Raw genomic sequence first — 50,535 nt, 5'->3', positions numbered from 1 at the left:
TTTTGCTGTTCAGTTTTCAAGGTTCATTTGGCGAGGAACTGATTTGCATTCCTCTTTATTCGTTTGCCGCTTGTTTCAGTGGCAACTCTTATATCATACCAAATTACGTCGTCCGTGTCAACAACTAATTTCAATTTCTTTTTTCAAGTTTTGACTAAACACGATGTGTCGGACTGGCAACGTTATCTAATATATCACCTGGCTACTTTTAATGCAACACTAATTTTGAATTAGTTTCATCTTTTTATCCAAATCTATAAAAAACGCTGTGTAATAGCCCTTTAATAGGCATTACACAGCGGTTAACTCCATTTATTCTTTCGGGCGCATTTGCGGGAACAGTAAGATGTCACGAATTGATTGTGCATTTGTCAACAGCATGACAAGGCGATCCACACCGATTCCAAGTCCTCCAGTTGGCGGTAATCCATACTCAAGTGCCTCGATGAAATCCTCATCCATGTCGTGAGCTTCATCATTCCCTTGTTCCTTTTCTACAAGTTGTGATTCAAAACGTTCACGTTGATCAATCGGATCATTCAATTCTGTAAATGCATTCGCATGTTCACGTCGTACAATGAACAACTCAAAACGATCCGTAAAGCGGCTATCTTGTGCATTCTTTTTCGCAAGTGGAGAAATTTCAATAGGATGTCCATAGATAAATGTCGGTTGCACAAGTTGCTCTTCTACCTTCTGTTCGAAGAACTCATTCAACACATGTCCCACTTCCATCAATGGTTTAACTTCTACCCCGTGTTCTTTAGCTAATGAATGAGCTTCTTCTTTAGTCATCTCTTTCCAGAAATCAACACCCGTATACTCTTTTATCGCATCAGCCATATGCAGACGTTTCCATCCTGGCGCTAAATCAATCACATCTTCTCCATACTGCACTTGCATCGTGCCGAGCACATCTTGGGCGATATGAGCTACTAAGTTTTCAGTCAATTCCATGATGTCGTTATAATCCGCGTACGCTTCATATAACTCTATCATTGTAAATTCCGGATTATGGCGCGTTGAAATTCCTTCGTTACGGAATACGCGTCCTATTTCATATACCTTCTCAAGTCCACCGACAATAAGGCGCTTCAAATGAAGCTCGATTGCAATCCGCATGTAAAGTGTCATGTCGAGCGTATTATGATGTGTGACGAATGGGCGTGCAGATGCTCCTCCTGCAATCGCATGTAGCATCGGTGTCTCTACTTCAAGAAAACCTTGTCCATCCAAGTAACGGCGCATCGACTGGATGATACGACTTCTTAGAATGAATGTCTCTTTACTACCTTCCGTCGCAATCAAATCCAAATAACGCTGACGGTAACGTTGTTCTATATCTTTCAACCCGTGGAATTTCTCAGGTAATGGACGCAGCGCTTTTGTAAGGAATGTGAATTCTGTCGCTTTAATAGAGAGTTCTCCAACTTTCGTCTTGAAGATTGTCCCTGTAATCCCGATAATGTCCCCAAGATCTGTACTATTGTAGAGTTTGTAAGCATCTTCACCAATCGCATCTTGTCTTACGTAGATTTGAACCTGGCCGCCAAGATCTTGCAGATTCGCAAATCCAGCTTTTCCTTTACCGCGCTTCGTCATGATACGACCTGCAATTGTTACTGTATGAGGCGTTTCATCGAGGTCTTCTTTTGAAATCTCTTCAAAACGCTCCCGGATTTCATTCGATAGATGTGTCCGCTCGAATCTTGAGCCGAATGGGTCTAATCCACTTTCCCGTATATCTTCCATCTTCTGGCGTCTCACCAAAAGCTGATCGTTCATTTCATCCAAATGTGACATTTCTTTCACTCCTTCATCATTATCCGCTGCATAAGATAGCATGCATCTATTGTACACAATTTGCGCCACCCAAACACGTTTTACTTATTCACATCATCTAATAACACCAAGAATAACTGGTGTCTTGACGAAAAATCTCCAACTTTTAACTTATCCGTATCGAAAAAGGCTGCCACAACGCGTGACAGCCCGACTTATCCAGCGCAAACAGAACTTATACTAACTGCTACTTGATCAAGTTTCATCATTTCATCACCAAAGCCGTTCATAAGGTTCGTTAACTCATCAGCCGTTTTCATTGTATTGACCATGTTACGGATTTTCTATTACCTATCTCGCCGACAGAACAGTTATGGTATATGGTATGTGTCATTCCCCTTCTTGTAGGAATTCATCTACTTCGTTAAGCTTCTTCCAAAGTAAAACGCCTGTGTCTACCATCGAATCGGCAATTAAAGGAGCTATTTCTAGAAGAGGAATTAGAACAAATGCCCGCTCATGCATTCTCGGGTGCGGTACAACCAAATTCTCCGTTTCAATATTGTCGTTATTATACAACAGAATATCAAGGTCTACAGTCCGAGGACCCCACTTGACTTCACGAACTCGGCCAAGCTCTTGTTCTATACTTTGACACACCACCAACAGTTCATGTGCTGTTAAATCTGTTTCAACACGGATAACCAGGTTAAGAAAGTCTGCCTGATTTGTATAGCCAACAGGCACTGTTTCATAAATTGACGATATCGATGTAACCGTTGTGCCATTACTAACATGAAGCGCTCGAACCGATTCTTTCAAATGATGCAGCCTATCACCGATGTTCGAACCCAAAGAGAGGTACGCAACATTCATCAAAAGTTCCCCCTCGTAATGTCTACCGATACAGATGTATAATGGCCCGGAATCGGTGGATCAGGTTTTACAAGTATCACACGAACGCCAGTCACTTTATCTGCAAACATTACCAATACCTTTGTCGCAATATTTTCAGCAACTGTTTCGATCAGTTTTACAGGTTCGCCCTCTATGATTGTTCGACACAAGCTATATACTTCAGCATAATTAACCGTTTCATCCAGATTGTCTGTCTTTCCCGCTTCCGACAAATCTGTTGCAAGCGAAACCGTCACTCGAAAACGCTGACCAAGCCTTGTCTCTTCCGGCAGTGCACCGTGATAGCCGTAAAACTCCAATTCGTTCAGATGAATATAATCCATACCGCATCCTCCTCGTATGACTGATAAAGCAATAGGGTGACCCGCCTTTAAGTTAGCGTACGTACACAACTTATTTACTTCCTCAATTAAACTACATTTCTTATTTTGAAACTTTAAATCTAAGCACAGTCTTTAATTTCTCTGGCGCTGTTCTTCTAGCGTCTGTGATATAGATTTCTCTATGACTTTTTTCAATTCGGATCAAACCTTGTTCCTCGCAATACTTTTCCATTATAGTAAACGTTGCTGGTTCTTTATCGTAACTACCATGGTGCATCATCTGAACAGATAATCCATCAGAAAACGGCTCAAGTGTTGCCGTATCGACTGGTATATGTTTCTTTTTGACCCGCACGTTTTCAACAGCCCTTTGAAAAACTTCGCTCGTCACAAAGTCAGGCTGTCTGATCATTAATTGATAAACTAAATGATTTTTATCGAGGTAATCCAATTTTCTGCCCTCTTCATCTAAATCCCAAATTCCCTCAAGCGGAAATACTGTATATTCATAGTAGTCTTTTGGTGTGTAGCCACTCTTTGGCATCATTCGAATACTATAAGACAATGCATATAAAAGTTCCACGTTTGACCGGAACAAATCGCTATCTGGATGTCCTTCACCCTGTACTTTGATATACAACTTTTCGATGTCATCGTAAATAGTGGGTGTCTGTTTTGGCAAATAGATTTCTTTATCCTCTTTTCGCCACTCATACTTCATCATATAAAATGGACTCCTCCTATTGTTCGAAATCCTTTTTCCCAGTTAGTACGTCCATCATTTTTGCCATACGGGCGATTTCTTTCACGTCATGCACGCGCACAATATGGCAACCATGTTCGATTCCATAGCAAACAGTTGCTCCTGTTCCTTCAAGTCGTTCCTCAACGGGTAAGCCAAGAACGCTTCCAATCAGCGATTTTCGCGATGTTCCGAGAAGTACTGGGTACCCCATCTCAGCTATTCGATCGAGCCCTTGCATTGTCCATATATTTTGAATTGCATTCCGAACAAAACCAATACCCGGATCGAGCCAGATATTATCATGCGTTACACCTGCCGCAACAGCAATCCCTACACTTTCTTCCAAATCAGCGATAACTTCATCCATAAAGTTACCTTCGTACTCCGCCTTCTCACGATTGTGCATTAGAATAATGGGTACATTATGTTTTGCTGCAACGTCTGCAATATACGGTTCGCGTTTTGCTCCCCAAATATCATTGATGATCCTTGCGCCTGCCAAGATTGCTTCTTCTGCGACGCCAGCTTTATATGTATCAATCGACACGGTGCATCCAAATTCATTTGTCAAAGCCTTGATAATTGGAACCGTTCGTTCAAGCTCTTCTTCCAATGAAATCGGAATATGTCCTGGACGAGTGGATTCACCGCCCACATCAATAATTTTCGCTCCATCTCGAAGCATTTCTTCCGCACGCTTAAGCGCAGCGTCAATGCGGCCATATTTTCCGCCATCCGAAAACGAATCAGGCGTCACATTCAAAATTCCCATGATAACCGTTTCTTTTTTAAATTCCATTTCTACATTTCCAAACTGGTATGTATCACGTGCATGAATCAATTTCATTACCGATAACCTTCTTTCATATCATCTATCGCCCGCAAGTAGTATTCATGGAGCCTTTTATAAAAACCACCCGCCGCTCCCGGAAGCTGTATTTCTTCAATCATGGATAGGGGCACGATTTCCTGCACAGCGTTCGTTACAAATACCTCGTCAGCAGATTCCACATCTTCTTTACCATAAAACCCTTCATTCACGGTGATTTCGGCAGACTTAGCACCTTCTATGATAAACGCTCGTGTCGTCCCCGGGAGAATCCCCGTTTCGATAGTCGGCGTAAATAGTACGCCATCCTTCAACCAGAATACATTTGACGTAACTCCTTCAGCAACATAACCTTCAGCAGTTACGAAAAGACCTTCCATCTCTTTCAACGAAGATAGCTCCAGTCTCCCCTTTATATTGTTAAGGAAGTTGTGCGACTTATGACGTACCGTACTTTCTGGATTATTACGCGGCGTCTCAAGCCAGACTGCCCTCTTCTCCGTACCCCGAACAGTCGGAACCAATTCTTTTCTAAACAAAATAACGTTCGGCATCGCATAGGAAGAAGGTGCAAGACCGATATCATGGACTCCCGCCGAGACATTTAGCCTAAAATAGCCATCACTGCCGCCATTCAGTTCATCCAGTCTACCTACAGCAGTGAGAATTTCCATTTCATCGTAAGGCATCGAAATCCGATACTCTGTGAGTGCAGCATGTAGTCTATCCATATGTTTATCATACAAGAATACATTACCCTTATACGTTCGGAACGTTTCGAAAAAGCCAGCTCCATACAGAAAACCGTGATCGAAGGGTGAAATCTTTAACTCGTCCGCTCGCAGGAATTCACCATTCATCCAACACCACATAACGAACCTCCTATCTTACTTCTCCACCATCGCTTTTGCCTGCCAAAGCGCTTTTGCCTTATTTAACGATTCTACATATTCTGCTTCCGGCACTGAATCGGCGACAAGACCTGCGCCTGCCTGGATATGTGCAATGCCGTCCTTAATATAGACAGTACGGATGACAATATTAAGTTCAAAATCACCATTAAAGCCAAACCAACCGATTGAACCCGTATACAATCCTCTTCGCGTGGGTTCTAGTTCTTCAATAATTTCCATTGTCCGGAGTTTCGGAGAACCTGTGATGGAACCCCCTGGGAATACACCTTTGACAATATCAGCATTAGATATGCCTTCTGCAGCTTTTCCTCGGACGTTCGACACGAGATGCATCACGTGTGAATATTTTTCCACGACCATGAATTCATCTGTTTCAACCGTTCCAGTTTTACAAACACGTTCAAAGTCTTCTCGTTCCAGATCTACAAGCATAATATGTTCGCCCGTCTCTTTTTTGTTCGACAATAATTCAGCATGAAGCGCAGCATCCTCAGTTTCGTCTTTCCCCCTAGGGCGCGTACCACCAATTGGACGCGTACTCATTTCATCTCCACGCTTTTTCAGCAGTAGCTCGGGTGAACCCGAGACAACGGAGAATTCCGAGGACCCGATTGAAGCCATATAAGGAGATGGATTAAATGAGCGTAGCGCTTCATACATATCAAGCGGATTTGCTGTCAGCAATTGTGATTGCCTTACCGAGAGATTGACTTGAACAACATCGCCGCTTGAAATATAATTCTGCACGTCACGAACCATCTGCGCAAATTGCGGCCCCGTAACAGAAACAGCTAGATTTTTTTCACTAATAGAGACCTCTTTAGCATCCCCTGGCGCGAAAACTTGCTTGCTTATTCCCGCTAACGCAGCGGCTACCCAGTCGGATTCTAGCTCCGAGGGTTCTAAATCACTATCTGGGAGTGTCATGAAATAAGCCATTTCATTCTTACAATCAAGAACCGCCCAGCGGTCGAACAGACAGAAGAATAAGTCGGGTGTATCCAAGTCGTCCATTGTATCGTCTGGAATATTTTCATAAGTTCGGACATAATCGTAGCTTATGAAACCTATTGCACCACCTTGAAAATCCGGCAGTCCAGGAATAGATTCAATTTCATATGACTGAACAAACTCATTTAGTAGTTCGAGGGGATCTCCTTCTCTTACTTCCTCTGTGCCATCACGCCAAATTAGTTGTAACTTTTTTTCGTTCAATGTCCGCAATGTAACAAGAGGGTCGATTCCCGCCATACATAATGCCCCGCCCCGTCCACTTTCAAGAAGGACATGAGTGTCATGCATATGAGCCAATTCTTTATAGCCACAGAAAAATTGTTCTTTCGTCATCGCCAATGTTGTATAATCGATCTTTTGTTTGTGCATCCCAGTTTCCTCCCGATAACTTTAGTAACTTCATCTTACAGGGAAAAAGCCTTTTTACGCTATAATAATTAGCGTGAATTCCTTTTTTATTCGAAGAACATCTAAAACCAATAAAATTGAAATAAAAAAGAAGGTGCATTTTAGCACCTTCTAGCTGCATTTAATTATTCTTCGTCAAATTGATAAAGTGGTGTACTTAAGTAACGTTCTCCATTAGAAGGAAGAATCGCAACGACTACCTTCCCTTTACCAAGTTTCTTCGCAACTTGTAAAGCTGCAAAGATTGCCGCTCCTGATGAAACGCCGCCCAGAATACCCTCTTCTCGAGCTGCACGTCTTGCCGTTTCATACGCTTCGTCGTTCGTCACTTGGATAATTTCGTTGTAGACTTCCGTGTCGAGAACTTTTGGAACGAATCCTGCACCAATACCTTGAATTTTATGTGGTCCCGGCTTACCGCCTGAAAGTACGGGAGAGTCTGTCGGTTCAACTGCGATAATGCTCACTTCCGGAAAACGCTCTTTCAAGACGAGACCCACTCCTGTAATCGTACCGCCCGTTCCAATTCCAGAAATGAATGCGTCCACACGGTCTAGTGCGTCGGCAATTTCAGGACCTGTTGTTAAGCGATGTATTTCAGGGTTTGCCTCATTGTTAAATTGTTGTGGCATAAACCAACCATTTTCCTTTGCTAGTGTTTCAGCTTTTCCAATGGCGCCCTTCATTCCTTCAGCACCCGGCGTAAGTACAAGATCTGCACCATAAGCCCGAAGCAAATTGCGTCGTTCAGAACTCATCGTATCTGGCATAACGAGAACCGCTTTATAGCCTTTTGCCGCAGCGATCATTGCAAGCCCAATTCCTGTGTTTCCGCTTGTCGGTTCGATTATCGTACTTCCTTCTTTCAAATCACCCGACTTTTCAGCAGCCTCAATCATTGCAAGCGCAATACGGTCTTTGACACTCGATCCCGGATTCATATATTCAAGTTTCAAATAAATATCCGCATCTTCTGCACCTGTCATTCTGTTCATTTTAACAAGAGGTGTTTTCCCAACTAAGTCTGCAATAGAGTTTCCAACTAACGTCATTTTTACCCTCTCCCAATCCCTACTAATTTGATATGTTTTATAATACTAATTTTACTACCATTATGTGAACATTGTCAACAATTGAATGCGCACAATATATATTCTTTTACTCCTCTTAAAGATTAACCCTCTGACAGACCAATAGTGCATAATGCCGTAACCAAGTCGAAATTCCTATCTAGAAGTTATCCTATTCCCGAAGACAAGAAAAGCTGTCCGGATATGCCGATTAAAGTCGACTTCCGGACAGCTATCTATCATTTACCGTAAAACCATTCCGCATCAAACTCTTCCCAGAACGCCTCCGGGTTAACCGCTTGTGGAAGTTGTTCAATTGCAAGCTCACGCCTAATATGATCTTTTACTTCTTTAAATTTAAAAGATTGCCCCTTCACTACCTCATTCACACGCAAAACCGAGTAAGTACCGTCACTCAAAGCTATTACATCACTTATCGTTCCTTCTTTCACTCCGGACACTGCTTCAACGATAGCCAAGTCAATTGAATCTGTCGAATCGTTGATATAGCCGATATCCCCACCAAGGCTTGCTGATGCAAGATCCGTCGACCGCTCTTTTGCAAGTACGTCGAAGCTTGAGCCTTTTGACAGTTCATCAATTGTCTGTTTTGCTTCGTCTTTCGTCGGAACAATAATAATAGAGGTTCGATAGGAAGTTTGGATATTATAAAGTGAACTATTTTCATCGTAATGCTTCTTAATTGCATCGTCTTTCACCACAATGTCTTTCGTTAACACTTTTTCAAGGATGAGATTGGAATGGATTTTTTGACGCATCTTTTCTTCATCTTGACCTGAAATGGAACGGCCGTCAACGGAACGGATAAGCGCCATTTCAAGGTTAATCTCCTTATCAGAAACTTCAATCTCATACTGATCTGCAGCCACTTCCATCACCAAGTCATTTACTAGATCTAGGAGCGTTTCGTGACCCACTTCTTTTTCCATCGCAGTCATCCACTGTTCTCTTGTAATCGGCTTACCGGAAACCGATGCCACTACTTCATCTGTTTGCTTTGATTTGTTCGGCATAAGCCAACCTACAAACCAAAAGATATTAAACAGTAATAGAATTGCAATTAGGAGAACAAGTGGTTTCGTCTTTAGTTTACGTGTCTGTGAACTTTCCGTCCCAGACTCAGGCCCTCGATTGTATTTCATCGATAAAGCCTTCCAGCTCTTCTTTTGGATACACATACGTTTCCATACAGAAATGGCAATGTGCTTCAGCTTTTCCATCTTCGTCAATCATTTCTCTGATTTCCTGCTCTCCAAGGCCAATGATTGCATTACCAAATCTGTCTTTTGAACAATTACATTCGAATGAAACATCAATTTGGTCTAGAATTTCCACATTTTCAGAACCGAGTACTTCATAAAGTATTTCCTCAGGTGTAAGACCGCGGTTGATTAATGATGAAATTGGTTCGACGTTAGCAATACGCTCTTCAAGTTGTACAATCGTTTCCTCCGATGCACCAGGCATAACCTGGATTATAAAACCGCCCGAGGCTTTAACTGTATTGTCAGGATTTACGAGAACACCTAGTCCCACTGCAGAAGGCACCTGCTCCGAAACGACAAAGTACTCCGTAAAGTCTTCAGCAATCTCGCCGGATACAATCGGAACCTGCCCTGTAAAGAAATCGCGAAGACCTAAATCTTTTACGACTGAAAGCATCCCTTCTGTTCCAACCGCACGTTTTACGTCGAGTTTACCCATTTCATTCAAGTCAAAATGCGTTTGTGGGTTCGATGCATATCCCCGAACTTCGCCATGTGCATTTGCATCGATAACCATTGAACCAATTGGACCATTGCCGTCAATTTTAATTGTCAGTTTATCTTCGCCCTTTGACATGGCACCCATCATAACAGTCGCCGTCATTGAACGCCCAAGAGCTGCCGTCGCTGTCGGCCACATGCTGTGGCGGCGTTGTACTTCAGACACCGTTTCTGTTGAGCGTACCGCATACGCCCGGATTGTTCCTTCAAATGCAAGTGCTTTTACTAAGTAATCTTTCATTTAAAATATCTACTCCTTCTACATGTTTCTTTCGTATATTAGATGAAGCCCCTTTAGCGTCAGAAAGTTGTCAACAATATCAATAACTGTCGTCTCACTTGCAATAAGATCTGCAAGCCCTCCCGTAGCAATGACGGTAGGTTCTTCCTTACTCTGTGCTTTCATACGGGCAACAATACCATCAACTTGTCCAACATATCCATAAACAATTCCAGCCTGCATAGCGGCTACAGTGTTTTTCCCTACAACATGCTCTGGCTTCGTGAGCTCGATACGAGGCAATTTAGATGCCCGGTCGAACAATGCTTCCAATGAAATTCCGATACCTGGCGCAATTGCCCCACCCATATACTCGCCTTTTTCATTTACATAACAATAGGTCGTTGCCGTCCCAAAATCGACAATAATCAGCGGAGTTCCATATTCATGAATTGCTGCAACCGCATTGACAATCCGGTCTGCACCAACTTCACGCGGATTTTCGTACTTGATATTCAATCCAGTTTTGAGACCTGGTCCAACTATTAGTGGTTTTTGATTGAAGTATTTTCTGCACATCTGCTCCAATGGAAACATAACAGGCGGGACGACCGATGAAATGATAATGCCACGTACATCGTCAAAAGTTAGTCCGACATGTGAAAACATCGACTTTACTTGCATCGCATATTCATCTTCCGTCTTATGTCGATAAGTTTCCATACGCCAATGATGTTTAAGTTCTCCTTGTTCATAGACACCAAGGACAATATTTGTATTTCCTGTATCCAGCACTAGAATCATATTGGTTCCCCCGCTAACTTCGTCATTTTCCAACATATCATACCACATACCAAGCTATGAACAAAAGCAGAAGTGGCTTGAATGGCGACACATTGAACAGGGTCACATTGAGGATGGGTGCAAGTTTAATTCTTCCCATACAGTAAAGTATCGGACATAAAGACATTATTTTGCAACAAAAAAGCTGACTGTTTCAAAAGAAACAGTCAGCTTTCATAATTTTTAATCTCTGCGTTCTTCGTCGATTGGCCTAAGAGGTTGTTCGCCATCGGATTCTTTTCGTAAATCAACGATTGACGGATCCGTAGGTGCTCCAGTCGAATCAGAAATGACTACGTCATCTCCACTTTCTACTGCATCGATACTTTTCGGTTTATCATCTAAATTATCCAAGCCATAACGGCCATATGGACGATCTGGCAGTGTACCATGATCTTTTAGATGATTAATTTGCTCTGCATCAAGTGTTTCGACTTCTAGAAGCGTCGTTGCAATTAAATCAAGCAAGTCGCGTTGTCCAGATAGAATTTCATGTGTACGAGCGTATTGTTCTTTGATAATACGTTGCATTTCTTGGTCGATTTCATATGCAATCGATTCGGAATAATTTTGTTCAGAGTTGAAGTCACGACCAAGGAATACTTGCCCTTGAGACTGACCAAACTGCATCGGTCCTAGCTTATCGCTCATTCCGTACTCAGTTACCATCGAACGCGCGATGCCAGTTGCACGCTGGAAGTCGTTGTGAGCCCCAGTTGAAACTTCACCGAGGACAATTTCCTCTGCAACTCGACCACCCAGAAGCCCTGATATTTTATCGAGAAGTTCGGGCTTCGTCATGAAGTAACGGTCTTCTTTTGGAAGCATAACGGCGTAGCCGCCTGCCTGACCACGAGGAACAATTGTTACTTTATGAACGATTTCAGCGTCATCGAGCATTAGCCCTACAACAACGTGACCCGCTTCATGGAATGCTACAATATCACGTTCTTTTTTCGATATGACGCGGCTCGTCTTCGCAGGACCTGCAATAACTCGGTCAGTTGCTTCGTCGATGTCAGACATATCGATTTTCGTTTTGTCACGTCTTGCAGCCACAAGCGCTGCTTCGTTCAATAGGTTTTCAAGGTCTGCTCCCGAGAAACCAGGTGTACGTTGTGCAAGTGCCTTCAAGTTGACAGTGTCATCAAGTGGCTTATTGCGCGCATGGACTTTTAGAACTGCTTCTCTTCCTTTTACATCCGGGCGACCAACTGTGATTTGACGGTCGAAACGTCCTGGACGAAGAAGTGCAGGGTCAAGGATATCCGGTCGGTTTGTCGCCGCAACTATGATAACCCCTTCGTTCTCACCGAACCCATCCATTTCAACAAGAAGCTGATTCAGTGTTTGTTCACGTTCATCGTGTCCACCGCCGAGGCCTGCGCCACGTTGACGGCCGACCGCATCGATTTCATCGATGAAAATAATACATGGTGCATTCTTTTTAGCATTTTCGAAAAGGTCACGTACACGTGATGCCCCGACCCCAACGAACATTTCCACAAAATCAGAACCTGAGATTGAGAAGAAAGGAACTCCCGCTTCACCTGCAACCGCACGTGCCAATAGCGTTTTACCTGTACCAGGAGGTCCAACTAACAGGATTCCTCTAGGTATGCGTGCTCCGACTTCGACGAATTTAGTCGAATCTTTCAGGAAGTCTACAACTTCCACAAGCTCCGCTTTCTCTTCGTCCGCTCCTGCAACATCAGTGAAGCGAACTTTTTTGCGATCGTCTGTATGAAGCTTCGCTTTACTCTTGCCGAAGTTCATAACACGGCCACCGCCGCCGCCTCCACCTTGCGCCTGGTTTAACAGGAAGAAGAATAGAATGAAGATGATGATGAACGGTAAAAGACCGGTAAAGAAAGAAACCCATGCGCTTGCTACAGGAGTAGGCAAGATATCAATTTCAGTATTGGTTTTCGTAGCAAGTGAACGGATGTCATCTTGTATAGCAGCATCGTTCAGAACATTTGTTACGAATTCTTCACCTTCTTCATACCCATCCATTTTACCCCTCACTTCAAGGACGAGCTGGACTGGCTGTAAACTTACTGTTTCCACTTTACCCTCTTCCAAAGCAGTTATAAATTCATCGTAACGAATCTCTTTCTGTTTTGGGTTTGTGTTGTTTAGTGAACTGAATATCCCCATTATCGCAAGAAATATCAGTCCGTATAATAGAAAGTATCGAAGTATTCGATTCATCCCAAGCCTCCTCATTTCATTAGACAGAAAACTAGTGTAAATCTTATCATAGGTATGATTCACCTACAAAGGAAATGCCTTAGCTAAATGAATTTTTCGCAAACTCATTTAAGAAATACTTACCACTCTCTTAAAATGAGTAAATTTCCTTTTTCAGCACACCAATGTAAGGTAAGTTTCTGTATTTCTCCATATAATCAAGTCCATACCCGACTACAAACGCATCCGGTACGATGAAACCAACGTAATCCGCTTTTAAATCTACTTTCCGGCCAGTCGGTTTATCAAGAAGTGTGACAATTTTAATAGAATTTGCTTTGCGGTATTTCATCAATTCTACGAGGTAGCTTAACGTCTTCCCACTGTCGATAATGTCTTCAATGATAAGTACATCGCGCCCTTCGACACTTGTATTCAAATCCTTAACAATTTTAACTTCACCGGACGAAACTGTTGCATTGCCGTAACTGGAGACATCCATAAAATCGAGTTCAATATAAGCATCAATGCGCTTAATAAGATCACTCATGAAAGGCAAGCCGCCTTTTAGAACGCCAATTGCAAGAACGAACTTATCTTGGTACTCTTCAGTAAGTACTTCACCAAGCTCACGGATTTTCCCTTGGATTTCATCTTCTGTAATCAGTATTTCCTCGATATCTTTTGCCAACATCGGAATTCCCCCTCTTTCATACATATCAATTATAACTTCCTTGTACTAACTATGTATTTACTACGATCTGTTTGTTTTCTCGAAAATGCCACTCCATATCTTAAGCCCGGAACCGCACACACTTCACCTTGTGCTGTAATGAGTACCGGCAATTGGTTGCGCGAAGTCATAGCAACCTTCGAATCGATAAACAACCTGGATAAGCGTTTCGGATGTGACATTCCGGGTAACAAAATCCGATCCCCATCTTCTCTGTTCCTAATTCCCAGAGGCAATGCAGAATGAGGCAGATCAAAATACATGATATCATCTGCATCCGTGAATAATTGTGCTGCGGGATTATCCACATCAGTCCAATAAAGCTGTACGTCATTTCCCCAACTGATCCAACTATCTTTCGGCAATCGTTTTTGCCCAGAGATTTCCTCGTTTGCTGTGTCTCGAACGAACGTCAACACCCCATACTCCCGAATGAATCGGTAACCGCGCGGAAGGTCAATGGAGACATTCCCATTCTGTGAAGCCAGATGATGCAGTAGTTGGTTAATGAGCGCGAAATTATATTTTACGGGCACAAATTCCCCATTGTAAACATACTTCAATAGTAGTGTAATCATCCGTCTTTGTAAAGCTTGATGCATGTTAGAGAAAGCATTTCCATCGACGCTAGGCAAGCCCGCTTCTGTGAATTTAATAATTCCATCCAAACGGTCTTTCGCCATTATTTCAAGCAACTCTTCATCTTGCTGAAGCCAACCTGACATTCTCACTGCATTTTCCGCAACTGCCGGGTTTTCCTCTTGAAGGAAGGGGATGATTCGGTGACGGAAACGGTTACGCTGGTAGGCGTCACTTTCATTACTCGGGTCTTCACGGAACTGTAAGTTGTTTTCAGCAGCGTATGAATAGAGATCCGCTTTCATGACAGGAAGGAATGGTCGAATAAGTTGACCCCCATCGACTGCACGTTTAACGGGGATACCTGAAGGCATACTGCCTTTTGTCACTTGCATCAATACCGTTTCCAACTGGTCTTCTGCATGGTGCGCTGTTGCCAAGACAGGATAACCATGTTTTTGCATGATATCTGCAAAAAAAGCATATCTTCCATCACGGCAGACAGCTTGCACATTCCCGCCGTCTCTCTCTATAATTTCAGGCACCGGAACACTTCCACCAAAAAACGGTACTCCGTATGATTCACATAATTCTTTCACAAAGGTACCGTCTGCCTCCGATTCTTCTCCACGCAATTTATGATCTACGTGAATTGCGGCGATTTCAATACCCATTCGTTCCTGATTGGAGACCATGAAGTGTAGTAGCGCCACTGAATCGACCCCCCCTGAACAAGCGACAAGAATACGGTCATTCGGGGAAATTAGCAACCAATCCTTGACGAAACGAAAAATTTTCTGTCCCAATGTATCCATTGCCCGACTTCCTCCTATAGTGACTTACTCTTAATCAAATTTTATCATAAAACTTCTAAAGGGGCTTCAATTTAGGGTCCCCTCACTCCCTTAAAGATTCTTCAAATCGCCTTTTCCCGGGAAATAATTTGCGAGTACGGTGTAAAACTTGACCACTTCGGCAATACATGATCGATTTTCATAACTAACACTGTACGGTCGTCACCCATTACACCAAACTTCCGCTCCATCTCATGCATAACTCGATCGGCAATTTTGTCGCATTCGTAACCTCCGTATTTTTCAAGGCTGTTATACAGCGACTCCTCTTGTTTTTCAATTGGAATATCACCGTTAAAAATGCCGTCCGTTAACATTAGTATAATATCACCCGACTTTAACTCTTCATTCTTCGCCTCAATAGAAAAGGATGGGAGAAAACCAACGGGCACAGATTTGCTGTCCAACCTTAAAAAGTCCTCCCCCCGTTTAATATACGTACTCATCGACCCGGCTTTCCAAGACCAAATACGACCGTCCTGTAAATCAATTAGAGCAAGATCTAGTGTTGCATACATATCATCAAGTCCGTTCAGGGACATCATATAGTGAAGCGTATGCATGGCCGTTTCAGGATCCATTTTCCTATCAAGACACTCCCGCATCAGACGGATTACTTTTCGACTCTCATGATAGGCATTCAAATCCTGTCCCATCCCATCCGACAACAGGACTGCAGTTAGTCCTTCATGTATCGGGAACACTTCATAGGCATCTCCTGCTCGGAATGTTTCACCACCCGCCGTCGCGACAACGCCATAGTCCAGTGAAAAGCGAACTGCAGAGCCGAACGTCAGTTGAATATGCGGAAATGGTTCTTGCAGTACGAGAGATTTTGCGACCCGGAAAGGCTCGTCATACATTTCTTCTAGAACAGGTAGGATTAACCTTTCTGCCACCGTAGTATCTGTTTCGAAGTCGGATCTTTTCTCCGGGATACAACAGATGATGCGACGTGCTCCCCTTTCTCCTGACAACATATCAATCTGAAAGAATTCGATGTCTTTTTCTAGCAGACGTTTTGCTAACTCTTCTTCAGCTGGTTTATAAACAGATAAATCCTCTTTAACTTCATTCATTATTTTATCGAGATGAGTACTCATATCCCGTAACTGGAGAGCCAGCATTTTCCGTCCGTGTTGAAGTTGCCCTGTCAATAAACTTGAAGCTGCTGTTTCTTCAAGTTCTGCCACAAGTCCGTTAAAACGAATACACTTGTATTTTATTTTTTCTTCCACGCGGTGCCGCTTCGCTTTTTTCGTCATGGAATAGGTCATTTCCCATTCATTAATCAGTCCTCCCATATCATTGTCTCCACTATCCCAACACTTTGAGTACCTAAAACAAGACTGACAGATTTTCGGTATGACTTGTTGAGGCACCATATTCGAATTACTCTGCGGAGAAAACCGGTCGCTAACGAGTGCCGACATGAATTCGGAGAACTGTTGGAAGTCAGATAACTGTTCATCTAGTCTTTCCGCTAGCCATTTCTGTCGCTTTTCAGTCACATCCGTGTTTTCCGGATGAAATACACGCCGAATTGTCTCAAGTTTTTTTGTTGGGAAAAACAAAAAAAGAACAGTAGCTACGCCGATTGTCACAAAATGAGATTTATCAAGAGGCAACGTCAGATCATACATAAGGAAGAATAGTGATACCGCAATCCCCCCCACTGCAATACCCATTTTTTTAAAGCGTCGTAATGCACCTGCAAAAAAGCCCGTCATCCCATAGACCGCCATCATTCCGGTAAACGATAATTCTGCTATCCCAACGATTGCAGCGATTATCATCGCGACTGTTGTTGAAAATGGAAGTCCCCCCACTAGTGCTGCTAGTAAGATTGCAAGATGGATAAGTGTTCCTGAAACCGATACAGATCCCAACATAATCCCACTCATACCAGTTGTAGCCATCGCTCCGATAAGGCAAGCCGCCCCAAGCCGCTCAGGTGTCCACTTTCCAAAAAAGATTCGATCAGCAGGCGGGAAAGCAACAAAAAGGAAAAACGTCATAAATAAAGCAAGAACTGCTTCAAAACCTATATATAGTTGAACATTGACTGGGGGTTGTCCGGCATGCATAACAAACTGCCATATCACCTGTACGATGATGATGCATCCGGCTACCGTGAAAGGTACCGATTTTCGTAACAATGGATACTTAATGACTGCGTTGAACAAAGCAAGCATCAGTAGATGAATGACAGCTTGTCCAAGACCTAGAAAAGCACTCCCTAGCATTCCACCGATAAATACCCATATCAGATGCTTCCTAAAGCGCGCCCGTGCCAATGCCCAAACCGGCAAGAAAAAAGGAACAGCCGCGTCGAACAAAACAGCTTGTGCCAAGAAAAAGGATCCAAATAAGAATAGGCTTGCAACTAAAATATGCATTTTTCGTTTCCCAATCATTTCGAGATACATGCCAATCGGATGGCCCACAGGACGCATTACGCTATCGATTAGTTTCATTTCCCATTCCCCCTATGTCTACTATGCCTTGAGTATACATAGGTGTTTGCCAGGAAATTGTCTGTTCATGACAAGAAGAAAATAAAATGTTTCGACTCATTCCGAACTGTTTTTTCTTTTTTCCTTCGAAGTAGGTTGACACTGGCGCGGTTCGATTGTATTATAAATATTGTTGTTCGTATGAGCAGAAACAAGTTCTTTTGCAAATAAGGTTAAGGCGGCGTAGCTCAGCTGGCTAGAGCGTACGGTTCATACCCGTGAGGTCGGGGGTTCGATCCCCTCTGCCGCCATAAATGAGTTACAAAAAATGGTCGTTTATATGCGAAAATCATCATACGATTAAAAAAACAGTCTAAGTTCGCTATATCGTGTCACGAGCAGCAAATGATTTAAACTTGCTAGACGATAGGTTGTAAAAGAGCAGTCCCAGTGTCGTTTGCTAACGACGCTGGGACTGCTCTTTTATTTTTAGGTCAAACAAGAAGAGGAGCTATTATTGACGAGCCATGACAATTTGTCAGACTACTGCAATTATCCTAGGTAGAATTATGACAGTCTCTTAGACATTACATCTTAAAATCCAAAAAAACGGCGGTCAAGAGTAATAACCCTTGGCCACCGTTTTTCTTAATACTATCGTACATTTTTTCATGAATTGAAACAGCTAGCAAGTTACCCTCTGCTTGCGCCACGGCCACCGCGTTTCGACTCTGTCGCTCTCTTAAGTGTTGAGAGGCGCTCCTCGCTATCTTTCATGAACTTTGCCATCTTTTGTTCAAAGTTCTCCGGACGATCAGGAGCAGGTCGACCACCTTGACGCGGACGTTGCGGACGCTGAGGACGTTCTGGACGCTGCTCAGATTCAGGCTTCGCTTTTCTAATCGACAACCCGATTTTACCATCTGCACCGACATTCATCACTTTTACTTCAACCATGTCACCGACTTTAAAATGATCATTGATGTCCTTGACATAATTGTCCGCTACTTCACTTATATGGACCAGGCCTGTAGAGCCATTCGGTAGCTCGACAAATGCCCCGAAGTTTGTGATCCCTGTTACTTTACCCTCTAGCTTGCTGCCTACTTCAATTGACATAAAAAAAATGCTCCTCCTTAAAATTTAAGCGGGCCCCACGCTGGAAGCCTTGCAACCATATTAATCAGTCCTGCAAATGCAAGAACCGTACTTCCATTATAGCCAATAAAAAAAGAGTGTCAATAAGACTACTCTTTTCCTTCATCTTTTTTTTCCTTTTTTTTCTCATTTTCCGGTATTGCGAAAATAATCTCATTCTTTTCGGACAAGAAGTATTCTTTGCGCGCAAGCTTAGCAATATAGTCATCATCATTCAATTTCACTAATTGTCTTTTCAGCATGTCCTGCTCTTCATTTACCTCTTCAAGCTGCGTCAGCATTTCTTCTTTTTGTAGTTCTTTCTCTGCCAAAGCTTTCTTCTGAGTGAAAAACATATTCGTTAGACCGCCAAGGATAATTGCTGAAATGATAGCAAAAACCGCTAGTCTCCTGTATAGACGAACTTTTCGCGCATTCTTCCTATCTACTTTCTTTTTTAGGGAGCGGACATATTCAGTTTGAATCGATGCAATCCTTTCGGACGATTTCTTCGGCTGCTTTTGTTGCATGTCCCACACTTCCTCTCTTCACACCTTACAAGTTGTTAGTCCATAAATTATACATCATTTCACTCTCACTTTAAAGAGTTTTCCAGAAATGAAGTGGTATAGTTTAACAATTGGTGTGAAAAGTATTACAAAGACTTTTATAATGAAACGGATGATTTGTCGAATAACCGTAATAATCAGACGCGCAAGAAACCAAAGCGGCTTTATTAGTAATGCCAGTATTAATCTACCAAGAAACCGGAATGGCTTATAGAAGATACTTGCATAAAGAAGCAGTCCGCTTATCTGAGCAAAGGGGTCATACATCCGCCATGCTCCATCCCTGACAAGATAAAGAATATAAAACGTTCCGCATCCGACAAGTATCCATCCAAACACTTCAATCCAGGCCGCACGCTTTCGAATAATTGATTTCTTACCGGCGTGTGTGGTGCCTGTTCCAATCATGTCCATGAATGCCCCGGCGACAATGCCCGTCCCAATCATAGCGAGCAGGCTAAGAAATTGAACGGATAAACTCATCCAAACAATTTATGGAGGAAACCTTTTGAGCCTGATTCTTCTTCATCATATTGAATCGTGCTGACCGTTCCCTCCAATGTAAGAAGTCCTTTATCGACATCTAGGTGGACGATGCGCAGTTCCTCTCCGCGGATTTGTAACAATCCTTGAGATGTACGAACGAGAAATTCTTCCTGATCGAAGCGGTCAATTGATTTTACCGATGTGAGATCCATCCGCTTTCTGTTGCGCATCGTAACGACATGGTCTCCTGATGGAATTGCGTACGTAGGACTATCAGTTTGAAATTGCATTATATGCTTCCCCCTTTGCTTGTACGTTCATTGCCATCTTATGCCGGACCATAAAAAAACATGACAGGAATATTCCCTGTCATGCCGTTCAATCTTCGTCATCCATGAATTCAGGTTCCACTTTTTCAAGTTTCTCCTCTTTCAAAATCGTGTACATTGAAGCTGCATCATCTTTTTTAGTCGTATCTTTCAGCAAATTGATTTTAACCGTTACTACTTTCTGACCAAAACGGATTGCCAGTTCGTCGCTTTCTTTCACGACGGACGATGCCTTCGCAACCTTTTCATTAATCGTTATACGACCTTGATCAGCTACTTGCTTCGCGAGCGTCCTTCTCTTGATAAGGCGGGATACTTTTAAAAACTTATCGAGTCTCATGATTATCTTCCCCTTCTTTTGCTAATTGCCAAAATGCTTCGAGTTCGTCAAGTGTATAGTCCGCAAATTCACCACGTCCATCTTTCACACCTTTTTCGACGAATGAAAACCGTCTATTGAACTTTTGATTCGCGTGAACCATCGCTTCTTCAGGAGACAATTTGAGGAAGCGCGAAATGTTGACGATCGTAAACAGGACATCACCCAGTTCATCCATTTGACTGTATTTTGTTCCGCTCTCCAATTCTTTACGGAATTCCATCCATTCCTCTTCAAACTTTTCAAAAGCGCCATCAATTGTTGGCCAATCAAACCCGACCTTTGCCGCTTCTTTCTGGTAATTTAAAGACGTCAGTAGTGAAGATGAAGGTCGGCTCTGCCGTGCCAAAAGAGATGCCGACTGCGGTTTTTCTTGTTGCTTAATTTCCTGCCAATTTTGCAGGACCTCTTCAGAATCCTTCACACTCTTATCACCAAAAACATGCGGGTGTCGACGGATCATTTTTGAACCGACCGCTTGAAGTATATCCTCCATCGCAAAGTAACCGTCATCTTCCCCAACTTGAGCATGAAGGAACACTTGAAGTAATACATCACCAAGTTCTTCAATGATTGCTTCGTCATCTTCGTTATCGATTGCTTCAAGCAGTTCATGTGCTTCTTCGATTAAGTACCGTTTCAATGATGCATGCGTCTGTTCACGGTCCCATGGGCAACCATCAGGAGCGCGCAGTGCAGCAATGATTTCTCTAAACGTCGTCCAGTCTTTCAACCGCGCTTCCCGTTCGAAGACAGGCGGTACATATATGGTCGTTAAATTATCAATTTCAGTCACTCGGTCCAGTTCAAATAGAGGGACTGTGCTAATTTTCTCGCCTGTCGAACCGGCCGCCGTCACAATCGTCACCGGGTGATCATAAGCGTATTTCTCCATCAACGATAATTTCACTTCAGACGCCACGAATGCATCGTACACTTGTCCAATCAGCACATGCTGCGTCATATGGACATCATCGCGTTTTATATCCGTACCATCAAGCAATTGAAATCCTTCAATTGGATCAATGCGCAGCGCTGCGAAAATCGGGTCAAGAAAACTGTTGCCGCCCGCAATTTCAAGCTGAACGATACCTTCGCGCTCTTTCTCGACTAATAGCTGAACTGTTCGTTCGGCCACGAGCGGATGTCCCGGAACAACATAGGTAACTGGCTGTTCCTCACACATTGCAAGCAGCTGATCTACGATTTCATCATATACTTGCTCGAACGAGTCGTGTTTTTCATAAATTTCATCGAAGCTTGTCAGAACAAGCCCTTCTGCCCTTAATTCAGCGACAGCAGGATGCTGATCCGTACGCGCTACGATGCGGTTTGCTTCTTTTAACTTTCGGTATGTCCCGAGCGCCAATTGATCAAGGTCACCCGCACCGAGACCAATAATTGTTAACCGATGCATGTTATTCACCTTTTCTTTTATTAAGTCGTAATTGCAATGTAGCAAAACGCTTGCCAAATGGCAGCAGAAACCATTCCTTCTCTGCCATTATACGTGATTTCATAACAACGAAAAGGAAAACACTTGCACCTGCAGCGACAGAAGTTAGCGCGATAATTGTCGCACCTATCCTACTTGGAAACTTGTCGAATATAAACCCGTCTGCAATAAGCATCCATGGCAGGACAACTGCAATCATAAGGACAGTCGCCGCTATCACCCATCCGTAAAAACGGATTTGTGCAAGGCGGATCGGCCAAACCTTTTTGAAATAAAGTAAGAGCCCAAACGTAATCGCCGCGAAACCAATATTTCCTGCAATTGCCGCGCCAATGACATTCCATCCGGGGACAAGCAGTTGATTTGCAAAAACTTTTATAACCAGTCCACCAATAAGTAGAAGCGTCGGTACTTTCACTTTCCCTGCACCTTGTAGCATCGCCGTTAGCGGTAAAATAAGCGATAGCCAAAAAATTTGAAACGAAAAAATCACGAGTGCTGCGGTACCATCACGTGTTTCAAACAGCATTTCATTCACATAGGGTAAAACTAGCGCAAGCCCCGCGGCGGCGGCCCATCCGAATAGGAATGCTGTTCGGAACGTTAATCGGATAAATGGCAATGCCCCTTGTCCCGCTTTTTTTGCCGAATGATGAGCGATTAGTGGAACAATCGCAAGCGCTAATGTCGAAGCGATTAGAATCCCCATTTGCACAAGCGGTTGTCCCCGGTCGTAGACACCTTTCATTACCATCGCCGTATCTTCTGCAAGACCATTAGACATGAGAATATTATAGATCGTAAATGAATCGACCAGTTGAAACATCAGGAGAATGAGTGAACTTGCGCTGACCCCCAAACTGACAACCGTTAATTCTTTTACCACTCGCCATGTATCGACTCTTTCCAGCGGGCCTTTGAATGAATTACGAAAATAGAGTGCGAGAATTACAACGCCCGCACTTTCTCCGATAACTGCACCCCACATCGCCACTTCACCCGCTGTATACAGCGATGCACCTGTCCGCATCGCAATCCATGTCCCAATGAGGATAACCGTTACACGGAAAGCCTGCTCACCAACACCAGAAACGGCAACTGGCACCATCTGTCCCTCCGATTGAAATGACCCCTTCAACACCGCTAACGCCGGCATAAGCAGAACGATATACGCGCCTGCCCGCAGAAGTGGAGCAAGTGCGGGATCTCCCATGGTGTGCGCGAAAAATGGTGCAAAAACAGTTAATAGAACAAAAAAGGTTATTGATAATAAAAGTAGATATGTAAATGCCACACGCATCATCGCTTTTGCTTCACCGCGGCTTGTACTTCCCGCAAGCAGCTTCGATACAGCTACCGCAAAGCCATAAGACGTCCAAACGATAAAAATACCGATAAAAGGATATACTTGTTGATAAATATAGAACCCTTTGTCGCCGACAAGATTTTGGAACGGAATTCGGTAGACCGCACCAAGTAATTTCACAATAATCGCAGAAATCGTCAGAATCGACGCGCCTTTCATGAACGTTTTCATATCCCATTGTTGCGCCATTTTCGTGCCTCTTTCTGTCGTTCATAATATATACATTATATCATGAATGAATAATGTAAAGATTTTCAATAAATATTCCTAATGTCCAAATTTATTTTTCAGAATAGGTTTAATCGTTCAACGATATGGGAAAGAAATAGGTATGAAGTTTATGAATATATTACTTAAAATTGTATTTAAAAATAGGAAATGATGATATGAGTAAATCGGAGGGGCTAAAAATGATAAAAACAATTCCTAAAAAACGGATTCTATTGGTTCTAATAAAATTGAAAAGGGAAATTATGTATATGAAAGCAAAAGACTTTGGTTTGAGTCATCCAATTGTCGTCGAACACAGTCAAGAGCTGGATATATTACTGAATAGATATCAAGGAATCCGACATATATAACGACCAAAGAAACTGATGTTTTTTATCAATTAATTCATCAAGGAGCTACAAACCGCCATGGTTTGTAGCTTCTTTTTGTAAATAACTAAAAAAACAGCAGATAGAAGATATTCTTTCGTTAACTTTCAACTCCGCCATGTCCTTATTGCCCACCACGTAAATATAAACAGCCCACTAAAACCAGTGTTATCCGGTTTTGGCGGGCTGTTTTTACGGTTCCATCTGTTTTGCTAAAAAATGAGCAGCTGTTTCCGCTGCTTTCAGTTCGGTTTCTCCTATAAAATGCACCTTCGACAGTAAATAGACAGCTCCGATTGTATCCCCAGCAGCTACAATTGGTGCGATACAATAAGATTTAACTTGTTCGACTTGTCCCGGAACCCATTCGATGGCTTTTTCAAGTTTTTCCGTGACGACTTTACGACCATTCATGATTTCGTCGATATCAGGGGACAATTGGCGATTCAAATAATCTTTTTTAGATAACCCGGAGACGGCAATCATTTCATCACGGTCACTAATCAGTGCTGGAGTTCCAAGTGTTTCGTAAAGGGTTTCCGCATACTCTTTTGCGAATTGCCCGAGTTCCGATATCGGTGAATATTTCTTTAAAATAACTTCACCATCACGGTCGGTAAAAATCTCAAGTGGATCCCCTTCACGTATCCTCAATGTTCTGCGGATCTCTTTAGGGATAACTACCCTTCCAAGATCATCAATTCTGCGAACGATTCCTGTTGCCTTCATGTATGATGCCTCACTTTCTACAAATTGAACAAAGACTTCATTTCAATTGTAGTATGCATCAACAATGGACAAAATATGCAACATGTCCTTTAGAAGGAATCAGCAACAATCGTTTCCTTTTTGGATGACTCAAGAATCCTCATTATCGCTTCCAAAACGTCGAATCCAGTCTGTTTTCCCGTATGACGCTCATCTACTGTCATGATGAGTTGTCCGTTTTCCATCGTAAATCCAACAGCGCGCCCAAAAGGCATTGAATCTGATACAAGTTTTGCGCCGTCTGTCCACGCTGTTCCTTCCGATGAAATACGAACTTCAATAAGGGATTGTTGCTTTTTAATTGATTCGACACCTGCAATACGGCCCCAAGCTTTTAAACGGCCTACACGGAGCAATAAGTCAGCTTCCAGTGGTATATCGCCAAACCGGTCTGTCATTTCGTCGACAAGTTCATTATAGTCAGCTTCACTTTCGATTGCTTTTACCATTTTATACATTTGAATTTTCTGGAATCCATCGCGCACGTAATCGTCAGGAATATATGCATTTAGCGGCAATGCTATTTCCAAATCAGGAATATCCGCTTTTATAATACCTGTCTGCTTCTCCTCGACAGCTTCTTGAAGCAATTGAGAGTAAAGATCGAACCCGACCGAGTCGATGAACCCGTGTTGCTGGGAACCGAGTAGATTGCCTGCACCACGAATGGATAAATCGCGCATAGCAATTTTGAAGCCAGATCCAAGTTCTGTAAACTCCTTAATCGCCTGTAAACGATTTTCCGCAACCTCTGTAAGCACCTTGTCACGCTGATATAGGAAATATCCGTAAGCTACACGATTTGACCGCCCCACTCGTCCGCGAAGTTGATAAAGCTGAGACAAGCCCATACGGTCTGCATCCTGGACGATAAGTGTGTTGACATTTGGAATATCGATACCTGTTTCAATGATTGTAGTTGTCACTAGGACATCGTATTCCCCTTCAAGGAAACTTAATATTACTGACTCAAGTGCAGACTCCCCCATCTGTCCATTGGCGAAACCCACTCTTGCTTCTGGCACTAACTGTTTTATTTCATCCACTTTCCGTTCCATGTCTTCGACTCGATTGTATAAGTAGAATACTTGACCGCCGCGGCTCATTTCCCTTTCAATTGCTTCACGAACGAGTGCAAAATTTTGTTCCATGACATAGGTCTGGACTGGGAAACGGTTTGCAGGAGGTGTTTCAATGACGGACAAGTCACGAACACCAAGCATCGACATATGGAGTGTCCGCGGAATCGGCGTTGCTGTTAGTGTCAGGACATCGACATGCGTTTTCAACTGCTTCAGTTTTTCTTTGTGCGTTACGCCAAAACGCTGTTCTTCGTCGACAACCAATAATCCAAGATCATGGTAGACGATATCTTTGGATAAAAGACGATGCGTACCTACAACCACATCAACTGTACCGGCCTTCAATTTTTTTAATGTCTCTGTTTGTTCTTTTTTTGTTCTGAAACGATTTAAAAGGGAAACTTCAACTGGGAAACCAGAAAAGCGCTCTTTCATTGTCTCGTAATGCTGTTGTGCCAGAATCGTAGTGGGAACGAGAAATGCGACTTGTTTGCCGTCGGATACAGCTTTGAATGCCGCACGGATTGCAACTTCCGTTTTACCATATCCTACATCTCCGCATAGCAGACGATCCATAGGCCGTTCTCTTTCCATGTCTAGCTTCACTTCCGCGATAGATCTGAGTTGGTCATCTGTTTCGTCATACGGGAATGCATTTTCAAAAGCCATTTGCATATCGTCGTCCTCCGCAAAAGCATGTCCCTTTTCAGATTCCCGTTTTGCATAGAGCTTTATCAAGTCGTCAGCGATATCTTGAACAGCAGCCGTAACTTTACTTTTTGTTTTCTTCCAGTCCGCTCCGCCCAATTTATGGAGTTTCGGTTCTTTTTCGCCGGAGGCTACATACTTCTGAATCAGATCAATTTGGTCTGCCGGAACAAACAGCTTATCTTCCCCACGGTATCGGATGTCGAGGTAATCTTTATGAATTCCACTTACTTCAAGCGTTACAACACCATAGTATTTTCCAATGCCGTGATGCACATGAACGATGTGGTCGCCCGGTTTGATCTCCGAGTAACTTTTGATGCGTTCGGCATTTGTCAATTTATGTGGTCGTGCTTTTCGTTTAGATTTCCCTTTGAATAATTCAGAATCCGTCACAACTGCAACTCGTTGGAATGGAAGCTCGAACCCCGCAGACAAATCACCGTCTATAACCTGCACTCCACCTGATTTCGATATTTTTCCTGAAAAGGAAGACGACACATCATAATCTTGAAGAATCGATTGGACTTTTCGCATCCGTTCTTCCCCGTCTGCAACAATGAATACATTAAACTCTCCTTGATGCCAACGTTCTATTTCACTTTTCAATAAATTCATTTGACCATGAAACTGTTGCATGGGTTTACAAGAAAATGTAACAGTCCTCTTCACGACGATTCCCGGCACGGTACGGATGAATAAAGAGAAATACATTTTCCTTTGTTTTAGCAACGCATTCATTTCCTCAAATGAAATTGACAATGTTGCATCATGAACAATTTTCCCTTCTTCAAGAAGAACAACCATCCATTCCTTTTCTTCTGTTTCAAGTGACCCTACAACTTCAAGAATACGTCCAATCTCGTCGAACAGAACGATTCCATTACTCGGGAAATAACTCTCGAGCGAGGTTGTGGAACCCGAAAATGATGCATATTTCAACATGTTTTCAGGCATTGACCCTTCTCTCATCAATTGAATATCATTTGTTATATTAATCATTAAGCGCTCTTTTGCTTCTGCATCTTTCATCTTCTTCAAGCTAACCCCAAGTGCTTTTTCAAGTTCATCGGCGATTGCTGTAAGATCTTCTTTCATCCAGACAAATTCAGAGGCTGGGAGGATTGACACAGCTTCCAACTTCCCAGTTGAACGTTGGTCTTCTGCTGAAAATGTACGGATCGAGTCTATGTCCGTATCGAATAATTCTATTCGAACTGGCTCTTCCATAGTTAACGGGTAGAGATCGAGTATTCCCCCCCGTAACGCAAATTCACCTGGCGCGGTAACCATTGGCTGTCTTGTATACCCCATTGACACAAGTCTAACAAGCCATTCAGAGATATTAAGTTCTTCCCCTAATTTCGCTGATAAGGAGCTAGCCAACCATCGTTCTTTCTCTGGCAATCGTTTTTTCATGCCTGCAATGGGGGCGATGTAAATTCCTTTTCCGACACGAGCCATATGATCGATTGTATCGATGCGCTGTGCCCTTAGCTCGTAACTGGAAACAGAAAAATCCGCAGCAATTAGCTCCTCTGCGGGATAAAGGTGTACGAGTGAATCCCCCAACACCTTTACAAGGTCTTCGTATGTACGTTGCGCTTGCAACAAGTTGGGGGAAACGATTAGAACGGGCTCATCCATTGCTTGATGGAGCACCTTGAAAAGGATCGACTTCGCTCCGCCTGAGAAACCAGCGATAAGCTGGCGGTCATTTCCCGCCTCCAACTCTTTCACTAGTTCGTTAATCTCTTTCTCTTGTGAAATTAAATTCATCAGCGTTTCCAATACTACACACCCTTTCTATAATTATAGTAAACGCTCAAAATGGAGGCCAAAACGAGTTTGGCCGCCAAAAGTTAGTAGATAATTCCCCTTTATAAATAGGAAAACAGAAAAAGCTTTGGACGCATTCCGCGCCAAAGCGTACATCTTATTGAAGCCATTTCTTGAGTGTATAGTAATCCGGGAAACTCCGAAGCGATTGCTCACACTGTTCGCATATGCATCGCACCATTAATGCCCCGTCCTCTTCATACGTCAGAAAATGCTCAACTTCCCCGTCGTCCAACTTTTGCAGAAGAAGAATAGTCTCCTTCGCGGATTCAAACGGAAGTGTGCCAATTTCGGTCTCACAATGTCTGCAAGTATAACGGATCGCCATTCTAATCCCCCGCCCTTTTATCAAAGTATAGGCGAGAAAGGGCTTTGTTATTCCTTACATACCATTAAAGTTGTTCATCACTTCGTTAAATGGTTTGTTCAGCCAGGCTTCACAAGCAGATGCACTTTTTTGCACCATATCTTCAATCAATGGTTTTTCATCCTTACCAAAAGGCGATAGTACGTAATCAGGTACCTTCATGCCGCCAACCGGACGACCGACACCAATACGGATTCTGTTGAACTGATCTGTTCCGAGATGTGCAATGAGTGACTTCATGCCATTGTGACCACCCGCACTGCCTTTTTGACGCAACCGGATGGTTCCAGGCGGAATATCCAGATCATCGTACAAAACTGTGATATCTTTCACATCGACTTGAAAGTAATCCATTAACGGCCGAACACATTCCCCGGATAGATTCATAAACGTAAGCGGCTTCACGAGCATCACTTTGCCTTCTGGACGATGTATGACCGTGTACATCCCACCGAACTTGGACTGCATCACAGGCGCCGTCAGACGTCTACAAAGCTCATCTATGACATGGAAGCCTACATTATGGCGCGTTTTTTCATATTGTTTACCCGGATTCCCGAGTCCTATTATCATTTTCATCGATTTTATCTTCCTTTAACAATAGATGATTAGACAGAAAATAAGCGCACGGGTTTCCGTACGCTTGTTTTCATATTACTTCTCTTCTTTTTTCTCGCCGATTACTTCGGGTTCAGCCGTTTCAGAAGCTTCACTTTCAAGCTCTTCCATTTCTGCTTCCGTACGTGGAGAAGAAATTAGAACTAGTCCATGATCATCTTCATTTAGAATTTCATATTTCGATTTCGCACGAATATCTGCGACTGTAATTGATTCACCAATTTGAAGTTCTGAAATGTCGATATCGAATGTTTCAGGAATATCTGAAGGTTTCACTTTGATTTTCACTTCGCGGTTTGGCTGTTGAAGTACGCCGCCCGCTTTCAAGCCCGCAGATTCTCCTACAAGATGGACAAGTACTTCCACTTCTAGTTCTTCTGTCATATTGATAGCAAGGAAGTCTGCATGTCGGATTTCACCTTTTAGTGCGCCAGACTGATATTCACTTAGAACAACGTTGATGTCCTTACCGTCAACATTAAGTTTAATTACACCGTTACGGCCCACTTCACTCAATGTTTTCAAGAGGTCACGTTCTTTTACTGAAATCGGTGTAGCTTCAGTTTTATAACCATAGACAACTGAAGGAACATAGCCTTCTTTTCTTAATTCTGTTAGTGCTGACTTTTTAGCTGGTACTCTCGCTTCTGATTGTATACTTGTACTCATTTTATTTAATCACCCTTCTGATTGAAAAAATTGTGCTAATTGATAAATACCCAGTGGCAAGCGACATGAAACATCTTGAATTAATCAAATAAGGTGCTGACGGACTTCTCCTCAAATACACGGACAATTGCTTCCGCAAGAAGTGAGGCGATAGATAGTTGTTTTATCTTCGGAGACTGCTTCGTTTCCGGAAGCTCGATTGAATTCGTAATGACCAATTCTTTGATTTGAGAGTTGTCAATTCGTTCAATTGCGGGACCCGACAACACGGGGTGTGTACAACAAGCATACACTTCTTTTGCTCCACTTTCGATTAATGCGCTCGCCGCAATCGTAATTGTCCCTGCTGTATCGATGATATCGTCAATCAGGATTGCTGTTTTCCCCTCGACATTCCCAACGATATTCATCACTTCAGCTACATTCGGACGAGGACGGCGTTTGTCGATGATTGCAATAGGAGCTTTCATACGGTCCGCCATTTTACGCGCACGCGTTACACCGCCATGATCCGGTGATACTATAACTAATTCGTCACTGTTGAATCCTTTTCCTTTAAAATATTCAGTAAGAATTGGTTCTGCAACAAGGTGATCAATTGGAATATCGAAGAAACCTTGGATTTGGGGCGCATGAAGATCGATTGCAATGACGCGATGCGCACCAGCCGTTTCAAGCAAGTTTGCAACAAGCTTCGCCGTGATTGGTTCACGTGAACGTGCTTTTCGGTCCTGACGTGCATAACCATAATAAGGCATGACGACATTGATTGTGCGCGCAGATGCACGTTTCAATGCGTCAATCATAATTAGAAGTTCCATCAAGTTTTCATTGACAGGGAACGATGTTGACTGGATGACGAACACGTCACAGCCACGGATACTTTCTTCGATATTGATTTGGACTTCTCCGTCACTAAATTGCTTAACGGAACATTTCCCTAGTGGTCGTCCGATTACTTCCGCAACTTGCTCCGCAAGTCTTTCGTTCGAATTCAAAGAAAATATCTTTAGTTTATCGTTCGGATAGTGATTAGCCATCATGTTCCCCCTGTTTACTTATGATTTAGTTTGTTAGTATATCCTTCTTTATTCTCCTGGCGCGCGCGCGCAATTGCAAGTGAACTTTCTGGTACATTTTTATTGATTGTCGACCCAGCGGCCACATATGCACCTTTACCAATTGTTACCGGTGCAATTAAATTGGAATTACATCCGATAAATGCGTCATCTTCAATCGTTGTTTGGTATTTATTTTTCCCGTCATAATTTACGGTAATTGAACCACAGCCCACATTCACATGCGTTCCGACATTAGCATCACCAATATAGCTCAAATGAGATACTTTACTTCCTTCGCCCAGTGATGACTTTTTCACTTCTACAAAGTTACCAATTTTCACATTATCACCTAGATTAGAATCAGGACGGATATGCGCAAAAGGCCCCACAGTTGTAGTTGAACCGACTATACTGGATCGTACCACTGACGAATGGACGGTAGTCTCATCCCCAATTACACTATCTATAATCTGGCTATTCGGTCCAATTATACATTTCCCGCCGATAACAGTGTTCCCTTCAATCATGGTACCCGGTTGAAGAACTGTATCTCGACCAATCTCAGCAGCCGCACTTATATACGTATTGTCTGGGCTGATGATAGTTACTCCATTACGCATATGCTTTTCAGCAATGCGTTGGCGCATTACTTGTTCAGCCTTAGCCAGAACCACACGATCATTGACGCCGAGCGTTTCACTAAAGTCATCCGTCACGTAAGCTGAAACAAGTTCACTCTCAGATTGTAAAATTCCGACAACATCAGGCAGATAGTATTCGCCTTGCGAATTGTCGTTTTTCACTTTTCTCAATGTCTCAAAGAGCGTACGGTTATCAAAACAGTACGTACCTGTATTGATTTCCATTACCTTTTGCTCTTCTATCGTTGCATCTTTTTGTTCGACGTTCCGTAGAACCTGTCCACCTGCGCCTCGGATTATACGTCCGTAGCCAGTTGGGTTATCTGCATAAGCTGTTAAGATGGTTGCTTTAGCGCCTGTTTCATTGTGATGGGCAATTAGTGCCTCCATCGTTTCAGAACGGATTAGGGGCGTATCTCCACAGACAACAATTGTCGTGCCATCAAGATTACCGATTAACTTCTCCGCCTTCTGAACAGCGTGTGCTGTGCCCAACTGTTCATCCTGCAATGCATATTCACTTTTATCTCCAAGTGTCTCTTCGACCATTTCCGCGCCATGCCCAACAACAGTGACAACGCGACCGGTTCCAAGACCCCGAATATGATCAATTACGTGTTCCACCATTGGTTTTCCGCAGACTGGGTGGAGTACTTTATATAAATCTGACTTCATCCGTGTACCTTGTCCTGCTGCAAGGACGATGGCATATGTATTTGTCATTTGAATGCCTCCAAAAATGTGTGAGGAAGGCCGATCCCTCTATTAATGTTTTCTTTATAAACTATAGCTGAAAACAGGCTTTTTTTCAACCTCTCTACTCTTGACAAGCTCATCGTTATTATTTTTCTATGCTCAGTCCCCTTTTAAAACTAAAAACAAGAAAAAACTGCCGCATTAAAAAAGGGCAGTCAATTTCACTATATAGGTGTTCTGCATATTATTGAAGAGGGCACGTCATGCGCCGGCTCCCTCGAATACTGGCTCTTCAGCAGACAGATGGTACGCCGCAAGTACGGCATCTTGGATTTTTGTGCGAGCATTCGTATTAATCGGGTGTGCTACATCGCGGAATTCCCCATCAGGTGTCCGTTTGCTTGGCATAGCTACGAACAATCCTTCATTTCCATCGATAACCCGAATATCATGTACGACAAATTCATCGTCAATCGTAATCGATGCAATCGCCCTCATCCTTCCATCAGTCTCCACCTTTCTTAACCTAACATCTGTTACTTCCATTCCCTACCACTCCTTTTGTCTTTAAAGCACATGAGGACTATATTCCACAAAAGTAAGCAATTTCCTTCTTTACAAACATAATTTTTTAAAAATTTGAAAGACAAGGAATAGAATGCCTACTTTGAATTCCTTTTTACTGTTGACAAAATGTACATAATCCGGTTATCCAGACTATTGAAAGGGACCACTATTATAGAATCGGACTAGGATTCTCACAGAGGAACCCTTGCAAAAATTCCGCATAGGAAAGGCGACATTTCGTTAAAACCAAACGAAATGTCGCCTAATTAAATTTAGATTTAATTGCAGGGTTTGAAATGTTCGTTTTTAGCGGCTTCGGTTAATCGGGGCCGCTTCCGTCATTCTGCTAAAAGCGCAATGACTTCAATTTCAATTTTTACGTCTTTCGGCAATCTTGCAACCTCAACAGTTGAACGTGCCGGGGTATGCGTACCGAAGTGCTGTGCGTAAATGTCGTTGACAGCAACAAATTCATTCATGTCTTTGATGAAAACAGTCGCTTTGATCACTTTATCCAAAGATGAACCTGCTTCTTTCAATACTTCTTTCAAGTTAGCGAACACTTGGTGCGTCTGGTCTTCGATTGTTTCCGCAACGAGTAGACCTTCCGGTGTTAAAGGGATTTGTCCAGAAGTGTAAACCATTCCGTTTACTGTGACTGCTTGTGCATAAGGGCCAATTGCCTTTGGCGCTTTTTCTGTTGCTACATAATTCATATCATTTTCCACCTTCCGCAAAATAGTTTCCTTCTTCTAACTCAATTGTTCGACGCTTCTCATTTACAGCTTGAAGTTTAACTAGGGAGAGATAATTATCGACCAACACTTCTTCTGCATGATCAGACTCTACTAAAACAGCGATGCCTGCCAGCTCACAGCCGAACTCTTCTAGCAGACTCTTCATCCCTAGTATCGTACCTCCCGCCTTCATGAAGTCATCTGTGATAAGGACCTTTAGACCGCTTTGCATACTTCTTTTCGATAAAACCATCGTTTGAATGCGCCTGTTTGAACCCGATACATAATTAATACTCACAGTAGACCCTTCGGTTACTTTGCTGTCTCGGCGAACAATAACAACTGGAACATTCAAGTGACGGGCAATTGCGTGGGCAATCGGAATCCCTTTCGTCGCCACCGTCATAATAACATCTATCTCTGTGTCAGCAAACGCTGAAGCAAATACCTTACCTACCCGGTCCATAATCCGTGGATTGCCAAGAAGATCTGTCATGAATAAATAACCACCAGGTAGCAATCGATCAGAATGACCAATTTCACCCATTAGCGTCGATATCACTTCACGAACAGCCGAATCCGACATTTTCGGAATGAATTTCACTCCTCCTGCCGCCCCAGACACCGTTATAAGTTTACCCGTTCCTTTTTCTTCAAACGTTTCTTTTACAATCGTCAAATCCTCACTAATCGAGGATTTTGCCGCTTGGTAACGTTCAGAAAAGAAGGTTAATGGAATTAGTTCATGTGGATATTCCAAGAGGTGGCGAGTCATATCTACAAGTCGCTCGCTTCTTTTCCACTTCATGGTACCATCTCCTAAACCCGAATATTTTAATGTACATTACCACAATTGTACGTGTTCAATCAAGAAATGTATGTCCACCGACCATTCTTACTGCATAGACTTCCGGACAGAATCCTTTTAACCCATTGTAAATGCGTGGCACTCTCGATTCATGTTTAACAAGGCCAAAAACGGTCGGGCCACTGCCACTCATCAATACCGCATCTGCACCGAACTTTTTCATCTGATCTTTCAACACGACGACTTGAGGATGAAGATTCATCGTAACGGTTTCGAGTACATTCCCAACTGATTTGCACATTTTGTCGTAGTCACCTGTTTTTAATGCGTCCACCATACCAGCTGTGTTTATATGTTCAATTGTAGTCAAGTCCAGATTTCCGTATATATCACCTGTTGATACTGAAATTGCTGGTTTGGCTAGAATGACCCAACATTTCGGTGGAGCGGGCAGAACTTCAATTATTTCGCCTCGCCCTGTAGCAAGTGCTGTTCCTCCGTGAACACAGAAAGAAACATCCGAACCAATTCGAGCCCCTAGCGAAGCAAGCTCTTCAACGCTTAATTTCAAGTTCCATAACCTATTCAAACCACGCAGTGTAGCCGCCGCATCTGAACTTCCGCCTGCAAGCCCAGCAGCTACAGGAATGCTCTTTTCAAGAGTAATCTCAACGCCTCTGGTAATGCCAAATTCGTTTTGTAAGAGTTCTGCGGCCTGATACGCAAAGTTTTTACGATCATTCGGTACGTACCGTTCAGATGCTTTAATTGTAATTTCACCGTTATTCATTGGACGGAGCCAGACCCTGTCTGCTAAATCGACCGTAGTCATTATCATTTCGACTTCATGAAAACCATCTGGCCGTTTATGTAATACATCAAGTGTTAAGTTGATTTTTGCAGGTGCTTTTTCATAAAGCATCCGGCTTCCCCCCATTCCAGCTTGTCTTTGTTCCCTATTTTACCATAGGGTGAAATAATTGCGCTGTGAAATGATAACAATTGGGTAATTCATTTCTCCTTGACGGAAAAAGCGACAAAAAAAGTTGGCCCGGTTGTCTTGACGACCCCGGTTCCAACTCTTCTTTTGTCAGCCTATTAGTGGGATAAAGGGTAATTCATAGCTGCTGTTTCTGTTGTGCTACTCCTCTTTCGGCCATTTCAATCGCTCGTTTCACCATATTACCTGCGTCACGTGATTTGATGCCACCCCAACCTTCCCGCTCAACAACATCGTAAAATCCAAGCTCTTTGGCAATTTCTACCTTTAAGCTCTCAGACATAATACCACGTTTTTTCGCCATTCGGTTTTCCTCCTTTTGGCTGACAAATTTAGTATGGACTAAATCAAATAAAAAACACCTCCACAGGGCATTCATTTCTGAATGGCTGTATAGGTGTTTCTTTACAAAATGTATTAAATCATAAATGCTGTAATCATTTGACTATGAATGCTGTAGGATCTGCACCCTCGAGAATTGTTATTTCAACCGCTTCGGTCAAAATGTCTGCATAGCTGTAAGATACTCTTTCAAACGCATTTTCATCCTGGTCAAGCTCAACTACGAATACTGCACGATATGTTTCTCGCAGGACTCCAGCTCTCTCAATCGTCTTCTTCCGACCGCCGTTTGCTTTCAAATGCAAACGTTTACCCAGATGTGAATCCAATGACTTCTTAATGTCCGCTAATGTTTTTGGCACGTCGCTTACACCTCACTAAGTATAAGCATAACACTTTAAAAAGGTTCTGTCAATTAAAAACTCCATTTTAACAATCGCTGAAGTACTTTGTCAATCATTTTATTATGAAAAAGCTTATTTTATTGTGAAAAATGTTCTTTTTTCGTTATTTCTTACGCTTTATGAAGAAATCCTCGTACAAGGCATTGGAAAGACTTGCAAATTCTGCAATTGTCAGTGTTTCCCCTCGTCTGCCTGGATCCATACCTATTTGTTCGAACGCTTTCAATATCTGCTCTTTTTTTAATTTGCCTTCAGGCAATGAAGATTGCAAGTTATTCAAGATCGTTTTTCTCCGTTGGACAAATGAACCTCTGGATACAACGAACATGAAGTCTTCATCAATCACTTCAGCGGGTGCAGATTCTTTTCTTGTTAAATGTAAAACGGCAGATTCCACGTTTGGTTGTGGCATAAAAACTGTCTTAGGCACAATCATAGCCACTTCCGCATCCATATAATACTGAATAGCGATTGACAGCGAACCATAAGCTTTCGTCCCTGGAACAGCAGTAATTCGATCCGCTACCTCTTTCTGCATCATGATAACCATTCCTGAGATAGGAACTTTACCAATCAAGAACTTCATGATAATCGGTGTTGTCACATAATAAGGCAAGTTTGCAACAACAACGACATCCTCGTAATCGGCAAAGTGTTCTTTCATCACTTGTAGAAGATCGACCTCCAGAATATCCTGGTGAACAATCGTAACGTTGTTATAAGGTGACAATGTGTCTTCCAAAACCGGTAAAAGACGGCCGTCAATTTCAAATGCCACCACTTTTCCCGCGCTTCTAGCAATATGTTCAGTCAGTGCACCTATTCCTGGTCCAATTTCAATAACGCCTGTTTTTTCCGTCAGGCCTGCATGAGTTATGATATTTCGTAAAATATTTGGGTCAATCAAGAAATTTTGCCCTAAACTTTTCTTAAGTGCAAAACCGTGTTTGGCAAGAATCTCTTTCGTCCTGACCGGAGTTGCTATATCTTTATTCATTATTTTCTTTCTCCTCCTTGTCTAGAACTTTCAACGTTTCTCCCAATCGTTCATAACCGATTCGGAACATCTCAAGCCGCTTTTTTAAGCCTTTCCCATTTACCGGGCCGATTTGTAGCAATTCACTCAAACGTTCTCGCCGCCTTTTTGCATCTGGATGACCAATTAGTCTCGCTTCCATCAAGTCCGCAAACGGGATATCAACAACTGGCTTATCCTCCACTGTATAAACAGAACGCAGCGCTGACCGGATGTCCTCATCGGCTGCATGCTCAATTCCGACACCTGAACCATTTTTAGCTATGGTCAACTTTTTTTCAAGAAATGCATGTTTAACGCCCGGAATCCGTTCTTCGATGATTGCGCGGATTCTTCTGCCCGGAAAGTCGGGATCGGTGAATACGATGACACCTCTTGTTTCCTGCGCATGGCGAATACGTATAAGTGTCAATTCATCGATTGCGGAACCGTTTGTTTCAATCGTATCTGCACCTGTAGCTCGTTTTAAGGCAACTGTATCAGACTTTCCCTCAACAACAACAATTTCTTTAATGTTCACAAAAATCCTCTTTCCCATTGCGTTCTTACCCTAATTCTACTCTGCACACAGGCGTATGTACAGATATGTAGGTGACCAATCATACTTCGGCATAACGCAATAATCCGCAGGACTACTTAGAGTCCTGCGGATTGTTATATCAATCGATAATTTTAACTTTCACTTGGCGTCTGCCGAATTTATAAGCATCGCTTTTCGTCGCAACATGAAGATCTATCTTTTTGCCCTTGATTGCGCCACCTGTGTCTCCTGCAACCGCGTGTCCATAACCTTCAACCCATACCTTTGAACCGAGCGGGATAACGCTCGGGTCGACTGCAATAACTTTCAAGTTCGGGTTAGCACGTAAATTAATGCCTGTAGCTGTAATGCCTGAACAACCATTACATCCTGCTGTATATGCTGTGGCCGTCACATAAAACTCTTTGCTCCCGGCTGATGAGTCGTTACGGGAAACCGTTTTGTTAGACGACTTTTTTGATGAGGGTGTCGCTGCGCTTGCAACTATTACTTTGGAGCCGATTGCAACAATTTTCTTTTGTGATGCTTTAATCGGTTTTTCATCTACTAACTTACGGGAAACTTCTTTTCCATTTTCTTTTACTACTTCAAACTTTTTTGAAACTAATCCTTTCTTTCCTGCCTGGACGATTTTCTCCCGTCCTTTCAGTAAAGTTGGATCGCTGCGTGTTTCAACTACAAAGTTTGCCGGTTCTTCCACTACATCGGTGACCTTTTCCACTCGTACGATTTCCACTATAGAACCCGGCTTTAAGTAACCATCAGCCTTTCCGTTCAGGCGATCGTCTCCATTCAGTTGAATGTTTTCTCTCTTTAAAAAGTCAGCGACCGTAGTCGAAGGTGACTGGACCTTCTTCTCTTTTCCTCCGTCATTCAACGTTACTTCAAACGCTTTTTGAATGACAATGCTGGTATCTTCCCCAAGTTGTTCATGAATCTGGGGTTTTACAACATCATAATCGGTCAGTTTAATACCGGCTTCAGCTAGTACGTCTTTCACCTTATGATTAGTCGTCCATATGGATGTGATTTCCTGGTCGACATTTATTTTGACTTGTTGCGACTGTTCCCACCTGATCGATAAACCATCTTCGATTGGTGTATTCACTGAGGGTGCCACTAAATCATGTTTGGCAACTTTAATATCCTGCTCGGATAAAAGGTTACCTACTGTATGTGCATGTGTCTTGATGTTAAGTTCTTCTCCGTCCACGTCCAACGTGATCGATTTCTTTGTTCCTTCAAAGAGAACAAGTGAAATAACAGTAACGAATAGCGCAAGTGAAACTGCGGTAATAGCTAAACGTTTACCCCTCAATGACTTAAAGAACAGGTTTTTCATCGTGCTTTTTTGCATGAAAAAAACTCCTCCTTCAGTACTCGGCAAATTATAAAGGTAAGTCTACAGAGTGTCAACCTATTTGGACTTAATTCATTGCAAGTTTAAGAAGTTCTCCATATGTAAAGGATGGAAAACTTCCTGTTCGTTTAATCAATCAATGTTAAATACTTTCAAAGCATTTTTTGTAGTCTTTTCTGCAACTTCCATAACTGGAATATTTTTCAGCCTCGCAATTTCTTCTGCAACCAAGGTCACCCAAGCTGGTTCGTTCCGCTTTCCACGGTAAGGGTGAGGTGCGAGATAGGGCGCATCCGTTTCTATTAATAAATGCTCAAGCGGTATTTCGGTAGCAACTTCTTTCGGTGTTTTTGCGTTTTTAAAAGTTACGGGTCCACCCAGCGAAATCATAAAGTTCATGTCGATGCATTCTCTTGCCGTTTCGACACTTCCTCCGAAACAATGCATGATTCCGCCCGTTTTTTCCGCTTCCTCTTCTCTCAAGATACGAATAACATCCGCCGTTGCATCCCGATTGTGGATAATAATGGGAAGATTTACTTTTTGTGCGAGCCGAATCTGCTTCCTGAACACTTCCTGCTGGATGTCTTTCGGTGATTTATCCCAATGATAATCTAGACCTGTTTCTCCAATCCCCACCACTTTAGGGTGCGCAGTTAATGATTCTATCCATGCCAAATCCTCTTCGGTACAATCGATTGCATCTACAGGGTGCCAGCCAACGACCGCGTAGATGAAGGCATGCTGTTCAGTTAGTTCCATTGCCCTTAAAATGGTTTTGCGGTCAAATCCAATAACCACCATTTTTTCCACACCAGCCTCAAGGGCTCGTAGAATTACTTCATCTACATCTTCTTCATACTGGTCTGCATTTAAATGGACATGTGTATCTATATACATCTCTTTTCGCCTCACAATGGTTTTATTGTAATTCAAAGAATTATGTTTTTCATCTCACACATTTAACAATACGATTACAAAACGGTTTTATTGCAGTGAAAGAAAAAACGGCGTTTCCAAGAGGGACGCCGTTTTTATTCATTCTTTTTTATTCTAGAACTTTGGCTTAACTACTCTTAAGCAACCTGCGAAAGTTTAACTTAGTTAACCTTGGCACCGTTTTCTAATGAAGGATCTACTGTTGCAAGTTTTAAAGTACCTTCTGATTTCCCTGCTAAAATCATGCCCTGGGATAGTTCCCCACGTAATTTAACAGGTTTCAAATTGGCAACAACGATTACTTTCTCACCAATAAGTGATTCCGGTTCGTAATGTTCCGCGATGCCTGAAACAACTTGCCTTTGTTCATAGCCAAGGTCCAGTTGTAATTTAAGCAGTTTATCCGCTTTTGGGATTTTTTCGCAAGCGGTTACTGTCGCAACTCGTAAATCGATTTTCATGAAATCATCGATTGTAATCTCAGCTTCTACTGTCTCTTCAATTTCAACTTTAACAGCTTCTTCTATAGGGGCACCTTCAGCAGGAGCCGTGATTGCCATCTGATCGCGAATATAAACGACCTCTACATCTGCATCCAGACGTGGGAAAATCGGTACACCTTTCTCTACAACTTTTGTTCCCGTTGGGATATTAGTAAAGTTACCAAGTGTGTCCCATGCAAGCAGTCCTTCATCCAGACCCAGTTGTGAAATAATCTGTTTCGGTGCTTCCGTCATGAACGGTTGCAATAACACAGCGATGTGGCGAAGCGACGTGGCAAGATGTAGCATTACCGATGCCAGTTGGCCTTTATCTTCTTCATTTTTCGCTAGTACCCATGGCGAGGTCTCATCGATATATTTGTTAGTCCGTGATATGAGCGCCCACAGATCACCAAGAACTGTACTGAATTGCATATTCTCCATTGAAGTTTCATATTTCTCGACTGTAATTGTCATGAAATCCGTCAAACTCTTATCGAATTCTGTCGCGACAATGTCTTCTGTTGGAATTTCTCCGTCAAAGTACTTATTAATCATCGATATGGAGCGGTTCAATAAATTCCCGAGATCATTTGCTAGGTCATAATTCGTCCGTTCAACAAAAGATTCGGGTGAGAATACACCGTCTTGACCAAATGGTAGCTCGCGAAGTAAGAAATAACGTGTCGCATCCAGTCCATAACGTTCAACGAGCATTTCAGGATAGACGACGTTCCCTTTGGATTTCGACATTTTTCCATCTTTCATCATGATGAAGCCATGTGCAAATACTTTTTTTGGTAAAGGCAAATCAAGTGCCATGCAAAAAATTGGCCAATAAATCGTATGGAAACGGACAATGTCTTTTCCGACGACATGGACGTCTGCCGGCCAGTATTTATTAAATAATGAATCGTCTTTGGTCTGATAACCGAGTGCGTTAATGTAGTTTGTCAGTGCATCGACCCACACATAAATGACATGTTTCGGGTCTTTCGGAACTTTTATACCCCAGTCAAACGACATACGGGAAACAGAGAGGTCTTCAAGGCCAGGTTTAATAAAGTTATTAATCATTTCATTCTTCCGAGATTCGGGTTCGATAAACTTCGGATTGTCTTCGTAATACTTCAATAGTCTGTCTGCATATTTCTTCATATTAAAGAAGTACGATTCCTCTTTTACTTTTTGGACTGGACGTCCACAGTCAGGACAATTTCCATCTTCAAGCTGTCCTTCCGTGAAATACGTTTCACAAGGTAGGCAATACCATCCTTCATACTCACCTTTATATATGTCACCATTATGGAGAAAAGTCTTAAAAATCTTTTCAACGCCCTCTTTGTGACGTTCTTCCGTCGTGCGAATGAAATCGTCATAGGAAATGTCCATAATGCTCCAGACTTTTTTCGCTATTTCAGCGATACCATCAACGTATTCCTGGGGCGGTAATCCGGCCTCATCAGCTTTTTCCTGTATCTTTTGACCGTGTTCATCCATTCCAGTCAAGAAATGGACATCAAATCCGCGTAGACGTTTATAACGTGCCATCGCATCAGAAGCCACAGTTGTATAAGCGGTACCAATATGGAATTTACCACTCGGATAATAAATAGGTGTTGTAATATAAAATGTCTTATTCAAATCAGCCAAGACTATTCCTCCAGTGTGTAAGTATATATTCTCTATTCTATCGAAAGGATCCCATCGACACAATGAAATAACTCGGCAACAGCCGCTTTCATTATATTTGCACATGTATTGGTGTATAACCGAGCGAAGGCTTCTTTTCAGAGGTAACAAGTTGTATAAGACTGACGGAAGGCATGTCTGCGCTCCAAACCAATCCAAAGAATTTCTTTAATTCAACATATCTCTTTGAAATTTTTATGTCTAAAATACGTTCTTTACAAGAAACTACTATTTTTCTCATAGTTTCTAATAAGATGTATTGACGTAAATTGGAAGATTTGGTATGATGGAAAACAGCAAGCGAATTATGTCGAATTTTGACGAAAATAATTGTTTTGAAAGGAGTTTAGCTATGAAATCCACTGGTATTGTAAGAAAGGTCGATGAACTCGGACGAGTTGTTATTCCGATTGAGCTACGTCGTACACTTGGTATCGCACAAAAAGACGCTTTGGAAATTTACGTTGATGAAGATAAAATCATCTTGAAGAAATATATGCCGAACATGACATGCTCCATTACGGGCGATGTGTCTGACGACAATTTAAGTTTGATTGATGGTAAATTGATTTTGAGCCCAGAAGGCGCAAAACAACTAATCAAAGAAATTGAAGAAAGCTTACAAAAATAATCATTAACCATCATTGTCCAGAACGGTTATCCGTTTCGGACTTTTTTCTTATATTTTCATACTCTTTTACTTCAATCAATTTCGACATGAAACTCTTTATAAACATCCCGACGGCTTAATCCGCGTTCATTTGCCACTTCCCTGATTGCCTCTTTTGAACGAAGCCCTTTTTGTTCTATTAATTCGGTTACATGTGCATGTATATCCAGGTCATGCCACCACGCTTGTTGTTCTTCAACAATTACCCCATCACTGCCTTCAATGACTATACAGAACTCGCCTCGTATTTCATTCGATTCTGCCCATAATACAGCCTCTTCAAGCGTACCGCGAAGAAATTCTTCAAAACGCTTTGTTAGTTCCCTTGCCAGAACAACTGAACGTTGTCCACCAAAGCTATCTTGTAGCGCACGTAAACTTTCCTTCAACCTGTGAGGAGCCTCATACAAAATAACTGTTTCTTCCCGCTGCTTTAAATGATCTAATTGAATCGTCCGCGCTTTTTTCTGGCGCGATAAAAAACCGTAAAACAGAAAGGGCTGCGGTACCAATCCCGATGCCACCAATGCGCTGATTGCCGCATTTGCGCCAGGAACAGGTACTACATCATAGCCTGCACCAATCGCTTTAGACACAATATCCGCGCCCGGATCAGAAATACAAGGCATACCAGCATCACTGACAAGTGCTACTGACTTTCCGTCTTCCAGTAGTGTCAAAATCTTTTCTCCACCAAATTCTATATTATGTTCATGATAACTTATAAGAGGCGTTTTAATTTCAAAGTGATTACACAACCTGATCGTATTTCGCGTATCTTCTGCTGCAATCGTATCGACTTCATTCAATATACGAATTGCACGATATGTCATGTCTTCCAGATTGCCAATTGGTGTCCCGACCAAAAATAGTTTTCCGCCGCCCAGCTCAGCACTTTTTTGTGACTTCATCGACATTACGCCTCTTTCCAATATAATTTTCTTTGGCATCTCTTTTCAGTTGTTTGAACTGATATTCCGCCTGCATTGCTTCACGTTTTGTTTCAAAGCTTTCATGATAAATACAGCGGACAGGTTTTTTTGCACGGGTATACTTCGCGCCTTTCCCTTCATTATGTACACGAACCCGTTTTTCTAAATCATTTGTATAACCGGCGTAATAAGAGCCATCGTTGCATTCTAAAACATAGAAAAGATGCTCACTCGTTTTTTCCATATAGGAGGCGCCTCACTTCTTCCGTGTATTCATTATCAGCACCGTATACATAGAGGGGCGGCAGTATTTTCAAGTCGGGTTTGCCGTCTTTTATCCCCTCAATTAATAATGTATTCGCTTCTTTGCCCTCTTTGGGATAAACAAATTGAATCCGCTTAGGTTCCAAACGATTGGCACGCATTGCAGTGACTATATCGAGTAAGCGCCCGGGACGATGAACAAATGCTACTTTTCCACCCTGTTTTAACAATTCACTCGCTGATTGGATAGCTTGGTCAAGTTTCAAATGGATTTCATGTCTGGCAATCGCCAGATGCTCGGATAAGTTCCTTTCGCTGGCTTCATTTGAAGGGAAATACGGGGGATTACAAGTCACTGTGTCGTACTTTTCAGAACCTATTTTTGCTGCGATTCCGATAACATTGTCATTAACGATTCGAATTCTACTTTCTAACCCATTGTATCTAACACTTCTTTGAGCCATTCCCGCCAAACGTTCCTGCAATTCAACGGCAATAATATCAGCGTTTGTTCTTGCACTTAAAAACAATGGAATTGCTCCATTACCGGCACATAAGTCTACAATTTTTCCACCACGTATCGGAACATATGCAAATCTTGCCAGCAATACTGCGTCCAGGGAAAATGAGAATACGGACGGGCTTTGGATTATCCGTAAATTTTCAGCCAATAAATAATCAAGCCGCTCATCATCTTGTAAAAATTCATCCATAATAATTTCCCCCATTTTAAAAAATCCGTAAAGTGCCTAGCGTACAAAGAATAAAAGAAAAGCCGACGCCTACATTATAATAGGATCGGCTCATTTCATACGTTTTGTTTATTTAGAAAAGAGAGACAGAACAGACAGTCTTCCCCTTTACGACTACCTCCGTAATGGACATTGCAGACGTGGAACCCTTCGTTATACAGGCGTGCTAAATTATCGACACCTTCGCCAACATCTATCGTATTCGGTTTCTTCCGATGCTTGCGCGTATTGATAATTTCTTCTGTTTGTTCATTCATTTGTTTATCCATTTCTTCAAGCCGCTTGCGCAAATGATGGTTTTCGAGTTGAAGCGAATGGTTCTCTTCCGTCATCTGCGCGACGAATCCAATCAATTCGCGGAATTGCTTTTGCATAGATTCGAGTTCTTGCTCGAATTCCATAACCCTATCCAGAAAGTTCCTTTCTTTCAACTATCCCACCCCATTATTTCATCAATTGAGCTATATTTTTTTGTTGCTCTACTATCTCTTCCAATGTATATTCTAGAACCAAGTCCTGGTCTGTCATACTTACTTGAAGAAGGCGTTCAAGTAAATTCAGTCCGACAACTTTCCCTGGTCCCTCTGCTGTTTGGACACGTGTACCAATGTCCGGCATCAGTGCTTTTGCCTCTTCGTAATCATCATTCTCATATTTCAAGCAACACATAAGTCGCCCACATAAGCCTGAAATTTTCGATGGATTAAGTGATAAATTCTGATCCTTAGCCATTTTTATAGAAACCGGCTCAAAATCACCAAGGAATGTCGAACAACACAGCATCCGACCACAAGGACCAATACCCCCAAGCATCTTCGCTTCATCGCGTACGCCTATCTGACGTAGTTCAATACGCGTGCGGAAAATCGAAGCAAGGTCTTTAACAAGGTTTCGGAAATCTACACGGCCTTCTGCTGTAAAATAGAAGACAATTTTGTTTCGATCGAATGTATACTCGACATCAACTAACTTCATTTCCAACTTATGTTCAACGATTTTTTCTACACCTGTGCTAAAAGCCCTCTCAGCTTCGAGTAGATTTTCCTCCACTTTTTCGAGGTCCTCGGTTTGTGCGGGACGAATAATTTTTTTGAGTGGCAAGACCACATCATTTTCACCGACTTCTCTTACTTTACCTGTAACTTTACCGTATTCGATTCCTCGCGCGGTTTCAACGATGACATAGTCACCTTCATCGAAAGCGTAATCGAGTGGATCGAAATAATATATTTTACCCGCTTTTTTAAAACGGACTCCTACAACTTTATACAACAAGTAACCCCTCCTGCATGCTGAGCACCAATTGTTCCATTAAAAGCGTGCGATTCATATTGCCGTGTAATTGCTTTTTGGCTCGCAATATTGCCTCCATGTTAGCAGACAAACGGCTATATGTCATCTTCATCGAAAGACCTTTAATAAGTTCTTGCTGATCAGGAAATGCCGCTGTTGACTGCAATCCTGCTTTAGAAGCGACTACATCTCTATATACATAGAGAAGCAAGTCGAGTCCGCTTTCAGTATCTTCCTTCTCTTTGATTAAAGGGACCCATTCTGATTGGATGAACAATAACGCTTCATGGACATGTCGATCCGATGCTTCAACCAATTTTACCACTGTTTTTCGTATGTGTGCAAATTGATCATCGCCTGCTAGCCGAAATGCTTCTTCCTGATTGGCTGTTACCATCGAAACCGTCGCCGCCATTGATGGAGTAATTCCCTTTTCAACAAGCTGACCAATCATTATTTCTCTAGAAGGTGGTAAAAAAGATACGCGTTGACACCGCGATTGGATCGTAGACAAAATCGATTGATACGAATCGGTTAGTAAAATTGCCGTTACATCCCCTTCAGGTTCTTCAAGAAACTTAAGAAGCGTATTCGCTGCAGCAACATTCATCCGATCTGCCCTACTAATTATATATATTTTCTTGCCTGCTTCATAACCCTTTTTCGTCATACTGAAAACAAGATCGGACATCTGATCTTTTTTGATATCTTGTCCGTCTGGTCGGATGAGCGTTACGTTGGGATGATTGCTGGATGAAACACGACGGCAGGAATGGCATGTTTCACATGGAACAGATTTTTCGGGGTTAATACAAAGGAGCAGTTTGGCAAAAAAAATGGCTGCAGCTTCTTTCCCAGTTCCACGCTCACCATCAAACATGTACGCATGTCCAATCCGTCCATTTTTATGTGAAGAACTTAAGCGTTGAATTACTATTTTCTGTTCCCGCACCAGCCGGTCAGTACCTTCTTCTGTCATGTTAACCACACCTCCCCCGTGTTCAAAAAAAACCGTGTTTCTAAGCGATAGAAAGCACGGGATTACATGTATAGATTAATAAGAAGCCCTTTGATTTCTCCTATTTTGGCTAATAAATCAACGGATGTTTTTTCTTCGTCCAATAAATCATTTGCCAGTTCAATTAATCGATCGTCAATCGTTTCAACAAGTTTTAATCGGCGCCCTTCACCGAATTGATTCCATGAGTGGGACTGTTTAAGCCCCATTCCAGATTCAACGGCTTCTTTTAAAAAGCGCTTGATGAGCATTTTGAATTTGGCCATATCACGCAAGTTTCGTGAACGGGCAATTCGGTCCCCGGCCGATGAAATATCTCCGAGAAGCCTAGTAATTTGCTCACCTTGAAGACGCTGTTCCTGTTTAACAACCATCTGACCAAAACGTGTTCCGCCTTGTGATGTCTGCAAGGGATCATTTCGCGTCTTATCAAGTCCAGCTCTATAATCACCATTGACTTTCATTTCGGCTCACCTCTGTCCATCAAAAATGATGGAAATGTTCGATTGGAAGGACAAATACCGTCGCGCCACCAACTTCAACTTCAACTGGATATGGAATATATGAATCAGCATTTCCGCCCATTGGCGAAACAGGTGCTACCATTTGATCGCGTGAACGGCAATTTTCCCGAATAAGTTCTAGTGCCTTCGGAACAAGGGTTTCGTCGGTCCCGATTAGGAACGTCGTATTTCCAGATCTAAGAAATCCTCCCGTACTGGCTAATTTCGTTGCCCGGAAGTCTCCTTTGGTTAAAGCCGTAGATAATCGGTTACTATCCTGATCTTGTACAACTGCTACAATCAATTTCACGATAATCTCCCCTTTTCCGCTTTCCAACCATTATATCATGAATCTGACTTTTTAATGAGTTGGGCGCATACGATTTTCCAAATATTTTCCGTTACCTGCTCTTGAGAGAGCGAAGCATCTGTAACTTTTATTCGTTCGGGATACCGCCGAATAAGTTCTAGATACCCCTCGTAAACCAGCTCATGGAAATGCAGACTCTCTTTATCCAATCGATTCTCTTCGCGCATTTCGTTTGCTGCAATTCGCGCAAGTCCTGCTTCTGGATTGATATCGAAGAACACTGTCAAGTCAGGCATTGTGTCACCTATAGCGAACTCGTTAATAGATAGAACCTCATCGATTCCAAGTCCGCGGGCATGCCCCTGATAGGCTAATGAGCTATCGACAAAACGATCGCACAAGACAATTGTTCCTTCCCTGAGTGCCGGAACAACTTTTTCAACAAGATGCTGCCTTCTAGCAGCCGCATAAAGAAGCGCTTCCGTTTTGGCATCCATTTCCTGATGTTCGTTATCCAGAATAATCTCACGGACTTTTTCCGCAATCCGTATTCCGCCAGGTTCACGTGTCAAAATAACCTGTTTCCCTTCATTCTTCAAGCGTTCATATACCTCTTTAATAACAGTTGTCTTACCGGCCCCTTCAGGACCTTCAAACGAAATGAATTGACCTTCCAGTATCATATTATTCCTCCGCTCTATTCTTTACCACAATTATCTGTTTTTCATCAATTTGAATGGATCCCTGGAACTTTGCCCCCATTTGAAGTAGTTTGTCCAGTGATTGGATATGCGCTTCACTTACAGTTTCCCCACGGATCAAGAGGGGTATACCAGGCGGATATGGAGTAATCGACTCCGCCGCAACACGATTCACTGACTCTTTGTAAGGAATCCATTCTACTTCCATATGAGCCATTTCATCAGACGTATAAGCTAGGCAAGTCAACTCTTCTTCGTACAGGGCTAGATCTTCTATCCCCTCAGTATTTTCTGTTGCAGGCAGACCCACAACCGCTGTCTTGATGCTGTTACAAGTTTCAGCAAAGGGATAAAATATTTCTGATTTCAATAGCGGTAAAACAAATAACACCTGATAAGGGTCTGCCAGTTCCCCGAATATCCCTACCGCTTCCAGCCGCTTCTGCAGATCAAAGCCTGAACAACCCTCTATTCGTAAAATAAGTTTTAAGGGATCATCCGTTTTAATCGTTAGAAGTCGCGGAATGAGATTGAGTTGTTTGATAAAAATCTCACGCCGTTCCATGAACTTATCTTTATCTTCTTTACTAAAGGATTCCGCGAAAGCTCGGGCATCATCAAGTGAAGCCATCAATAAATAAGAGGGACTGCTAGATTGTAACATCCCTAAATAAGAAGCAACTTTCTCCGAAGATATATAATTAGTGCGCATATGTAGAAATGAGGCCATCGTCATAGCCGGTAACGTCTTATGTGCTGATTGCACGACTATATCCGCTCCCATCTCCAATGCCGAACGCGGGAACGGTTCACCTACGACAAAGTGTGCTCCGTGTGCCTCGTCCACCAATACAGGTACTCCATTCATATGACAAAGTCTGATTGTTTCTTCCAGCTCCAAACCTGTTATGCCGTAATAGGTGGGGTAAGTCAGAATAACAGCTACTGCCTCTGGAAACGCCTGGAGCGCCTTGTTGACTTGCGCAGACGTCACAGTGCCAGCTGTCTTGGTTGCTTCATCCCAAGCTGGAGATACAAACACAGGTCGGGCCCCCGTCAACTCAATAGCATGGAAAATCGACTTATGCGCATTACGCTGAACGATAACAGTATCTCCTGCACGGCAAGTTGCATAAACCATTGCAAGATTTCCTACGGTTGTGCCATTCACCAAAAAAAAACTACGGTCGGAACCGTACAACGAAGCAAGCTTCTGCTGCGCCTTTTCAATAACACCATTCGGTTCATGGAGATCATCAAGTCCCTTTAATTCAGTGAAGTCATATTGAAGTGCTCCCTGCAGTTCGGAAGGTAATCCAGAAAGCATTCCATGCTTGTGTCCCGGCACGTGAAATGAAATCGGATTTGCATCTTTAAATTTGGTTATTGCCTCAACAAGTGGACGTTCAGAACTTTTCAATACAATTCCCACTCCCTTTTCTTCCTTCTATTATATACGACTATAGATAGGGATGAGTATCAATAAATCCTGTTAATACCGCTTCGACGCTGTTTGGATGCCTCCCCAAAGCACCAAACAATCTAAAATCCAAACTCCCAATTGTATCTCCCTCAAAAATGAACGCCTCTGCGCCAAACCATTTACATTTTCATGTATGCCATCAATATAATCTACGGTTAAAATCTTATATAAACATAAAAAAAGCCATTACCCGAAGGCAATGACTTTACTTTGAGACCGGCGACGTCCTACTCTCACAGGGGGAAACCCCCAACTACCATCGG

52 protein-coding genes and 1 tRNA gene are annotated in these 50,535 nt (G+C 42.5%); 3 read left to right on the top strand and 50 right to left on the bottom strand.

Annotated elements, in window-relative coordinates; all coding sequences use genetic code 11:
• Positions 1-312: 312 nt before the first annotated feature.
• The 15 genes from lysS to AC25Y6_RS15845 form a co-directional block, all read right to left on the bottom strand.
• Positions 313-1,803 (bottom strand): lysine--tRNA ligase, encoded by a 1,491-nt coding sequence (lysS, locus tag AC25Y6_RS15915; RefSeq protein WP_482103241.1) that lies wholly within the window; start codon positions 1,801-1,803, stop codon positions 313-315.
• A 369-nt stretch (positions 1,804-2,172) separates the two neighbouring features.
• On the bottom strand, positions 2,173-2,661 hold the full coding sequence (gene folK / locus AC25Y6_RS15910) for a 2-amino-4-hydroxy-6-hydroxymethyldihydropteridine diphosphokinase (RefSeq protein ID WP_488143708.1): 489 nt from the start codon (positions 2,659-2,661) through the stop codon (positions 2,173-2,175).
• Positions 2,658-3,023 carry a dihydroneopterin aldolase gene (gene folB / locus AC25Y6_RS15905; RefSeq protein WP_488143707.1) on the bottom strand — a complete coding sequence of 122 codons (366 nt, stop codon included), beginning with the start codon at positions 3,021-3,023 and terminating at the stop codon, positions 2,658-2,660. The genes folK and folB overlap by 4 nt, the downstream gene beginning before the upstream one ends.
• Before the next feature lie 100 nt (positions 3,024-3,123).
• Complete coding sequence (locus tag AC25Y6_RS15900; RefSeq protein WP_488143706.1) at positions 3,124-3,747, bottom strand: GyrI-like domain-containing protein; 624 nt, start codon at positions 3,745-3,747, stop codon at positions 3,124-3,126.
• Between the two features lie 16 nt (positions 3,748-3,763).
• The gene (folP, locus tag AC25Y6_RS15895) at positions 3,764-4,615 is read right to left on the bottom strand and encodes a dihydropteroate synthase (RefSeq protein ID WP_488143705.1); all 852 of its coding nucleotides are present in this window, start codon (positions 4,613-4,615) and stop codon (positions 3,764-3,766) included.
• Complete coding sequence (pabC, locus tag AC25Y6_RS15890) at positions 4,615-5,469, bottom strand: aminodeoxychorismate lyase (protein WP_488143704.1); 855 nt, start codon at positions 5,467-5,469, stop codon at positions 4,615-4,617. The genes folP and pabC overlap by 1 nt, the downstream gene beginning before the upstream one ends.
• 15 nt (positions 5,470-5,484) lie before the next feature.
• The gene (locus tag AC25Y6_RS15885) at positions 5,485-6,894 is read right to left on the bottom strand and encodes an anthranilate synthase component I family protein (protein ID WP_488143703.1); all 1,410 of its coding nucleotides are present in this window, start codon (positions 6,892-6,894) and stop codon (positions 5,485-5,487) included.
• Positions 6,895-7,058: 164 nt separating this feature from the next.
• Positions 7,059-7,985: a cysteine synthase A gene (gene cysK, locus AC25Y6_RS15880; protein ID WP_488143702.1), complete on the bottom strand. Its 927-nt coding sequence runs from the start codon at positions 7,983-7,985 to the stop codon at positions 7,059-7,061.
• Between the two features lie 257 nt (positions 7,986-8,242).
• Positions 8,243-9,166, bottom strand: coding sequence for a peptidyl-prolyl cis-trans isomerase (locus AC25Y6_RS15875; RefSeq protein WP_488143701.1), 924 nt, complete (start codon positions 9,164-9,166; stop codon positions 8,243-8,245).
• On the bottom strand, positions 9,144-10,031 hold the full coding sequence (gene hslO / locus AC25Y6_RS15870) for an Hsp33 family molecular chaperone HslO (RefSeq protein ID WP_482103198.1): 888 nt from the start codon (positions 10,029-10,031) through the stop codon (positions 9,144-9,146). Before hslO ends, AC25Y6_RS15875 begins: the two co-directional genes overlap by 23 nt.
• Before the next feature lie 18 nt (positions 10,032-10,049).
• Positions 10,050-10,814 (bottom strand): type III pantothenate kinase, encoded by a 765-nt coding sequence (locus AC25Y6_RS15865; protein WP_482103199.1) that lies wholly within the window; start codon positions 10,812-10,814, stop codon positions 10,050-10,052.
• A gap of 222 nt (positions 10,815-11,036) precedes the next feature.
• Positions 11,037-13,067, bottom strand: coding sequence for an ATP-dependent zinc metalloprotease FtsH (gene ftsH / locus AC25Y6_RS15860; protein WP_488143700.1), 2,031 nt, complete (start codon positions 13,065-13,067; stop codon positions 11,037-11,039).
• Between the two features lie 130 nt (positions 13,068-13,197).
• Positions 13,198-13,740, bottom strand: a complete 543-nt coding sequence (hpt, locus tag AC25Y6_RS15855; protein WP_482103201.1) for a hypoxanthine phosphoribosyltransferase — start codon at positions 13,738-13,740, stop codon at positions 13,198-13,200.
• Positions 13,741-13,769: 29 nt separating this feature from the next.
• Positions 13,770-15,173, bottom strand: coding sequence for a tRNA lysidine(34) synthetase TilS (gene tilS / locus AC25Y6_RS15850; protein WP_488143699.1), 1,404 nt, complete (start codon positions 15,171-15,173; stop codon positions 13,770-13,772).
• Between the two features lie 101 nt (positions 15,174-15,274).
• Positions 15,275-17,689 carry a SpoIIE family protein phosphatase gene (locus tag AC25Y6_RS15845; RefSeq protein ID WP_482103203.1) on the bottom strand — a complete coding sequence of 805 codons (2,415 nt, stop codon included), beginning with the start codon at positions 17,687-17,689 and terminating at the stop codon, positions 15,275-15,277.
• Between the two features lie 216 nt (positions 17,690-17,905).
• Between AC25Y6_RS15845 and AC25Y6_RS15840 the strand changes: the two genes are divergently transcribed.
• Positions 17,906-17,979: transfer RNA gene (locus AC25Y6_RS15840), tRNA-Met, on the top strand.
• Positions 17,980-18,361: 382 nt separating this feature from the next.
• Here AC25Y6_RS15840 and AC25Y6_RS15835 read toward each other — a convergent pair.
• The 7 genes from AC25Y6_RS15835 to AC25Y6_RS15805 all read right to left on the bottom strand — a co-directional run bounded on the left by AC25Y6_RS15835 (position 18,362) and on the right by AC25Y6_RS15805 (position 23,579).
• Positions 18,362-18,787 (bottom strand): S1 domain-containing RNA-binding protein, encoded by a 426-nt coding sequence (locus AC25Y6_RS15835; RefSeq protein WP_179393599.1) that lies wholly within the window; start codon positions 18,785-18,787, stop codon positions 18,362-18,364.
• 128 nt (positions 18,788-18,915) lie between these two features.
• A complete protein-coding gene (locus tag AC25Y6_RS15830; protein WP_482103204.1) occupies positions 18,916-19,335 on the bottom strand; it encodes an FtsB family cell division protein in 420 nt (139 codons plus the stop codon).
• A 54-nt stretch (positions 19,336-19,389) separates the two neighbouring features.
• A complete protein-coding gene (gene yabQ / locus AC25Y6_RS15825; RefSeq protein WP_482103205.1) occupies positions 19,390-19,857 on the bottom strand; it encodes a spore cortex biosynthesis protein YabQ in 468 nt (155 codons plus the stop codon).
• Positions 19,854-20,150, bottom strand: coding sequence for a sporulation protein YabP (gene yabP / locus AC25Y6_RS15820; protein ID WP_149582686.1), 297 nt, complete (start codon positions 20,148-20,150; stop codon positions 19,854-19,856). The genes yabQ and yabP overlap by 4 nt, the downstream gene beginning before the upstream one ends.
• Positions 20,151-20,238: 88 nt before the next feature.
• Positions 20,239-20,529, bottom strand: a complete 291-nt coding sequence (locus tag AC25Y6_RS15815) for an RNA-binding S4 domain-containing protein (RefSeq protein ID WP_482106318.1) — start codon at positions 20,527-20,529, stop codon at positions 20,239-20,241.
• Entirely contained in the window at positions 20,516-21,985 is a 1,470-nt protein-coding gene (gene yabN / locus AC25Y6_RS15810; protein ID WP_488143698.1) for a bifunctional methyltransferase/pyrophosphohydrolase YabN, read from the bottom strand. The genes AC25Y6_RS15815 and yabN overlap by 14 nt, the downstream gene beginning before the upstream one ends.
• Position 21,986: 1 nt before the next feature.
• Complete coding sequence (locus AC25Y6_RS15805) at positions 21,987-23,579, bottom strand: putative polysaccharide biosynthesis protein (RefSeq protein WP_488143697.1); 1,593 nt, start codon at positions 23,577-23,579, stop codon at positions 21,987-21,989.
• A gap of 221 nt (positions 23,580-23,800) precedes the next feature.
• Between AC25Y6_RS15805 and AC25Y6_RS15800 the strand changes: the two genes are divergently transcribed.
• On the top strand, positions 23,801-23,971 hold the full coding sequence (locus AC25Y6_RS15800; RefSeq protein ID WP_482106321.1) for a Spo0E family sporulation regulatory protein-aspartic acid phosphatase: 171 nt from the start codon (positions 23,801-23,803) through the stop codon (positions 23,969-23,971).
• Between the two features lie 210 nt (positions 23,972-24,181).
• Here the strand turns inward: AC25Y6_RS15800 and spoVT are convergent, their stop codons facing one another.
• From spoVT to metG, 18 genes are all read right to left on the bottom strand, one after another.
• Complete coding sequence (gene spoVT, locus AC25Y6_RS15795) at positions 24,182-24,718, bottom strand: stage V sporulation protein T (RefSeq protein ID WP_482103214.1); 537 nt, start codon at positions 24,716-24,718, stop codon at positions 24,182-24,184.
• An 89-nt stretch (positions 24,719-24,807) separates the two neighbouring features.
• A complete protein-coding gene (gene mfd, locus AC25Y6_RS15790; protein ID WP_488143696.1) occupies positions 24,808-28,338 on the bottom strand; it encodes a transcription-repair coupling factor in 3,531 nt (1,176 codons plus the stop codon).
• A 145-nt stretch (positions 28,339-28,483) separates the two neighbouring features.
• Entirely contained in the window at positions 28,484-28,714 is a 231-nt protein-coding gene (locus AC25Y6_RS15785) for an anti-sigma-F factor Fin (RefSeq protein WP_482103216.1), read from the bottom strand.
• A 54-nt stretch (positions 28,715-28,768) separates the two neighbouring features.
• Positions 28,769-29,332: an aminoacyl-tRNA hydrolase gene (pth, locus tag AC25Y6_RS15780; protein WP_488143695.1), complete on the bottom strand. Its 564-nt coding sequence runs from the start codon at positions 29,330-29,332 to the stop codon at positions 28,769-28,771.
• 75 nt (positions 29,333-29,407) lie between these two features.
• Positions 29,408-30,040, bottom strand: coding sequence for a 50S ribosomal protein L25/general stress protein Ctc (locus AC25Y6_RS15775; protein WP_482103218.1), 633 nt, complete (start codon positions 30,038-30,040; stop codon positions 29,408-29,410).
• A gap of 80 nt (positions 30,041-30,120) precedes the next feature.
• Positions 30,121-31,080 carry a ribose-phosphate diphosphokinase gene (locus AC25Y6_RS15770; protein WP_488143694.1) on the bottom strand — a complete coding sequence of 320 codons (960 nt, stop codon included), beginning with the start codon at positions 31,078-31,080 and terminating at the stop codon, positions 30,121-30,123.
• A gap of 14 nt (positions 31,081-31,094) precedes the next feature.
• Positions 31,095-32,465: a bifunctional UDP-N-acetylglucosamine diphosphorylase/glucosamine-1-phosphate N-acetyltransferase GlmU gene (gene glmU, locus AC25Y6_RS15765; RefSeq protein ID WP_488143693.1), complete on the bottom strand. Its 1,371-nt coding sequence runs from the start codon at positions 32,463-32,465 to the stop codon at positions 31,095-31,097.
• 234 nt (positions 32,466-32,699) lie between these two features.
• Positions 32,700-32,984: a septation regulator SpoVG gene (gene spoVG, locus AC25Y6_RS15760; RefSeq protein ID WP_482103221.1), complete on the bottom strand. Its 285-nt coding sequence runs from the start codon at positions 32,982-32,984 to the stop codon at positions 32,700-32,702.
• 359 nt (positions 32,985-33,343) lie between these two features.
• Complete coding sequence (locus AC25Y6_RS15755; RefSeq protein ID WP_482103222.1) at positions 33,344-33,721, bottom strand: RidA family protein; 378 nt, start codon at positions 33,719-33,721, stop codon at positions 33,344-33,346.
• A 1-nt stretch (position 33,722) separates the two neighbouring features.
• Entirely contained in the window at positions 33,723-34,550 is an 828-nt protein-coding gene (gene purR, locus AC25Y6_RS15750; RefSeq protein ID WP_482103223.1) for a pur operon repressor, read from the bottom strand.
• A gap of 55 nt (positions 34,551-34,605) precedes the next feature.
• Positions 34,606-35,472 (bottom strand): 4-(cytidine 5'-diphospho)-2-C-methyl-D-erythritol kinase, encoded by an 867-nt coding sequence (ispE, locus tag AC25Y6_RS15745; protein ID WP_482103224.1) that lies wholly within the window; start codon positions 35,470-35,472, stop codon positions 34,606-34,608.
• Between the two features lie 196 nt (positions 35,473-35,668).
• Positions 35,669-35,854 carry a small, acid-soluble spore protein, alpha/beta type gene (locus AC25Y6_RS15740; protein WP_482103225.1) on the bottom strand — a complete coding sequence of 62 codons (186 nt, stop codon included), beginning with the start codon at positions 35,852-35,854 and terminating at the stop codon, positions 35,669-35,671.
• Between the two features lie 133 nt (positions 35,855-35,987).
• Positions 35,988-36,254: a biofilm formation stimulator Veg gene (veg, locus tag AC25Y6_RS15735; protein ID WP_482103226.1), complete on the bottom strand. Its 267-nt coding sequence runs from the start codon at positions 36,252-36,254 to the stop codon at positions 35,988-35,990.
• Positions 36,255-36,399: 145 nt separating this feature from the next.
• The gene (gene rsmA, locus AC25Y6_RS15730; RefSeq protein ID WP_482103227.1) at positions 36,400-37,293 is read right to left on the bottom strand and encodes a 16S rRNA (adenine(1518)-N(6)/adenine(1519)-N(6))-dimethyltransferase RsmA; all 894 of its coding nucleotides are present in this window, start codon (positions 37,291-37,293) and stop codon (positions 36,400-36,402) included.
• Positions 37,286-37,852 (bottom strand): ribonuclease M5, encoded by a 567-nt coding sequence (gene rnmV, locus AC25Y6_RS15725; protein ID WP_482103228.1) that lies wholly within the window; start codon positions 37,850-37,852, stop codon positions 37,286-37,288. The genes rsmA and rnmV overlap by 8 nt, the downstream gene beginning before the upstream one ends.
• 139 nt (positions 37,853-37,991) lie before the next feature.
• Positions 37,992-39,230, bottom strand: a complete 1,239-nt coding sequence (locus tag AC25Y6_RS15720; RefSeq protein WP_488143692.1) for a resuscitation-promoting factor — start codon at positions 39,228-39,230, stop codon at positions 37,992-37,994.
• 135 nt (positions 39,231-39,365) lie between these two features.
• Positions 39,366-40,133: a TatD family hydrolase gene (locus AC25Y6_RS15715; protein ID WP_488143691.1), complete on the bottom strand. Its 768-nt coding sequence runs from the start codon at positions 40,131-40,133 to the stop codon at positions 39,366-39,368.
• A 200-nt stretch (positions 40,134-40,333) separates the two neighbouring features.
• A complete protein-coding gene (gene metG, locus AC25Y6_RS15710; RefSeq protein WP_488143690.1) occupies positions 40,334-42,307 on the bottom strand; it encodes a methionine--tRNA ligase in 1,974 nt (657 codons plus the stop codon).
• A gap of 391 nt (positions 42,308-42,698) precedes the next feature.
• On the opposite strand from metG, the gene abrB reads away from it, so the two are divergent.
• The gene (gene abrB, locus AC25Y6_RS15705) at positions 42,699-42,977 is read left to right on the top strand and encodes a transition state genes transcriptional regulator AbrB (protein ID WP_149582631.1); all 279 of its coding nucleotides are present in this window, start codon (positions 42,699-42,701) and stop codon (positions 42,975-42,977) included.
• Between the two features lie 71 nt (positions 42,978-43,048).
• Here abrB and rsmI read toward each other — a convergent pair whose 3' ends face one another.
• From rsmI to AC25Y6_RS15655, 10 genes are all read right to left on the bottom strand, one after another.
• Positions 43,049-43,927 carry a 16S rRNA (cytidine(1402)-2'-O)-methyltransferase gene (gene rsmI / locus AC25Y6_RS15700; RefSeq protein WP_488143689.1) on the bottom strand — a complete coding sequence of 293 codons (879 nt, stop codon included), beginning with the start codon at positions 43,925-43,927 and terminating at the stop codon, positions 43,049-43,051.
• Positions 43,905-44,192: a GIY-YIG nuclease family protein gene (locus AC25Y6_RS15695; RefSeq protein WP_482103233.1), complete on the bottom strand. Its 288-nt coding sequence runs from the start codon at positions 44,190-44,192 to the stop codon at positions 43,905-43,907. The genes rsmI and AC25Y6_RS15695 overlap by 23 nt, the downstream gene beginning before the upstream one ends.
• Positions 44,176-44,925, bottom strand: a complete 750-nt coding sequence (locus tag AC25Y6_RS15690) for a tRNA1(Val) (adenine(37)-N6)-methyltransferase (RefSeq protein WP_488143688.1) — start codon at positions 44,923-44,925, stop codon at positions 44,176-44,178. The genes AC25Y6_RS15695 and AC25Y6_RS15690 overlap by 17 nt, the downstream gene beginning before the upstream one ends.
• Positions 44,926-45,020: 95 nt before the next feature.
• Positions 45,021-45,395: a DNA replication initiation control protein YabA gene (gene yabA / locus AC25Y6_RS15685; RefSeq protein ID WP_482103235.1), complete on the bottom strand. Its 375-nt coding sequence runs from the start codon at positions 45,393-45,395 to the stop codon at positions 45,021-45,023.
• 13 nt (positions 45,396-45,408) lie between these two features.
• Positions 45,409-46,236, bottom strand: coding sequence for a PSP1 domain-containing protein (locus tag AC25Y6_RS15680; protein ID WP_482106332.1), 828 nt, complete (start codon positions 46,234-46,236; stop codon positions 45,409-45,411).
• Positions 46,229-47,236 (bottom strand): DNA polymerase III subunit delta', encoded by a 1,008-nt coding sequence (holB, locus tag AC25Y6_RS15675; protein ID WP_482106333.1) that lies wholly within the window; start codon positions 47,234-47,236, stop codon positions 46,229-46,231. Before holB ends, AC25Y6_RS15680 begins: the two co-directional genes overlap by 8 nt.
• A 62-nt stretch (positions 47,237-47,298) precedes the next feature.
• Positions 47,299-47,739 (bottom strand): YaaR family protein, encoded by a 441-nt coding sequence (locus tag AC25Y6_RS15670; protein WP_482106334.1) that lies wholly within the window; start codon positions 47,737-47,739, stop codon positions 47,299-47,301.
• A gap of 19 nt (positions 47,740-47,758) precedes the next feature.
• The gene (locus AC25Y6_RS15665; RefSeq protein ID WP_482103239.1) at positions 47,759-48,088 is read right to left on the bottom strand and encodes a cyclic-di-AMP receptor; all 330 of its coding nucleotides are present in this window, start codon (positions 48,086-48,088) and stop codon (positions 47,759-47,761) included.
• Positions 48,089-48,123: 35 nt separating this feature from the next.
• Entirely contained in the window at positions 48,124-48,765 is a 642-nt protein-coding gene (tmk, locus tag AC25Y6_RS15660) for a dTMP kinase (RefSeq protein WP_488143709.1), read from the bottom strand.
• 7 nt (positions 48,766-48,772) lie between these two features.
• A complete protein-coding gene (locus AC25Y6_RS15655; RefSeq protein ID WP_488143687.1) occupies positions 48,773-50,221 on the bottom strand; it encodes an aminotransferase class I/II-fold pyridoxal phosphate-dependent enzyme in 1,449 nt (482 codons plus the stop codon).
• Positions 50,222-50,535 lie beyond the last annotated feature (314 nt).

It is taken from the genome of Sporosarcina sp. Y1004 (assembly GCF_057669665.1).
Note: the sequence above shows the minus strand (reverse complement) of the source record. Positions and strands in the feature narration are given on the sequence as shown.

Excerpts from the sequence above, each read along its gene's own strand:
- lysS (WP_482103241.1), bottom strand. The coding sequence starts at position 1,803 with ATGTCACATTTGGATGAAATGAACGATCAGCTTTTGGTGAGACGCCAG.
- folB (WP_488143707.1), bottom strand. The coding sequence starts at position 3,023 with ATGGATTATATTCATCTGAACGAATTGGAGTTTTACGGCTATCACGGT.
- AC25Y6_RS15900 (WP_488143706.1), bottom strand. The coding sequence starts at position 3,747 with ATGATGAAGTATGAGTGGCGAAAAGAGGATAAAGAAATCTATTTGCCA.
- folP (WP_488143705.1), bottom strand. The coding sequence starts at position 4,615 with ATGAAATTGATTCATGCACGTGATACATACCAGTTTGGAAATGTAGAA.
- pabC (WP_488143704.1), bottom strand. The coding sequence starts at position 5,469 with ATGTGGTGTTGGATGAATGGTGAATTCCTGCGAGCGGACGAGTTAAAG.
- AC25Y6_RS15885 (WP_488143703.1), bottom strand. The coding sequence starts at position 6,894 with ATGCACAAACAAAAGATCGATTATACAACATTGGCGATGACGAAAGAA.
- cysK (WP_488143702.1), bottom strand. The coding sequence starts at position 7,985 with ATGACGTTAGTTGGAAACTCTATTGCAGACTTAGTTGGGAAAACACCT.
- AC25Y6_RS15875 (WP_488143701.1), bottom strand. The coding sequence starts at position 9,166 with ATGAAATACAATCGAGGGCCTGAGTCTGGGACGGAAAGTTCACAGACA.
- hslO (WP_482103198.1), bottom strand. The coding sequence starts at position 10,031 with ATGAAAGATTACTTAGTAAAAGCACTTGCATTTGAAGGAACAATCCGG.
- AC25Y6_RS15865 (WP_482103199.1), bottom strand. The coding sequence starts at position 10,814 with ATGATTCTAGTGCTGGATACAGGAAATACAAATATTGTCCTTGGTGTC.
- ftsH (WP_488143700.1), bottom strand. The coding sequence starts at position 13,067 with ATGAATCGAATACTTCGATACTTTCTATTATACGGACTGATATTTCTT.
- hpt (WP_482103201.1), bottom strand. The coding sequence starts at position 13,740 with ATGTTGGCAAAAGATATCGAGGAAATACTGATTACAGAAGATGAAATC.
- tilS (WP_488143699.1), bottom strand. The coding sequence starts at position 15,173 with ATGGATACATTGGGACAGAAAATTTTTCGTTTCGTCAAGGATTGGTTG.
- AC25Y6_RS15845 (WP_482103203.1), bottom strand. The coding sequence starts at position 17,689 with ATGAAACTAATCGATAGCGTAATGCGTCCTGTGGGCCATCCGATTGGC.
- AC25Y6_RS15835 (WP_179393599.1), bottom strand. The coding sequence starts at position 18,787 with ATGTCAATTGAAGTAGGCAGCAAGCTAGAGGGTAAAGTAACAGGGATC.
- AC25Y6_RS15830 (WP_482103204.1), bottom strand. The coding sequence starts at position 19,335 with ATGCAACAAAAGCAGCCGAAGAAATCGTCCGAAAGGATTGCATCGATT.
- yabQ (WP_482103205.1), bottom strand. The coding sequence starts at position 19,857 with ATGAGTTTATCCGTTCAATTTCTTAGCCTGCTCGCTATGATTGGGACG.
- yabP (WP_149582686.1), bottom strand. The coding sequence starts at position 20,150 with ATGCAATTTCAAACTGATAGTCCTACGTACGCAATTCCATCAGGAGAC.
- AC25Y6_RS15815 (WP_482106318.1), bottom strand. The coding sequence starts at position 20,529 with ATGAGACTCGATAAGTTTTTAAAAGTATCCCGCCTTATCAAGAGAAGG.
- yabN (WP_488143698.1), bottom strand. The coding sequence starts at position 21,985 with ATGCATCGGTTAACAATTATTGGTCTCGGTGCGGGTGACCTTGATCAA.
- AC25Y6_RS15805 (WP_488143697.1), bottom strand. The coding sequence starts at position 23,579 with ATGGCGCAACAATGGGATATGAAAACGTTCATGAAAGGCGCGTCGATT.
- AC25Y6_RS15800 (WP_482106321.1), top strand. The coding sequence starts at position 23,801 with ATGATAAAAACAATTCCTAAAAAACGGATTCTATTGGTTCTAATAAAA.
- spoVT (WP_482103214.1), bottom strand. The coding sequence starts at position 24,718 with ATGAAGGCAACAGGAATCGTTCGCAGAATTGATGATCTTGGAAGGGTA.
- AC25Y6_RS15785 (WP_482103216.1), bottom strand. The coding sequence starts at position 28,714 with ATGGCGATCCGTTATACTTGCAGACATTGTGAGACCGAAATTGGCACA.
- pth (WP_488143695.1), bottom strand. The coding sequence starts at position 29,332 with ATGAAAATGATAATAGGACTCGGGAATCCGGGTAAACAATATGAAAAA.
- AC25Y6_RS15775 (WP_482103218.1), bottom strand. The coding sequence starts at position 30,040 with ATGAGTACAAGTATACAATCAGAAGCGAGAGTACCAGCTAAAAAGTCA.
- AC25Y6_RS15770 (WP_488143694.1), bottom strand. The coding sequence starts at position 31,080 with ATGGCTAATCACTATCCGAACGATAAACTAAAGATATTTTCTTTGAAT.
- glmU (WP_488143693.1), bottom strand. The coding sequence starts at position 32,465 with ATGACAAATACATATGCCATCGTCCTTGCAGCAGGACAAGGTACACGG.
- spoVG (WP_482103221.1), bottom strand. The coding sequence starts at position 32,984 with ATGGAAGTAACAGATGTTAGGTTAAGAAAGGTGGAGACTGATGGAAGG.
- AC25Y6_RS15755 (WP_482103222.1), bottom strand. The coding sequence starts at position 33,721 with ATGAATTATGTAGCAACAGAAAAAGCGCCAAAGGCAATTGGCCCTTAT.
- purR (WP_482103223.1), bottom strand. The coding sequence starts at position 34,550 with ATGAAGTGGAAAAGAAGCGAGCGACTTGTAGATATGACTCGCCACCTC.
- ispE (WP_482103224.1), bottom strand. The coding sequence starts at position 35,472 with ATGCTTTATGAAAAAGCACCTGCAAAAATCAACTTAACACTTGATGTA.
- AC25Y6_RS15740 (WP_482103225.1), bottom strand. The coding sequence starts at position 35,854 with ATGGCGAAAAAACGTGGTATTATGTCTGAGAGCTTAAAGGTAGAAATT.
- rsmA (WP_482103227.1), bottom strand. The coding sequence starts at position 37,293 with ATGAATAAAGATATAGCAACTCCGGTCAGGACGAAAGAGATTCTTGCC.
- AC25Y6_RS15720 (WP_488143692.1), bottom strand. The coding sequence starts at position 39,230 with ATGCAAAAAAGCACGATGAAAAACCTGTTCTTTAAGTCATTGAGGGGT.
- AC25Y6_RS15715 (WP_488143691.1), bottom strand. The coding sequence starts at position 40,133 with ATGTATATAGATACACATGTCCATTTAAATGCAGACCAGTATGAAGAA.
- abrB (WP_149582631.1), top strand. The coding sequence starts at position 42,699 with ATGAAATCCACTGGTATTGTAAGAAAGGTCGATGAACTCGGACGAGTT.
- rsmI (WP_488143689.1), bottom strand. The coding sequence starts at position 43,927 with ATGAAGTCACAAAAAAGTGCTGAGCTGGGCGGCGGAAAACTATTTTTG.
- AC25Y6_RS15695 (WP_482103233.1), bottom strand. The coding sequence starts at position 44,192 with ATGGAAAAAACGAGTGAGCATCTTTTCTATGTTTTAGAATGCAACGAT.
- AC25Y6_RS15690 (WP_488143688.1), bottom strand. The coding sequence starts at position 44,925 with ATGGATGAATTTTTACAAGATGATGAGCGGCTTGATTATTTATTGGCT.
- holB (WP_482106333.1), bottom strand. The coding sequence starts at position 47,236 with ATGACAGAAGAAGGTACTGACCGGCTGGTGCGGGAACAGAAAATAGTA.
- AC25Y6_RS15670 (WP_482106334.1), bottom strand. The coding sequence starts at position 47,739 with ATGAAAGTCAATGGTGATTATAGAGCTGGACTTGATAAGACGCGAAAT.